Source organism: Pseudomonas sp. AN-1 (assembly GCF_034057115.1).
Classification (GTDB): Bacteria; Pseudomonadota; Gammaproteobacteria; order Pseudomonadales; family Pseudomonadaceae; genus Geopseudomonas.
The window spans coordinates 1136731-1193135 of the sequence record NZ_CP139195.1 but is presented as its reverse complement, the minus strand read 5'-3'; the positions used below and the strand labels follow the sequence as shown (position 1 = coordinate 1193135).

Sequence of the window (56405 nt, the reverse complement as noted above, 5' to 3'; positions counted from 1 at the left end):
CAATAAGGAACCACCATGACCATCCGCATCTGGCACCAGAGCTTCACCGTGCTCAGCGACCTCGGCGCCTACGACGCCGCCCTGCGCGCCCACTTCAGGAAGGTCGCCCGCCTCGACACGGTGATCGACATGCACGGCATGCAGCCGGGCACCTACCGCAGCAACTACCCGGGCGACGACATCAAGTACGCCGCCATCCAGTACCTGCACGGCCTGCAGTTCATGGCCGCCGGCATCAACGCCGAGCAGCAGGGCTACGACGCCTACGCCATCAGCACTCTGCCGGAGCCGGCGCTGCGCGAGATCCGCAGCCTGCTCGGCATCCCGGTGGTCGGCTACGGCGAGGCGGCGATGCTCACCGCCTGCACCCTGGGCCGCAGGTTCGGCGTGCTGGTGTTCATCGACGAACTGGCCGAGCTGGTCACCGACAACGCCCAGCGCCACGGCCTCGGCCAGCGCCTGGCCGGGGTGCGCCACGTCGGCTTCCGCTTCGCCGACGTGCTGGCCGCGTTCAGCGATCCGGCGTCCTTGATCGACCGCTTCCGCACTGCCGCCTGCGCGCTGATTGCCGCCGGCGCCGAGGTGATCATCCCCGGCGAGGCGCCGCTCAACGTGCTGCTCGCCACCCACGGCATCAGCGAGGTGGACGGCGTGCCGGTGCTCGACTCGCTCGGCGCCTGGATCAAGCAGGCCGAGTCGATGGTCGACCTGCAGCGCGCCAACGGCACCCGCACCTGCAACCGCGGCTACTTCTCCGCCCAGCCCGACCCCGAGCGGGTGCGCGAGATCTTCGCCTTCTATGGCCTGGCCCAGCGTTTTCTCGAGCCGCGCTGAGGAGCGACCGACATGAGCGAGATCCTGAATACCCAGCTGCTGGTGATCGGCGGCGGCCTGGCCGGTTTCGCCGCCGCGCTGAGCGCCGCCGAGGCCGGCGTCGACGTGCTGCTGCTGGAGAAGACCGCCGCCACCGGCGGCTCCTCGGCGATGAGCGGCGGCTGCCTGGCCTTCGCCGGCACCGACCTGCAGCGCGAGCGCGGCATCGAGGACTCTTCCGCGCTGCTGCTGCGCGACCTGGTCGACGTCGGCAAGGGCGAGTGCGACGAGGCGCTGGTGCGCGCCTACGCCGATAACCAGCTGGCCACCTACGAATGGCTCAAGGCCCACGGCGTGGCCTTCCAGCCGGTGATCGAGACCGCCTCCGGGCAGTCGGTGCCGCGCGTGCACAACGTCGATCCGGCCGACATGGTGCGCCAGCTGGAGCTGGCCGCGCTGAACACCGGCAAGGTCGAGGTGCTGCGCAACGCCCGCGCCCGCCGCCTGCTGCGCAGCGCCGGCGGGCGGGTGATCGGCGCCAGCGCCGAGCGTGACGGCCAACTGCTGGAGGTCCGCGCCGCGCGCGGGGTGATCCTCGCCTGCGGCGGCTTCGTCCACGACCGCGAGCTGATCCACCGCTTCGCCCCGCTGTACGACAACGCGGTGTTCATCGGCGGCGAAGGCAACGAAGGCGACGGCCTGCGCATGGCCTGGGCGCTGGGCGCCGATGTGCGCGACATGGTCCACATCAAGGGCACCTTCGGCAAACACCCGATGGACGAGAACAACCACCACGCCTGCCTGGCCGTGTACAAGGGCGCCATCGCGGTCAACCAGGAGGGCCGCCGCTACGTCGACGAGTCGCTGTCCTACAAGCTGCTCGGCGACGCCTGCATGCAGCAGTCCTACGGCGTGACCTACCAGATCCTCGACCGCGACATCATGGAAAGCGGCGACGACCGCGTGCGCATCCTCGACTTCGAGCGCCGCCTGGAAGAGGGCCTGTTCGTCGAGGCCGACAGCCTGCAGCAGCTCGCCAAGCTGCTGGAGCTGCCGGTCGACGACTTCCTCGCCGAGGTGGCCGCCTACAACGCCGCGGTCGGCGCGGGCGAAACCCCGGCCTTCGGCCGCCGCCACCTGGTCCACCAGCACGGCGCGCTGCGCACCATCGCCCGCCCGCCGTTCTACGCCTACCCGTCCACTGCCGCGGTGTTCGGCACCTACTGCGGCGTGAAGGTGGATGCGCAGATGCGCGTGCACGACGTGTTCGGCGCGCCCATCGACGGCCTGCTGGCCGCCGGCGAGATGGTCGGCGGGCTGCACGGCGCCGCCTACATGACCGGCTCGGCGCTGGGCAAGGCGGCGATCTTCGGCCGCCTGGCCGCCGCCACCGCCTGCCACGGCTGAAGGGGGAAGGGCAGATGAACATCCTGGTACTGCTGGCCGGCGTGGCCGACGTCCGCTATCCGCTGCACGACATCCGCATCGACGCCGCCGGGCTGATCGAGGAGAGCGGCCTGTCGCGCCGCCAGCTCGGCCCGTTCGACGAGGGCGCCCTGGAGCTGGCGCTCAAGCTGCGCGATGCCCGCGAGGACTGCCGCATCGAGGTGCTGGTGCTCGGCGGCAGCAACAACGACAACCTGCTGCGCAGCGTCGCCGCCTTCAAGCCCGACCGCCTGCGCCTGCTCGACCTGCAGCCGTGCCGGCCCTGGGACGCGCGGCTGAGTGCGGCGCAGATCGCCGGGCTGATCGGCACGGAAGGCACTCCCGACCTGCTGCTGATCGGCCGCGAGTTCGGCGACCTCGACGAGGGCAGCCTGCCGGTGCTGCTCGCCGCGCACCTCGGCCTGCCGCTGTTCGCCCTGGCCCAGTACGCCGAATGGCGGGACGGTCGCGTGCGCCTGCTGCGCGAGCGCGGCATCCGCCAGCAGTGGCACAGCGTCGCCGGCCCGCTGCTGGCCACGGTGACCAACGATCGGCGCAACAAGCTGCGCCACCCGCTGATGAAGAACGTGATGCTGGCCAAGAAGATGACCTTCGACAGCGTGACCGCCGGCGCGGCGGCGGACAGCGACGTCCGCCTCGCCGACCTGGCCCCGGCCCGCGAGGTGCAGCGCGGCGGCCAGTGCCGGCTGCTCGATGGCGACGTGTCGAGCCAGGCCCGCGCGCTGGCCGGCTACCTGCGTGGCGAAGCAGAGGAGAATGCGGCATGAGCGCACCACTTGAGATACGCGAGATTCTGGCCCTGATCCCCCTGGCCTGGGGCGAGGACGCCCTCGACATGACCCTCGGCGCCGCCCAGCGGCTGGCCGCCGACGCCGGCCTCGGCTTTGCCGCGCTGCTGCTCGGCAACGCCGGCGCCGAGGAGGGCGCCCGCCGCGCGGCCACCGCCGGCGCCGCACGCATCTGCCTGGCCGCGCATCCCGGCCTGGCGCTCGACGCCGAACCCGCTGCCCTGGCGCTGGCCGGCGCCGAAGCCGTGCGCCGCCAGACTGCCGCGGCGCAGCGCCTGCTGCTGGTGCCGCCGGGCGCCGACGGCGAGGAACTGGCTGCGCAGCTGGCGGCGGCGCTGGACGCCCAGCCCCTCGGCCGCTGCAGCGCGCTGCGCTGGACCGAGGCGGGATTGCAGGCCGAGCGCGCCACCTGGGGGGGCCGCCTGCGCCTGGGTATGACCCAGGCCAATGGCAACGCCGTCGCCTGCCTGCGCCTCGGCAAGGCCGAGCTGAGCTGCAGCGCCGAGCCGCCGTGCGAGCGGCTGGAACTGGATACCGTCCTGCCCGCGTCGCTGGCGATGGAGGAAACCACCAGCGGCCAGCGCCTGCCGCCGGTGGAGAGCGCGCGCATCGTGGTGTCCGGCGGTCGCGGGGTCAACGAACAGGGCTTCGTCCTGCTCGAGGAACTGGCCGAACGCCTGGACGGCAGCCTCGGCGGCAGCCTGCCGGCGGTCGACGCCGGCATGGTCCCGGTAGTGCGTCAGGTCGGCGTGTCCGGCAAGTTCGTCAGTCCGGACATCTACCTCGCCGTCGGCATCTCCGGCACCCCGCAGCACCTCGCCGGCATCAGCCCGGACACCCGCATCGTCGCCATCAACAAGGACCCGGCGGCGGACATCTTCAAGGTCGCGAGCGTCGGTGTGGTGGGGGATTGGGAGCAGGTGTTGCCGGAGTTGTTGAGGGTGGTGGGGGAGGGGCGGAAAGTATCTTAGGGAACTTAAGCTGCTTTGATGGGGAGTTTTAAAGTTATACTGCCGATATGCCGATATGCGATGGGTGAGTGGGCAGCCAATGACGCTGCCCTGGATAGTGATCAGTTCGTCGTTGCAATCAGCTGTGGAGCAGGAGGCGCAATCTGGCGTCTGCAAAGAGCTTTAGGGATTTCGCTAGTCACAAAATTTCCATGATGCTCGTTCAGGTCTCCCAAAATGCTATCAAGGCCACCTTTTTTCAACGGAAGCATGATCGTTCCCGCGCAGCAGTGATCTTTTGCCAATCCTTCCGAATGTTTGGCTAGTGGTCGATTATTTTGGTTGGGCAAAGTGTCTGAGCAGTTCTTGGATATCTGTGTGCAAGCGATATAAGGTGTATTTTTATGGAGGGCTTCACGAGTTCCTGCAATAATTTCTGGACGTGGAGTGCCATGTGCACCTCTGCCTAGCGAGAAAAGCACGAGCTTTGGCTTAACAGACGAGACTAGATTTTTTGCGAATAATTTGTTGTCTGCCGTCCCTCCGATATGGCCGCCATGATGAGGGAAAACTAGAATTTCGGCGCTCAAGTCTCTATTTTCACCCATCATTATATCAAGGCTGTGACGGCCTGAATCGGCAGCAAGTAGGCATACCCTTTCTCCATCGTGCACAATCAATACAACAGCGGACATGCTGTTTGCATCCAATCTGACGCCGTCTGTATGGTTTCCTGCGTTAGTTGCAAGACACATCTCAGGTGTAGGGTGGAGAACGTGAATCGTGGTCTCGGATAGGGCTAGGTTTTTAGGGTCGTCGATGTTCAGTGAAGGGTGAATAGTTGTCCCTTGTTGTTTTCTGGCATCTCCGGCGGCTATTCTGAATTGGTGCCAGGAACTCGTGCTCCGGTCATCTGGATTGACATATACGTGCCTCACCGGGCGCTCTGGATTCATCAGGATAGGTATAGCGCCGGACAGATGATCACTGTCTGCATGAGATATGAGAAGGGCATGGACTGATTTTATATTAAGTTCGTCTAGTGCTTTGGCGACTACTGGTCGCCCAGGCGCGTCAATTATTATAGCCTCATTGCCATGCTTGATTATCGTGCAGTTTCCATGGCCGACGTCAAGTATTATGAGTTCACCGCAAGCCATCATCCCACTCCGGTTCGGATGCTAGTTCTATATTTTCGAAATATAAATCTACTTTCTCGGTGGTGCTGACATTTGTTAAGGCTGTTAGTATGCTGAAGCGCCCGACCTTTTCCTGGTCTTTTGAATTAACCAATGATAAGGGGAAGCGGACGGTATCTTTTGGGTTCCAGCCGTTTACGATGGCATCAATAACCTTCACGCCACCTACGTCAGATACATCCATGACATTAAGTAGAGTCCTATGTAACTTTCGATCATCTACTTTGCCGCGTCTAAGTTCATATTTGCATCGGGCGAAACCCGCGCGAAGTTCATCTGGTTCGTCTGCATCCTCACGACGCAAGACCACAGGTAGATTGCTGCGATGACTGCGGATGGCTATATCCGCGTATTGGTCAAGATATTGAGTGACCAGTATAGTAGGGTGCCCTCTTTCTACTAGTGCTGCAGCTAGTTCCGCGCCAGATATGTCAGCAAAGGCGCCATATCTTAGCCGATGGTCACAGACGGCTGCGTCGGAATTAAGAATTATCAATTCAGTAAGTTCCGCCAAGCTATCGGCGGCTTCCTGGCGATAGGGGGTGAGGCGGCCATCTTCCAATGCATGGATAATGGTCAGAGCCGCATGGTCATCATCGTCTACAACCGCAACCGTCCTGATTGGTTTCATACGTGTCACATATTCGTTGGATTGGTAAGTAACGGAAATACAAATTTAAAGTTTGCCCCGGAATTATCGACTGTTGAGGCGCTGTAATTTCCGCCTAAATCGAGAACCGAGTCTTTAACAATAGTGAGCCCGAAGCCCGTGCCCTCTTGTCTGGTGGTTTTTCCAGGAAGCCAAATTTCATTTATATCCATATTTATCCCGGGGCCATTGTCTTCAACTTCGATGGCTACAGTGTTTCCTTCGATGTTGACCTTTATTTTTATTAGTCTGTCCTTTGTCCTGGCTCCTGGTCGTTCAAAGGCGCTTACCGAATTTGTAAGGCAATTTGTTATTATTGTTTCTACTAATGCTTCAGCTCCGTATATTACTGCGTCATCAGTTTTGTGTGGGGCTAGCTCAAGCTCAATTTTTGCGTCTTCTAGTATGGGCTTCCAGAGATCGTGAAGACTTTGTATAACCTTGTTAAGGTTAACGGCGCCATGTCGCCTTTTTTCGCGTTTCAAAAAATCTATCTGCATCGAGGCGAATCTAGTCAGTCGCTCGGAGGCGTTAACGATTAGATTTAATGGTGGCTCTAATTGCGCTCCAATATTATCAGGGCATAATTTATTGACTCTTCGGCGTATTGTTTTTTCTCCGCCTGCAATCGTTCTGATGGGTTTTCCAATTTCATGGGCAAATACTGCAGCAGTAGTCCCCGCAGTGGCAAGGGATCGATATAGGATCAAGTCCTCTCTTGTGGATCGAAGCTCTTTCTGAAAATTTTTCTCTAACTTGTCGAGGGCTTTTATTGGTTCATCGCATTTTCCCGGGGAAGGCGGCCTTGATTTTCAGGAAGAAGTAATCGGCGTCCCTGAAGCCATAGGCCATGCGCTTGATCACCTTGATCCGGTTGTTCACCCCCTCCAGCAGGCTGGTGTGCATGTGGAATCGTGCACTGGCGAGGATGCCCCGGGCATAGCGCTGGAGGTTGCGGGCAAAGCGTTGTAGCGGCGCCAAGCCGCTCTCCCGGACATGCCTCAGCCAGGTTCGCCAGCGCCGCCAGCCCTCCCGCACGCTGGGTGCGTACCAGACCTCCTTCAACGCATCCTTGAGCACATAGACCGTGGCCAGTGGCTGGTTGGCTGCCAACAACTCCTGCAGTCGAACGGCATGATCCTCCTTCAGGTTCTCCCGGTTGCGCAGCAGCAGCCAACGGCTCTGCTTGACCACTTGGCGAGCGGGCTTGTCATGGCGCAGGGCATTGGCCTGGTCTACCCGGATGCGGTCGATCACGTCACGTCCGTAGCGGGCGACCACATGGAACAAGTCGTACACAACCTCGGCCTGAGGGCAGTGCTGTTTCACTTCCAGGTCGAAGGCCGTATTCATGTCCATCGCCACAGCCTCGATCTGCTGGCAGCGCTCACCGAGTTGCTCGAAGAACGGGCGTATGGCCTTGCGGCTGTTACCCAGGCCAACCCACAGAACGCGGGTACGCTCGGCATCCATGATCACCGTCGCGTAACGATGGCCTTTGTGCAGGGCGAACTCGTCCATCACCAGACGGCGCACATCGCCCGGCTCGAAGGTGCCGAATGCGGCCTGGAGACGCCGCTTGTCCAGCGTCTTGATGGTGTGCCAGTGCAGCCCGGTGAGCTGGCTGACATGGCTGATGGGCATGAACCGCAGCAGGGTTTCGACCCAGGAACACAGCCGGCGGGTCAGCCGCGAGGCCGGGGCCAACCAGGAAATGTGCTCGGTAACTCGCCCACACGTCAGGCAGTCCACTCGGCGTATGGGGAGTCGCAACTGGACGCGCTGATCGAACAGATCCCGGTCGCGAACGAGGCGAATGCGTCGGTCATGGATCAGGGGGCTGGGCTGCTGACAGCGACCACAGCGTGGAAGGTCGGCCGCTCGGGGTTCGAGGGTCAGCGTGAGGTTTTTTTCGACGGAATGGCTGCAGGCTACAACGTCGTAGCCTGGCCAGAAAGCAGCAAGATCAATAGGATGCACGGTGACAGCAGGGGGCAGGCGTTGGTGTGTTTGGCGACTGCCAATTTACCTGCTTCCCTGTCTGTCAATCCGCTCTTCCCCACGATCCCGCGAAGAACCCTTTTATTGCCCTCTCTTTTTCATGAGCGGGTAGTGACTGAGAAATGGTGTCTAGTAAGTCTGCGCGAGCTTGAGTTGGCGCTATTCGAGATTCTTGTTTTTGAAAGTCTCGCCGTGCTTCTGCATCTCGCAGTCGGCGGCGCGCAAACCATTCCAACGCATCTTTAGCAAAGCGCCGGATCTCTAGGAACTCATCGCTTTCGATGAAGCCGACCCGGTCAGTTTTTTGCTTCAATATTCCATCTGGATCGTCAACGATCACCCTTCCGACGCTTGTATTTGTGGATGGGCGCTCTTCCGGGCTACGAGCACGAGAAAGGTTCATGTCTAGCCAGTCATGGCCAGGGTCGCCATATGGTGGGACCCTGAATTGACGGTGGTAGAAGTGAACTCCACCGACTACCTTAAGCCAATTTTTAACCTCAGCTATTGTTGATCCTCGACCGGCAAAGGCGTTTCTGTTGAAAATATAACTATAGAGTTCGAAGGTTGTCGGTGGTGCGCTGTAAATGACCTGCCCCTTCTGTTTTTTTGTTGGCCACTCGTTGGATGTGGCGCTATAAAGAACATCGCCTTTGAAATCTAGTACCTCTGCATAGCCTGATCCATCTGGTAAAAGATCCGCTCGCAGAACGTATTCGGCATCATCCAGATAGCCATTCCTAACTCTAGCCTCCAATTCTGGAAAATCAGGTGCAATAAGATTAATCCTGAAGTCCGTACCTTCATGGAATGGGCTGGTCAGAAGAACAATGCTTCTCCCTAGGCGGTCAGTTTCGCTCCTTCCGAGCGTTCGCTTGATTCCTTTGAGAATGGTAGTCGTGCCATGGTTTTTGCGCGTGCTCTTTTCTATCGGAAGACCAATTTCCTCGACTACTGTGGCTTTGTCGTATTTGCTCCATTCGATAGTGATGGAGTGAGCCTCGTCTGCTTGCTCACTTAGATGTCGGGTAGTCATTTCAACGGACGAACCAGCTCTTAATGCGGCAAGCCGACCTAGGCCCTTGTCTCCAACAGTTCTCCTGCCTTTGGGTGTAAGTTTAGTGCTTTCTTTTGATGAGCCGCCCAATACTAGCCAGTTATTTAGTATCTGGTGATGAGTCATGCCCGAGCCATTATCAGAAATTTTAATGGTTCCACCATTTATGGTGTCCATTTTTATCTCAACCGTGCACTCAGATGCATCCGCATCGTAGGAGTTACGGATTAGCTCGATGATGGCTTGGTCAAGGTTTGGTACTAATTCTTCACCTAGCCGAACAAGGATGGAAGGGGCAAATCTAAATCCTAGTATGGGCGATTCCATGTGGTTTGCTCCGTTTCAATCTGCGATCCAAGGAAGCATTTTGAGCGCGCCTACGGTCAGGTGACGGCACCTTATTTGGTTGTTGAGCCATGCATCCGTGCTCTGGTCTTCTAACACGCGTAGCAAAGCACGACATGTTGCTACCTTCTTGTCCTTGGGTTTGAGAATCAAAAGATGGTTTTCTACTAAGAATTCTTCTCTAGTTGTGACTAAAGTACTTCTGGCCCTTTTTCTATCCGTGGGGCTTGAGGTTCGGCGAACTACGACGAATGGGCCTTTCTCCAGTCGACAGGCATATGTGGCGAATTCCATGGGTGAAGATATTTCCGAGCCAATAGTTGCATTTTTGGCTGTGAGATATCCGTGCATTTGGCCGGTGACCGATGTGCGATGGGGGACGACAGGGCCTACTGAAATATCAAAAAAATCGCCGACACATAGTCCGCAAGAAATATCTGGCTCAGGTGCTTCGACTCGCTCTTCCTGATTCGTTGATGTTGCGACTAGTATTGCGACGTCAATGTCAGCTTGTGCCCCAAAAGCACCAGATGGATCGAAGGAGGAGATTACAGCTCTCTTGCCTAGCTCTTTCCTGAATTTTTCGTAAGAGCTGCCGCTTCTCAGTACATCAGGGATAAGTGCAAATATTCCTACTCCAGCGGGAGCTTGAAGAAGCACATGCTCCAGATGAAGGGCTGCGGCAGAGCGCTTGCCTTTTCCAACGAAGCTATAAGGGGGTGCTGAAATGCGCTGGTATGGAGGGTTCATGACTACGCAATCGTCTTGGCGTAGTTTGAGATCTGTTGAAAGCGCGTCTCCAATAATAAAGTTCTTTGGCAGCTCTTTAAAGATAAAATCACATGCTTGCGCTTTCTCGGTATTGTGCCGGTGCACCGCAAGTGCTTGAATTCGCATCCAAGCAATATCAAGAAAGGATTTTCGTAGATCAACTGCGACAAGACGCTCGGCCCAGTCTTCCAGTGTTTGATTGGCTGATTCTTTTAGAGGTAAGGATTTGCATACTTCTAAAAGTAAATCTCCAATGCCTACGCTCGGGTCGATAAATCTTTGCCACTTCGAAAGCTCTTGGCCTGACAGGATCTTATGAGCCCAAGATGGCCCTGAGAAAAAAATCCCATGCGTACGTCGGTCTGACAATGACAGTGTGTTGTACACGAAATCAGTAGCATGCCCGTTCATTAGGCCGCTCACAATCTTTTCAGGGCACACCGTCTCATCATCCTGATCGCCTGCTGTCATCAGCTTTGTGGCAAAGGCAGAGAGGGAGATTTCGCCATTCATCAATGAGGTTCACGTGTCTTGGATAGCCGGAAGAGTCTGCAGACTGTGAGTCTGAACGGCAAGAAGTATCGCTACTAGGAACGTACTGAAGCCTTGCAGAGCGTATCCTGCTCTCCGCCTACTGGCCTCAGACACCCTGGCTAACCGCCGATCAGGAGGTGGCAATCTCATCACCTCAAGGCCACCATCTGCAGGACTCGTTTTTACCCCCGCCCCCGTCTCCCCACATGCAACCCCACACTCGCCCCCGGCGCTGGGCGGCGCTGGGCGGCGCTGGGCGTCCAGGCTCGCCAGCAGGAATTCGATGAAGGCGCGGGTGCGCGGGGCGACGAAGCGGGATTTGGGGGTGACTATGAAGAAGGTGCGCCCGTAGGTCTACCAGCCGGGGAACAATTCCACCAGCTTGCCCTGGGAGAGCAGTCGGTTGACGAACACGTCCAGCACGTAGATGACGCCGAGGTCGGCCTGCGCGGCGTCGATCAGGGCGCCGGTGCTGTAGCGGTGCTGGGTCTCGACGAGCGGCCAGGGAGCAGGCCTGCCTATGCGACTGCACTGCGACACTCCTCGATCACCTGAGCGATCTGCCCCACCGTATCGCGCCGGATCGGATGCCCGCTCGCCCGCTGGCGGAATTGCCCGGCCTGTTCGAGGATGCGCTCGATGATCGCGTTGGCTTCGGCAGGTTCCACTCCGCCCTGGCTGGCGAGGGTGAGCAGGTGGGTGCGGGTGATGCGGCGTCCTTCGCCGCAGATGTCGGTCTGGTGTTCGCCGCCCGGGCCCTGGCTGAAGGTCAGGTCGTAGGCCGGGGCGAGTTTCCAGCGGCGGTCGCTGTCCAGCCGGTAGGCGAAGTTCTTCGCGTGGTCGTCGCGGTTGTGGAACACCACGTTGAATACCGCGTGGGCGAAGGCCTGTTCCACTTCGCGCTGGTCCCTGGTCATCAGGCGGGTGGCGCGCAGGAAGGTGGTGTAGTCCAGCGAGGGCAGGCGGAAGTCGGCATGCAGCAGGCCGGCCAGGCTGTGCACCGGCACGCGTAGCTCGCCGGCGCGGTCGAAACGGGCGATGCCGAAGCCGGCCAGCTTGGGCGACAGGTCGAAGTAGGTGGTGGCGGGCATGCGCAGCCCGCAGGCGCGCGCCAGTTCGGCGTAGAGGTTCTCGATGGCGCACACCTCCTTGTGCTCGCCCTGGGCCTGGAACTTCACCAGCCAGGGCTCGCCGGGGGCGCCGGGCAGGGTGCTGACCTGCTGCGCCTGCGGGTGGTACTGCACCAGTGCCTTGGGTCTGGCACCCTGCGGCGAGCCGCCGGTGAGCACCAGCTCCATCAGTACGGCGGACTCCTCGCCGGCGAGCACCAGTTGCGACTCCTGCGCCAGCGCCAGCAGCTGCAGGTCGGCTTCTGGCAGCGGCGTGTCTGCGGCGGGTACGAAGCTCAGCGCCCCCAGCGCACGGTCGCCGATGAAGGTCAGGCGGTCGAGTGGGCCGGGGCTGATGCCCTGCCTGCGGAACAGCCGGTCCATTAGCAGCAGGCCCCAGCCATCGGGGAGGGCGTCCGCCACCAGTCCCGGCAGGCGATGCTGGTAGGCAGGAAAGCCGCCGTAGGCCTGCGCGCGCAACTTGAGGTGGCGGGGCGACAGTTCCAGCTTCTGGGCCAGTGCCTCGGGGGAGTACTCGAACAGCAGGCTGGCGCCGTCGTCGGCCAGGGTGCCCAGTCGCCAGTGCTCACCCCAGCCGCAGTAGTACACGTCGAGCTTTTTCATGGGCGCTTTCTCCGCGGCGCCCGTACCCGTTGTGTCTGCCGTGCCTGTTCGGCCTGCTCCATCTGGGCGATGGATTGGCTGGGCAGCACGAACAGCGCCTGCAGCTCATCGGTCAGCCCGAGGGCCTGCACCACGCGCACCACGGTTTCCAGCGAGGAGGTGCCGTTGCCCTCCAGCTTCTTGATGGTGCCGGGAGCGACGCCGGCCATGCCGGCCAGCTCCTGCTGGGTCAGCGCCTGGGCCAGTCGCTGGAGGCGCAGACGCTGCCCGAGTTCCTGGAGGATTTCGCTGCGGTCTGCGAATGAGAAGTCCACTATATTGACCCTTGGCAGGTGGATATCAGCTTAAAGGATATCATAGTGACTCTTATTTGATGGGCTGGGTGCGCAATCGCGTGGAGCGAGTTTCCCAGTCGGTAGGGGCGAATTCATTCGCCTGACATGGCCGCGTTGGCGAATGAATTCGCCCCTACAGGGGATTTGGAAGCCATCCAGCCCTCAGCCCCGCCCCCGTCTCCCCACATGCAACCCCACACTCGCCCCCGGCGCCGGACGGCGCTGGGCGTCCAGGCTCGCCAGCAGGAATTCGATGAAGGCGCGGGTGCGCGGGGCGACGAAGCGGGATTTGGGGGTGACGGTGAAGAAGGTGCGGCCGTAGGTCTGCCAGCCGGGGAACAGTTCCACCAGCTTGCCCTGGGAGAGCAGCCGGTTGACGAACACGTCCAGCACGTAGATGAAGCCCTGGTCGGCCAGCGCGGCGTCGATCAGGGCGTCGGTGCTGTTGAAGTTCAGCTTGCCCATCGGTTGCAGGTCGTGGGCTTCTTCGCCAAGGGTGAAGGACCAGCGCGCCGGGGTGTAGCTGCTCTTGGGGAACAGGCCCAGGCACTGGGTGGGGTCGAGCTGGGCGGGGTGGTCGGGGGTGCCGAGCTTCTCCAGCAATGAAGGAGTGGCGCAGGCGACGTAGTGGGCCTGGTACAGCGGGCGGGCGACCAGGTCGGCGTCGTTGACCGAGTCGATGCGGATGGCCATGTCGGTGCCGCTCTCGATCAGCCCCTCGGGGTGGTCGGTCAGGCGCAGGGCGATGCGCAGGTCCGGGTGGCGGGCGCCGAATTCGGCGAGCAGCGGGGCCATCACGTCCTTGCCGAAGGCGGCCGGCGACTCGATGCACAGCTGGCCCTGCACGCTGGCGGTCTGCTCCATGACTTCGGATTCGGCCTGCTCGACCTGGCGCAGCAGCTCGACGCAGTGCTTGAAGTAGCGCTCGCCGGCGTCGGTCAGGCGCAGGGTGCGGGTGTTGCGGCTGAGCAGGGTGACGCCCAGGTGGGTCTCCAGGTTGCGCACGCTGGCGGTCACCGTGGCGTTGGCGATGTCCAGCGATTCGGCGGCGCGGTTGAAGCTGGCGCATTCCACCACGCGGGTGAACACCTGCATGGCCCAGAGTTTGTCGATCCGGCTCTTCATTATTTTCTAATGCCCCATTAGCTCGGCCGGCCTCGTTCCGCGGCCGGCGCCTTCCTATCGTAACAACCACCAGAGGGAGGCTCAAAAATGACCGATCTGAATTTCGATTTGATTGTGGTGGGGTGCGGTGCCGCGGGGCTGTCCACGGCGGTGTCGGCGGCGGAGAGCGGCCTGCGCGTGGCGGTGCTGGAGCGGGCGAAGAAGGAGGAGCGCGGCGGGCAGACCCGCTTCACCGAGGCCTACTTCCGCATGAAGAACCACGAGGAGGTGACCGACGACTTCGACGCCTTCCTGGCGGAGAACTCCGGCTTCTACCAGGACCCGGACTTCGTCGCCGAGAGCCTCAGCGAGCGCAGCGCCTGGTCGGTGCAGACCCGCGCGCTGGCGGCCATTGACGCCAATGTGATCGGCACCTTCGCCGCCGAGGTGCCGGGCACCGTGCAGTGGCTGAAGGACAACGGCGTGAAGTTCGACTTCCTGCCCACCCAGTTCCTCACCAGCACCCAGCCGCGCCTGCTGCCGGTGGGCGGCGGCGAGGCCATCGTCGAGGCGCTGGCGGCGCGCGCCGAGGCGCTCGGCGCCGAGTTCTTCTACGAGACCACCGCGCGCGGCCTGCTGACCGCCGGCTGCAACGAGGTGGTCGGACTGCGCGCGTATTCGCCGGCCCGTGGCGAGATCCGCTTCGGCGGCGCGGTGATGCTGGCCTGCGGCGGCTTCGAGGGCAACCTGGAGATGCTCAGCCGTTACGTCGGCCCGCGCGCCTCCTTCATGCGCCCGGTGTGCAAGGGCGGCTACTACAACCGCGGCGAGGGCATCCAGATGGCGCTGGAGATCGGCGCCGCCGCTGCCGGCGAGTACGGCAGCTACCACGCCGAGCCGGTCGACCCGCGCTCGGGCATCTCCGAGCCGTCGATCTTCATCTTTCCCTACGGCGTGCTGCTCAACAAGGAAGGCTTGCGCTTCACCGACGAGGCGCCGGGCACGGTGGATGCCTGGTACGAACGCGTCACCCGCAAGATCTTCGCCCAGACCGACGGCATCGCCTGGGTGATCCTCGACCAGAGGGTCAAGGACATCCCCAACTACCGCCTCGGCATCCGCACCGACCAGCCGGCTATCGAGGGCGCGAGCCTGGCCGAATTGGCGAGCAAACTCGGCCTGCCGGTGACGGCGGTGGAGCGCAGCGTGGCCGAGTACAACGCCGCCTGCCGTCCCGGCGAGTACCGCCCGCTGCAGCTCGACGGCCTGGCCACCGAGGGCCTGACCCCGCCGAAAAGCAACTGGGCGCTGCCGCTGGATAAAGGCCCGTACCTGGCCTACCCGATCATCTCCGCCAACGTGTTCACCTTCGGCGGCCTGAAGACCGACGAGCAGGCGCGGGTGATCAACGTCGACGGCGAGCCGATCCGCAACCTGTACGCAGCCGGGGAAACCGCCGGCATGTACTTCGGCAACTACTGCGGCGGCACCTCGGTGCTGCGCGGCCTGGTGTTCGGCCGCATCGCCGGCCACACCGCTGCGGAGAGCCGCTGAGATGGCCGTGGCAATGGTGACCGGCGCCGGCGGCGCCATCGGCAGCGCGGTGTGCCGGCTGCTCGCCGCACAGGGCTACCGGGTGGCGGCGCTGGACCTCAGCGAGCCGGCGACGCTGCCGGCCGGCGCCTGGTTCCGCGCCTGCGACGTGTCCTCGCGCGCCGCCGTGGCGGCGGCGGTGGAGGAGGTGGAGCGCGAGCTGGGCGAGATCGACGCGCTGGTCAACGTGGCCGGTGTGGTCTCCAAGGGCAGCGCGCTGGATCTGGATGAGGCCGAGCTGCAGCGGGTGCTGCGCATCAACGTGCAGGGCACGCTGATTCCCTGCCAGCTGGTCGGCCGGCGCATGGCCGAGCGGGGCAGGGGCGCCATCGTCAACATCGGTTCGGTGGTCGGCAAGAACGGCGGCAACGCCCGCCCGTGGCTGGACCCGGCCGAGCAGGCCAGCGCCGGCAACGTGGCCTACGGCATGTCCAAGGCGGCGGTGCACAGCCTGACCCAGTTCCTCGCCAAGGAGCTGGCCAGCCGCGGCGTGCGGGTCAACGCCGTGGCGCCCGGCCCGATCGCCACCGACATGACCACGACCTTTCCCGAGACCCTGCGCGCGCTGATCCCGCTCGGGCGCATGGGCCGCGCCGAGGAGGTCGCCGAGGCGATCGCCTTCCTGCTCTCCGACAAGGCCGGCTTCATCAGCGGCGAAATCCTCGACATCAACGGCGCCCTGTGGTGCGACTGATTCAACCCAGCAGAGACTTGAAACAATGAAGAGCATCTACCTGGTTCTGGACATGCAGAACGACCTGATCCACGAAGACGGCGCCAGCGGCAAGTCGCCGCTGGGCGAGCAGGTGCGCTCGCGCGAGATCGTCGCGCGCACCGCCGCGGCCATCGACAAGGCGCGCAGCAAGGGCATCCCGGTGGCCTTCGTGCGCGTGGCGTTCTCCGACGACCACCGCGAGGCCAACCCGAACTCGCAGGTGTTCGGCCCGATCGCCAGGAACGGCATCCTCAAGATGAACGCCTGGGGCGGCCAGGTGCACGAGGCGCTGGCGCCGCAGGCCGGCGAGTGGGATATCGTCAAGCACCGCGTCTCGCCGTTCTACCAGACCAGGCTGGAGCTGCTGCTCAAGCGCGAGGGTATCGAGCGCATCTACTGCAGCGGGGTGAGTACCCAGGCGGTGGTGCAGGCTACAGTACGCGACGCGCATGACCGCGACTTCGACGTGGTGCTGCTGGAGGACTGCTGTGCTTCGCCTTCGGCCCAGGAACATGCCAACTCGGTGGCCAGCATCGGCCGCTTCTGCACGGTGACCACCTCGGACGCCGCGTTCGACTGACAGAGCTGGGTGGACCAGCGGAGATACGGAAATGACCACGCTGGAAAACCCGTCGCTGCGCACCGAGGACGCGCCCGTGCAGGGCGCCGCTCTCGGCGCCACTGCCGCGCTGATCGTCGGCACCTTCGCGGTGGTGATGTCGGCGACCACCATCAACATCGCCATCGTGCCGATGATGCAGGAGTTCGCCGTCAGCCACCGGGTGGCGCAGCTGTTCTCCTCGCTGTTCCTCGGCGCCACCGTGCTCACCGCGCCGCTGGCCGCCTGGCTGTCGCGGCGCTGCGGCGCGCGCCAGGTGTTCCTCGGCGTGCTGCTGCTGTATGCGCTCGCCTCGCTGGCGGCCACGTTCTCCGACTCCTTCCTCTCCATGCTGCTTGCCCGCGGCCTGCAGGGCGCCTGTGCCGGGGTCATCCAGCCGCTGTCGATGTTCCTGGTGCTGGCGGCCGCGCCGCCGGAGCGCCAGGGGCGGGCGATGTCGCTGTACGGCCTCGGCGTGGTGCTGGCCCCGGCGCTGGGGCCGACCATCGCCGGCTGGTTCGTCGATCACGTCGGCTGGCGCAGTACCTTTTCCCTCGGCGTGCCGCCCTGCCTGCTGGCGCTGGGCCTCGGCTGGTTCTGCCTGCCGCGCAGCGCGGCGGAGCGGGAGGAGGGCGGCAGCTTCGACTGGCCGGGCCTCGCCCTGCTCGGCGTGCTGGTGATGCTGGTCTTCGCCACGCCGCTTGCGCTGGAGCGTTCCGCCGTGCTGGCCGGGACGCTGTGCCTGCTGTGGCTGGGTACCGCCTGGCTGTTCTGGCGCGTCGAGCGCGCTCGCAAGGATGCGCTGCTGCCCTTCGCGCTGTTCGCCAGCCCGGGCTTTCGCGCCGCGGCGCTGGTCAGCGTCGCCTACGGCGCCGGCATGTACGGCTCGACCTTCCTGATCCCGGTGTTCATGCAGGGCGCGCTGGGCATCCCGGCGCTGACCACCGGCAACATCCTGCTGCTCGGCGGCGTGGCCCTGGCGCTGAGCACCAGTCTGGCCGGGCGGGTGGTCGACCGCCTGTCCGCGCGCCTGGTGGTGGCCGGCGGGCTGGCCTGTTTCGCCCTGGCCTGCGCGCTGCTGGCCTGGGCCCGCGAGCTGCTGTGGATCGCCGTGGCGGTGGTGCTCTGCCGTATCGGCCTGGGCCTGGTGATTCCCGGCTTGTACACCGGCATGGCCCAGGTGGTGGTGCCCGGCGGCCTGCGTGAGGGCACCGCGGTGATCACCCTGCTGCGCCAGGGCGGCGGGGCGCTGGGGGTGTCGCTGATCGGCGTGCTGACCGCCTCCGCCGGCAGCGCCGAACTGGCCGGCTGGCTGGGCCTGGCGCCGGCGGGCAGCGCGGCCGCGGCGCCGGCGACGGTGTTCGCGGGGATCGCCCTGCTGTTCGTCGCGGCGCTGGGAGTGGTGCGGCGGTTGCGCTGAGGCCACCCCATCCCTGTAGGGGCGAATTCATTCGCCTGTGCGCGGTGATTTGGCGAATGAATTCGCCCCTACAGTCCGGATCAGGAGCCGACCAGCCAGGCGCCCGCCGGCACGCGATGGCGTAGCTTGCGGCAGTCGCCGGGCGGCGGCTGTTTGCCTGGCGAGCGTTCCGGAAACCAGATGCGGCATTGCCCCCGTGGCGGCCGATGGCCGCGAGGGATGCGGTAGATGTCCGCCTCCTGCACCGTGTCGTACACCGCCGCCTGCATGCCGGACTCCTCGAAATCGTCTCCGTATTCCGCGTCCCGCGACCAGCTCCGCTGGCTGCTGCGGGCCTGCTCCTGGGCCAGCTGCTCGCGCAGGGCGGCAGCCCGGGCTTCGGCCTGCTGGCGCTTCTCGATTTCCTCGTTGAGCTGCTGTTGCAGGGCAACCTGCTGGTCATCCGCGGGCTGCGCGGCTTCCGCCGGGGGAAGTCCCTGCACGGCGGCCTCCCGGGCGGCATTGATCAGCCAGACGTTGCGCTCGCGCAGGGTGCGGTCGCCCCCGGAGAGGACGTCGGATTTGGCGGCCAGCGCCTCGGCCTGCGGGTAGTTGCCCTGGCGCAGGCGCACCTGGCCGAGGTAGTGCACGATCACCGGATTGCCCGGTTCGATGCGCTGGGCGCGCTCCAGGGTGGCGGCCGTCTGCTCGGTCCGCCCGGCCGCGAGGTCGCGGGAGGCGCTTTCCACCAGGGCGCGCACCACCGGGCTTTCCGGGCGAAGCGGGCGTTCGGCCGCGCTGGCGGTGAACGCCGTGCAGGCGGCCCAGATCAGCAGTCCCGGCCACAGGGCGGCCTTGCTCAAGGTTTTTTTCATCATGATGGCGAGCGGTCGTCGAGGCCTCGGTGATCCTCCCGCCCGTGCTCCGGGGCAGGGGCTTGCGGTCCTCTTCGATCGCCTTTCGCGGCTGCCGTTCCCAGGCGCGGCAGCTCTTTTTGCCGGCCGCCTCAGCCTTCGCCCTGCGCCATCTTCTTCAGCCGGTAGTCGAGCTGGGCGCGGGTATAGCCGAGCATCCCGGCGGCCTTGGAGACGTTGCCTTCGCTGAGCTCCATGGCCACCTCGATGTACACCTCCTCGATGTCGGTCAGACGCACCGGACCGCGCTGCAGGGTGCGCCTGGCCAGCGCCTGCAGCTGGTCGCGGCTGGCGTTGTCCTGCAGGCCCATGCCGACGCCGACTTCCTCGCCCGCCGGCAGGCGGATGCCGATGGCCGGGGCGGCCTCCCAGCTCACCGTGCCGACCCGCTCGCGCTGCTCGGCCAGATTGAGGCCGGACAGGTGGCGCAGGTCGATGGCCTCGTCGTCATCGGCGAGGATCACCGCGCGTTCGATGACGTTCTCGAACTCGCGGATATTGCCCGGCCAGTGGTAGTCGAGGATCGCCTGCAGGGCGCGCGGGGTGATGCCGGTCAGCCGGCGGCCGTGCAGCGCCGACAGCTTGGTCATGCACAGGTCGAGCAGCAGCGGCAGGTCGTCCTTGCGCTCGCGCAGCGGGGCGATGGTCACCGGGAACACGTTGAGGCGGTAGAACAGGTCGCTGCGAAAGCGTCCTTCCCTGACCGCCACGGCCAGATCCTCGTTGGTGGCGGCGATCACCCGCACGTTGACCTTGAGCGTCTTGTTGCTGCCCAGGCGCTCCAGCTCGCCGCTCTGCAGCACGCGCAGCAGCTTGCCCTGGGCGGTCATGCTGAGGGTGCCGATCTCGTCGAGGAAGATGGTGCCGCCGTCGGCGAACTCGAAGCGCCCGGCGCGCGGCTCGGTGGCGCCGGAGTAGGCGCCGCGCTGCACGCCGAACAGTTCGGATTCGATCAGCGCCTCGGGAATGGCCGCGCAGTTGATCTCGACGAAGGGGCCGGTGGCGCGCCGGCTGTTGGCGTGCACCTCGTGGGCGAACATGGTCTTGCCCACGCCGCTCTCGCCGAGCAGCAGCACGGTGGCATTGGTGCTGGCGACGCGGAGGATCTTGTGCAGCGCGGAATGATAGGCCGCCGAGCTGCCCACCGGGCGATCCAGCTCGGGCAGGCTGTTGCGCGGCTGGCTCAGGCCGAACGGTGCGGGGCCCAGGCTGGCCGGTTCGGAGCGCTTCGACGGCGGCGGTGCCGGTTCGCCGCGGCGGTGGTCGGCGGCACGCGGCTGGAAGTACTTGAGGTCTTCCTCGGCGTCCTCCCATTCCTCCACCGGCCGGGCCACGGCGCGGCACACCTCGTCGCCGCTGGCGCGGCACTCGGTCTCGCGCACCAGGATGCGCTTGCCCATCAGGCGGGTCAGGAAGCCCGAGCTGTAGCCCACCTCCATCCAGCAGATCGGGTCGCTGCCGGTGCCGTTGCTGGCCACGTGCAGGTCGCTCTCCACCGAGTGCTTCCAGATGAACTCGCCGTACAGGTAGCCCTTGCTCTGGTCGAACTCGATGCACACCGGGGAGACCTCGACCATCCCGGACAGCGCGTGCAGCTGGGCGCCGGCGGCGAGGATGTCGAGCTGGGAGCCGCTGGTGCGGGTCCTGATCGCCAGCTCGGCGTCGCGCAGCCCGGTGAGGTAGCCGAGGCGGGTGAACAGGCCACGGGTGTACTCGACGCCCATGGACTCCAGCAGCTCCTGGCGCATGGCGCCGAAGGCTTCGGCGTGGACCAGCAGCATGCGCTTCTCGCCGAGCCAGATCAGCCCTTCCCGCGGGTTGAAGTACAGGTGCTCGGCGAGGTCCTGCATGTCCGGAAAACGCAGGTCGGTGATGATGCCACGCGCGTCGCCGCGCATTCCCTTGCCTGCGCCTGCGCTGTTTTCGGTCGTGGTCATGGTGATGTCCGTTGTCGTTCTTTGCTTGTCGAGGGCTCTGACGGCCGTTTTCAGCTTCGCCCGCCCGCTCCGGCGCCGGCAAGGGAAAGTTGCGATTTTTCATCGCGGATTTTCTGAGGCTTGCGAATTTTCGCAAGGCCGGCCCGACGGCCGAGGCGCCGGTGCGAGCCTTCCGCTTGCGGCAATTGATTTTCTATCTATCTGATTCAAAAGAATTTTCCTGTCGATTCTGGCGGCCTCCACGAACTTGGCACGCCGCTCGCAATGTTCCTCGCAAGACGAAGCCCCGCTCAGGGGCACTTATAAAAACAACAGAGGAACGAGCAGTGGCAGAGATCAACTCACTCGGTTACGTCGGTCTGGGCGTCAGCGATCTGGAACAGTGGCATTGGTTCGCCACCGAGATTCTCGGCATGCATGTGGGCCAGCGCGACGCCCAGGGCATGAGCCTGCGCATGGACGAGCACCAGCAGCGGATCTTCCTCGAGGAGAACAGCGCCGACGACCTGCTGGTGGCCGGCTGGCAGCTGAAGACCGAGGCGGGCCTCGAAGCCTACGTGGCCGAGCTGCGCGAGAAGGGCGTCGAGGTCACCGCGCTGCCGGCCGAGATCCTCAAGCGCCGCAAGGTGGAGAAGGCCTACGCCTGCCAGGACCCCAACGGCTTCACCCACGAATTCTTCTTCGGCGCCCATGTCGCCGAGCTGCAGGACGTGTTCCGCTCCAAGGTGCTGAAGAGCCGCTTCATCTGCGGCGAGCTGGGCGTCGGCCACATCCTGCCGTTCGCCAAGGCCGGCAAGGGCGAGCAGACCCTGAGCTTCTACAAGGACGTGCTCAAGCTGCGGGTCAGCGACTACATCCGCGAGGAGATCATGCCCGGCCTGCTGGTCGACGCGACCTTCTTCCATACCGCCAGCGGCCGCCACCACTCCATCGCCACCGCCGAGAACCCGGTGGCGACCAAGACCCTCAACCACATCATGTTCCAGGTCGAGGACATCGACGACGTCGGCCTGGCCTACGACCGCACCGTGAAGGCCGGCATCCCGGTGGCCCTGGAGCTCGGCCACCACCCGAACGACCGCATGTTCTCCTTCTACGCGCGCACGCCGTCCGGCTTCAACTTCGAGATGGGCTGGGGCGGGGTGGTGATCGACGAAGCCACCTGGGAAGTGCGCAGCTACTCGGAGATGAGCGACTGGGGCCACAAGCGCAACCAGATCGCCTGACCGGCACCACGGAGAATCGAACATGAGCATTTGGCTGGATTTCCTCGGCGCCGAGATTCGCTTCGTCGAACTGCCCACCTACGGTCGCACCCGCATCGCCGAAGCCGGCAAGGGCAAGGCCGAGACGCTGATCCTGATGCACGGCATCGGCGGTCATCTGGAGGCCTACGCGAAGAACGTGGTGGCCCTCGGCGAGCACTACCACGTGATCGCCTTCGACTACGTCGGCCACGGCCTGTCGGCGAAGAAGACCGACATCGAGTACTCGATCGCCGACTACGTCGAGCAGCTGCGCGAGCTGATGGATGTCCTCGACATCGAGCGGGCGCACATCTCCGGCGAGTCGCTGGGCGGGGTGGTCACCGGCGACTTCGCCGTGCGCTACCCGCAGCGCATCGGGCGCGCGGTGCTCAACACCACCGGCGGCATCCCGGTGGTCAGCGACAAGGGCCGCGCCGACCTCAAGTACCTGGCCGAACTGTCGGCGCGCAGCTTCGGCCAGGCGCCGACCTTCGACAGCATCCGCGAGCGCATGCAGTGGCTGCTGTTCGAAGGCAACTGGCACCTGCTGAGCGACGAGCTGATCGCCACCCGCCTGGCCTTCTATTCCTCGGCCGGCTACCAGCAGTGCGCGCCGCTGATCTACTCGCGCCTCAAGCGGGTCAAGGAGGGCGGCAAGCCCGACATGATCGAGCTGGAGCAGGTGCAGTGCGAAACCCTGCTGCTGTGGACCACCCACAACCCGATCCACGACGTGGCCGCCGCCGAGGCCGCCCTGCCGCGCCTGCCCCGGGGCCAGCTGTACGTGATGAAGACCGAGGCTGGGCACTGGCCGCAGTACGAGGACCCCGAGGAGTTCAACGGCGTGATGCTGAAGTTCCTCGCCAGCGGAAAGCTCTGAATCCCGCACAACGCTCAACCGCATCTCCCCGCCGCCCGTTGCGGGCGGTGGGCTGCCGATAACAAGAACAGAGAGATCACACCATGAACCAAGTCCTGAAGAAGTCCGAACTGCTCGCCTGCCAGCAGATTCCCAGCGAAGCCGAGATCCTGCAGCGCGCCCGCGACCTGATCCCGATGCTGCTGGAAAAGGCCACATCGGTGGAAAAGAACCGCATGGTCTCGAAGGAAACCATCCAGGCCTTCGTCGATGCCGGTTTCTTCAAGATCCTCCAGCCGGCCAAGTTCGGCGGCTGGGAAATGAATCCCAGCGTGTTCTACAAGGTGCTGATGGAGCTGGGCCGCGGCTGCTGCAGCAGCGCCTGGAACATGATGATCCTCGGCATCCACCAGTGGGAATTCGGCAGCATGCCCGAGCAGGCCTGCGTCGACGTGTGGGGCGAGAATGATGCCACCATCATCGCCTCGTCCTACCCGCCCTTCGGCAAGCTCGAGGAGGTCGACGGCGGCTACCGCATCAGCGGCACCTGGAAGACCTCCAGCGGCTGCGACCACGGCCAGTGGGCTTTCCTCGGCGGCCTGCGCAAGGACGCCAACGGCAAGGTGATCGACCGCCTGTCCATGCTGGTGTCGGCTGACGACTACGAGATCATCGACGACTGGCACACCTTCGGCCTGGCCGGCACCGGCAGCAAGAGCCTGCTGGTCAGGGATGCCTTCGTGCCGGCCCACCGGGTGCATAGCCTGATCAAGTACGAGTACAGCGAGCGCGGCAATCACTACCTGTACCCGTTCAACCAGGTGTTCTTCGGCGCGGTGTCCTCGCTGATTGTCGGCATGGCCCAGGGTGGCGTCGACGAGTACATCCGCCAGATGAGCGTGCGCACCAACACCACCGACGGCAACAGCGCGGCGCTCAGCCCCTACGTCAAGGATCGCCTGGGCAACGCCGTGGTGCGCGTGCGCACCGCCCGCGCCCGCCTGCTGCAGATGATGGCCGAGACCACCGAGATCGTGGAGCGCCGCGAGCTGGTGCCGACCCATGACCGCGTGCACCACATGCTCGACATCGCCCGCGTCGGCCGCGAGTGCGAGGAGGCGGTGATGCTGCTGTTCAAGGCCACCTCGGCGCGCGGCATCTACCTGGACAACCCGCTGCAGCGGATCCTGCGCGACGTCATCGCCGCCGCCAACCACATCACCCAGAACGCCGACGACACCGCCGGCATGCTCGGCGCCTACCTGCTCGGCCAGCCGCTGCCGCCGATGATCTTCGGCCTGGAGCCGGTATCCATCCACGACTGAGGAGAGCAGAACGTCCGTATGTGTGCATCTGCCGGCCGCCGGGGCCGGCAGACATCCCGATAACAATAAAAGCGCTCAAGCGTAATTCGAGGTATCCACATGACTTCCAAGAAAGCCGCGCGGCCAGTCGACTCTGCCTGCGCAGTGGAAAAGGCCTTCAAACTGTCCGCACTGACCGTCGCCATCGTCCTGCTGCCGAACATGTCGGCGCAGGCCTTCCAGTTCGATACCGGCAGCGACATCGAGGTGCGCTGGGACAACACCCTCAAGTACAGCAACGCCTGGCGGATCAAGGACCAGCACGACAAGCTGATCGCCGACCCCAACCTGGACGACGGCGACCGCAACTTCGACCAGGGGCTGATCTCCAACCGTGTCGACCTGCTCTCCGAGCTGGACGTCAGATACCAGGACCTCGGTTTCCGCGTCAGCGGCGCGGCCTGGTACGACGATGTCTACAACAAGAGCAACGACAACGATTCGCCGGACACCGCCAACGCTTTCAGCGTCGACCACGACGAGTTCACCGACGATACCCGCGACCTGCACGGCCGCGATGCGGAGTTCCTCGACGCCTTCGTCTACGGCAAGTTCGCCATCGGCGAGGAGATGTGGGGCGTGGCCCGCCTGGGCCAGCACGCGCTGCTCTACGGCGAGAGCCTGTTCTTCGGCAACAACGGCATCGCCGCCGCCCAGCAGCCGATCGACGCAGTCAAGGCGCTGTCGGTGCCCAACTCGCAGTTCAAGGAACTCGGCCTGCCGGTCAAGCAGATCTCCGGCCAGTTGCAGCTGACCCCCAACTTCTCGGTGGGCGCCTACTACCAGTTCGAGTGGGAGCGCAACCGCATTCCCGGCTCCGGCAGCTACTTCAGTCCGGCCGACCTGCTCGACGAGGGCGGCGAGCGCATCATCCTCGCCACGGCGCCGGGCGTCGGGCCGGTGGCTTCCTTCTACCGCGGCAAGGACATCGAGGCGCGCGACTCCGGGCAGGGCGGCATCCAGCTGCGCTACCGCTCCGATGCGCTGGATACCGACTTCGGCCTGTACGCCGTGCGCTACCACGACAAGAACTTCCAGGTGCAGGTGCGTCCGGGCGCCAATGTCGGCCCGGGCCAGCCGGCGGACAAGCAGGGCGAGTACATGCTGGTGTTCCCCGAGGACATCACGGCCTACGGCTTCAGCGCCAACCGCGGCATCGGCAACGCCAACGTCGGCTTCGAGGCGTCGATCCGCCACGACGCCCCGCTGGTCAGCCTGACCGTGGCCGATCTCAGCGCCGTGGCGCCGGTGGCGGTGGGCGACAACGACCGCAATCCGCTGTACGCCATCGGCAAGACCGCCCATGCGCAGATCAACATGATCAACGTGCTGCCCACCGGCACCTTCTGGGATTCGGCGACCATCCTCGCCGAGCTGGCGTGGAACCGCACGCTGAGCGTGGACAAGAACCGCGAGAACCTCGACCCCAACTCGACCCGCGACGCCACCGCCATGCGCGTGGTGTTCACCCCGACCTACTTCCAGGTGCTCGACGGGCTCGACCTGTCGGTGCCGATGGGCTTCGGCTACGGCATCGACGGCCGTTCCTCGGCGGTCGGCGGCTTCAGCCAGGCCAAGGGCGGCAACTACAACATCGGCATCGCCGGCGACTACCTGAAGTCGATCAACTTCAGCCTGTCCTACAACGGCTACTTCGGACCCTCGGCGCCGATCAACATCAACGGCATCAAGACCTACGAGCAGACCAACGCCGACCGCGACTTCATCGCCTTCAGCGTCTCGCACACTTTCTGAGGTGTTGACCATGTACAAGAACAACAAAGCCCGTTTCCTGACTTGCGTATCCCTGCTGTCCCTGTGCATCGGCGCCGCCCATGCGGCGGTCAGCCCGCAGGAGGCCGAGGCCCTCAAGGGCAAGCTGACGCCGATGGGCGCCGAGCGCGCCGGCAACGCCGACGGCAGCATCCCGGCCTGGAACGGCGGCTTCACCGAGGTGCCGGCCGGCTACCAGCAGGGGCAGCGCAACGTCGACCCGTTCGCCGCCGACAAGCCGCTGTACACCATCACCGCGGCCAATCTCGACCAGTACAAGGACAAGCTGTCCGAGGGCGTGATCCAGCTGTTCAAGGACAACCCGCAGACCTTCCGCATCGACGTCTATCCGACCCGGCGCACCGCGGCGGCGCCGCAGTGGGTGTATGACAACACCCTCAAGAACGCCACCCGCGCCACCCTGGAGAACGACGGCCTGACCGTGAAGGGCGCCTATGGCGGCGTGCCGTTCCCGATTCCCCAGTCGGGCCTCGAGGTGCACTGGAACCACATGACCCTGTGGCGCGGCGAGTCCACCCACACCAAGTACAAGGTGTGGACCACCACCGCCGACGGCAAGCAGGTGCTGGCCACCGCCGCGGTCGACGACGGCCAGTATCCCTACTACTACAAGGACGGCTCGCTGGAGAGCACGCCCAACCCCAACTACATGCTGGCGATCCAGTCCACCTACGCCCCGGCCTTCCGCGCCGGCGAGGCGCTGATGGTGCACAACGTGCTCGACCACGTTAAGGGCCGCACCCTGTGGCAGTACCTGGCCGGCCAGCGCCGCGTGCGCCGCGCGCCGAGCATCAACTTCGACACCCCCAACGTGGTGGCCTCCGGGGTCAACTTCGTCGACGAGACCTTCGGCGGCGGCGGCTCACCCGAGCGCTACGACTGGAAGCTGATCGGCAAGCGGGAAATGATCATTCCCTACAACAGTAACAAGCTGCTGGCCAACGCCGACCAGGACGTGATGGGCCAGCGCCATGCCAAGCCGGAGATGATGCGCTGGGAGCTGCACCGCGTCTGGGAAGTGGAGGCGACCCTCAAGCCCGGCAAGCGTCACGCCGTGCCCAAGCGCAAGTACTACTACGACGAGGACAACTGGGGCACCGCGATCCTCGACGGCTGGGACGCCGAGGGCACCCTGTGGCGCACCGCGTTGACCACCCCGTTCGCCGCGCCGGACATCCCGGCCCAGGTGAACTACTGCACCGGCTTCTTCCACGACCACCGCACCAAGGCCTGGGTCTACAACTGCGCCCTGGGCGATGCCGGCAAGGACCAGTACGCCATGGCCGAGCGCCGCCGCGAGAGCCACTTCTCGCCGGAGTCGCTGATGACCCAGAGCGCGCGCTGAGTCCCGATGCGGTCGGCTGCCTTCCCCGCCCCGGCGGGGAGGGCAGCTCGTGCGGTACCCCGTGGTAGCGGAGATTCCAACAGTGAAAAGAACAATGATCGCCTTGTGCATATCCCTGGTCGGCGTGGTCGGGGCGGCGGCGAGCGCCTGCGCCGACACCGAGTTCCAGAAGCGGCCGGAGGTCGTCCGCGACGTCCCCGATACCCTGCAGCAGGCGGCCCTGCGCTCGCCGCTGGCGGCGCGTTCGCCGCTGAATGCCGCGGCCAGCGCCGGCGAGCGCATCGTCGCGGTGGGTGCGCGTGGCCACATCGTCTATTCCGACGACCGCGGACAGAGCTGGCAGCAGGCCGAGGTGCCGGTGTCGGTGACCCTGACCGGCGTGTGCTTCGCCGACCGCGACACCGGCTGGGCGGTCGGCCACCGCGGCGTGATCCTCAAGACCGTCGACGGCGGACGCAGCTGGAGCAAGCGCTTCGACGGCCTGCAGGCCGCCACCGCCATCGTCCAGGCCCGCGAGCTGCAGGACCCGGAGCGCGCCCACGATGCGCGGCGCCTGCAGATGGAGGGCGCCGACAAGCCGCTGCTCGACGTGCAGTGCCTCGATCGCCAGCGGGTGGTGGCCGTCGGCGCCTACGGCTTCGGCTTCGTCACCCACGACGGCGGCGACATCTGGCTGCCCTCGCTGGCGCTGCTGGACGGCACCGAGCAGCGCCACGTCAACGTCGTCCGCGAACACGGCGGGCAGCTCTACCTGGCCGGCGAGCTGGGCATGCTGCTGCGTCTGGACAGCGACCTGCAGCAGCTCGAGCCGCTCGGCGAGCCCTATCCGGGCAGCTTCTTCGGCTTGGTCGTCACCCAGCGCGGCCACCTGCTGGCCTTCGGCCTGCGCGGCAACCTGTTCCGCTCCGGCGATGCCGGCGCCAGCTGGCAGCAGGTCGAGTTCGCCGGCAGCCAGAGCCTGACCGCCGGGGTCAACCTGGCCGACGGCGGCATCCTGCTGGTCGACGAGTCCGGCGCCGGCTGGCTGAGCCGCGACGACGGGCAGAGCTTCAGGCCGGTCAAGCCCAGCGCGCAGTTCCCCTTCGCCGGCCTGCTGGCCACCGCCGACGGCGGCAGCGTGGCGGTCGGGGTCAACGGCGTTTCCTTCTTCGAGCCGGGCGCGCTGCGTTGAGTCGGTCAATAACAAGAGGTCAATAACATGGCTATCGGACATTCCACCGACGATTTCGCCGCCATCGCATCCCTTGCGGATTTCGACAGGCATTCGGGCAACCGCCTGGAGCGCCTGCTGTTCAACCATCGCAGCCTGGTGATCGGCGTCTGTCTGGTGCTGACGCTGCTGTTCGCGGTCGCCGCGACCGGGCTGCGCCTCAACGCCAGCTTCCTCAAGACCATCCCGGCCAACCATCCCTTCGTGCTCAACTTCCTCGCGCATGCCGACGAGCTCAAGGGCACTGCCAATGCCGTGCGCATCGCCGTGGCGGTGCCGGACGGGCGCGAGGGCGACATCTTCAGCGCCGAGTACATGGAGACCCTGCGCCAGATCAACGACGACCTGTACCTGGTGCCGGGCGTCGACCGCGCCTTCATGAAGTCGCTGTGGACGCCGCTGACCCGCTGGCAGGGCGTCACCGAGGAGGGCTTCGACGGCGGCCCGGTGGTGCCGGACGGCTTCGACGGCAGCGCCGAGAGCCTGGCGATCCTGCGCGCCAACGTCGAGCGCTCCGGGGAGATCGGCCAGCTGGTGGCGCGCGACCTGCGCTCGACCATCGTCCATGTGCCGCTCCTGGACATCGACCCCAAGACCGGCCAGGCGCTCGACTACCAGACCCTGTCCGACGCCCTCGAGCAGATCCGCAGCCGCTACCAGGCCAAGGGCGTGGACATCCACATCATCGGCTTCGCCAAGGTGATGGGCGACCTGATCGCCGGCCTGCAAGCGGTGCTCGGCTTCTTCGCCGTGGCGGTGCTGATCACCACGGCGATCCTCTACTACTTCACCCGCTGCTGGCGCAGCACCCTGGTGGTGCAGGGCTGCACCTTGGTCGGGGTGATCTGGCTGCTCGGCTGCCTGCCGCTGCTGGGCTACGAGCTCAACCCCTACTCGATCCTCATCCCGTTCCTGGTCTACGCCATCGGCGTCAGCCACGGCGCGCAGAAGATGAACGGCATCATGCAGGACGTCGGCCGCGGCACCCACAAGCTGATCGCCGCGCGCTACACCTTCCGCCGCCTGTTCGCCGCCGGCATGACCGCGCTGCTCGCCGACGTGGTCGGCTTCGCCGTGCTGACCATCGTCGACGTGCCGGTGATCCAGGAGCTGGCGATCATCGCCAGCGTCGGCGTGGGCATCCTGGTGTTCACCAACCTGGCGCTGCTGCCGATCATGCTGTCGTACACCGGCGTCTCTCCGGTCGCCGCCGCGCGCAGCCTCAAGCTGGAAGCGGGCGAGGCGGGCGGCCCGCGCCTGCTCGGCGTGTTCGAGCGCTTCACCGGCCCGCGGCCGGCGGCGCTGGCGCTGCTGGTGGCGCTGGGCATCGGCCTGTTCGCGCTGCTGGTCGGCCGCGAGCTGAAGGTCGGCGACCTCGATCCGGGCGCCCCCGAGCTGCGCGCCGACTCGCGCTATAACCGCGACAATCAGTTCGTCATCAGCCACTACCAGGCCAGCAGCGACGTGTTCGTGGTGATGGTCGACACCCCGGCCGGCCAGTGCATCGACTACGCCACCCTGCGCAAGGTCGAGGAGCTGGAGTGGCGCCTGCGCCAGCTGCCGGGCGTCGAGGGCACCAGCTCGATCGCCGGGCTGGCGCGCAAGATCAACGTCGGCATGAACGAGGGCAACCTCAAGTGGAACGAGCTGCTGCCCAACCAGGCGATGATCAACGCCGCCGCCATCCGCTCGCCGCGCGAGCTGTTCAATGACACCTGCGACCTGCTGTCGGTGTACGCCTACCTCAAGGACCACAAGGCCGACACGCTGAGCGACGTGGTGGCGGTCACCGAGCGCTTCGCCGCCGAGTACGACGACGAGCGCGCGCGCTTCCTGCTGGCGGCGGGCAATGCCGGCATCGAGAGCGCCACCAACATCGTGGTGAAGGAGGCCAACGGCCAGATGCTGCTGGGCGTCTACCTGGCGGTGACCCTGCTGTGCTTCGCCGCCTTCCGCAGCTGGCGTGCGGTGGTCTGCGCCATCCTGCCGCTGATCCTCACCTCGCTGCTGGCCGAGGCGCTGATGGTCAAGCTGGGCATGGGCCTCAAGGTGGCGACCCTGCCGGTGGTGGCCCTGGGCGTCGGCATCGGCGTCGACTACGCGCTGTACATCCTCAGCGTCACCCTGTTCTGGCTCAAGCGCGGCGCCACGCTGGCCGAGGCCTACGCCCGGGCCCTGCAGTTCACCGGGCGGGTGGTGGTGTTCACCGGCCTGACACTGTCGCTCGGCGTGGTGACCTGGATCTTCTCGCCGATCAAGTTCCAGGCCGACATGGGCGTGCTGCTGACCTTCATGTTCCTCTGCAACATGCTGGTGGCCCTGGTGCTGGTCCCGGCGCTGGCCTGCTTCATGCTCAGGCCGGCGGCGCCCGAGAGCTGCGCCAGCGGCCAGGAGGTGCCGGCATGAGCCTGCACCCCAACCCCGGCGCAGCAAGCCAGCGCCTGGGCGACCCGCTGAGCCTGCCGGCAGCCCACCAGGCCATCGCCGCCGCCCTGCGCCACGCCGAGGAGCGTGGCCTGCGGGTCAGCGTCGCGGTGGTCGATGCCGGCGGCCATCTGCTGGCCTTCTCCCGCCTGCCGCAGGCGCCGCTGCACACCATCGACATCGCCCAGGACAAGGCGATGACAGCGGTGTCCTTCTCCATGCCCACCGGGGCGCTCGGCGAGCTGATGAGCTGCGCGCCCGACCACGTGCGCACCTGCCTGCTGCTGCGTCCGCGCATGGTGCCGATGGGCGGCGCCTTCCCGCTGCTGGTCGACGGCCGGCTGGTCGGCGCCATCGGCGTGTCCGGCGCCAGCGAGGAGCAGGACATCGAGTGCGCCGCCGCCGGATGTCACGCCATCGCATGAGCCTGCACTTTCTCAATCCATTCCGCAGTTTCCCCGCAGAGGAGAACCACCCCGTGAACAGCACTTCCTTCGACATCGCGGCGCTGGGCGACGAACTGTTCAACGCGCTGCGCAGCGGCGAGGCGGTGGCGCCGCTGACCGAGCGCTTCCCGCAACTGGGCATTGAGGATGCCTACGCCATCCAGCAGCGCCTGATCGCCCGCCGCCTGGAGCAGGGCGAGCGCATCGTCGGCAAGAAGATCGGCGTCACCAGCCAGGCAGTGATGGACATGCTCAAGGTGAACCAGCCGGACTTCGGCCAGCTCACCGACCGCATGATCGTCGACCAGGGCTCCAGCGTGCCGATGGCCTCGCTGATCCAGCCCAAGGCCGAGGGCGAGATCGCCTTCGTGCTCAAGCACGACCTGGTCGGGCCGGGGGTCACCGTGGCCGACGTGCTGCGCGCCACCGAGGGCGTGATGGCCTGCTTCGAGATCGTCGATTCGCGCATCCAGGACTGGAAGATCCGCATCCAGGACACCGTCGCCGACAACGCCTCCTGCGGCGTGTTCGTGCTCGGCGACCGCCTGGTCGACCCGCGCCAGCTGGACCTGTTCACCACCGGCATGGTGCTGGAGAAGAACGGCCGCATCGTCGGCACCGGTGCTGGCGCCGCGACCATGGGCTCGCCGGTGATCGCCGTGGCCTGGCTGGCCAACACCCTGGGCCGCCTGGGCATGGGCCTCAAGGCCGGCGAGGTGATCCTCTCCGGCGCGCTGTCGGCCATGGTGCCGGTGGCGGCCGGCGACCAGCTGCGCATGACCCTGACCGGCATCGGCAACTGCTCGATCCGCTTCGACTGAGCGACATCCACAAGGAAATCCCGATGAACAACAAGAAATTGAAAGTCGCCATCGTCGGCTCGGGCAACATCGGCACCGACCTGATGATCAAGATCCTGCGCCACGGCCAGAATCTGGAAATGGGCGCCATGGTCGGCATCGACCCGGCCTCCGATGGCCTGGCCCGCGCCGCGCGCATGGGCGTGGCCACCACCCACGAGGGTGTCGAGGGCCTGACCCGCATGGACGTGTTCCAGGACATCGACTTCGTGTTCGACGCCACCAGCGCGGGCGCCCACGTCAAGAACGACGCCTTCCTGCGCTCGCTCAAGCCTGGCATCCGCCTGATCGACCTGACCCCGGCGGCCATCGGCCCGTACTGCGTGCCGGTGGTCAATCTGGAAGAAAACCTCGCCGCGACCAACGTCAACATGGTCACCTGCGGCGGCCAGGCCACCATCCCGATGGTCGCCGCGGTATCGCGCGTGGCCAAGGTGCACTACGCCGAGATCGTCGCTTCCATTGCTTCGAAATCCGCCGGCCCGGGCACCCGCGCCAACATCGACGAATTCACCGAGACCACCTCCAAGGCCATCGAGGTGATCGGCGGCGCCGCCAAGGGCAAGGCGATCATCGTCATGAACCCGGCCGAGCCGCCGCTGATCATGCGCGACACCGTGTTCGTGCTGTCCGAAGCGGTCGACCAGGCCAAGGTCGAAGCCTCGGTCGAGGAAATGGCCCAGGCCGTGCAGGCCTACGTGCCGGGCTACCGCCTGAAGCAGAAGGTGCAGTTCGACGTGATACCCGAGGACGCGCCGCTGACCATCCCGGGCCATGGCAAGTTCTCCGGTCTCAAGACCTCGGTGTTCCTCGAAGTCGAAGGCGCCGCCCACTACCTGCCGGCCTACGCCGGCAACCTCGACATCATGACCTCCGCCGCGCTGGCCACCGCCGAGCGCATGGCGCTTTCCATGATCAACGGCTGAGGAGAAGCGCCATGACCTTCGACCCGAGCAAGAAGCTGTACATCTCCGACGTGACCCTGCGCGACGGCAGCCACGCCGTGCGCCACCAGTACTCGATCCAGAACGTGCAGGACATCGCCCGCGCCCTGGACCAGGCCAAGGTGGATTCCATCGAAGTCACCCACGGCGACGGCCTGCAGGGCTCGAGCTTCAACTACGGCTTCGGCGCGCACTCCGACCTGGAGTGGATCGAGGCCACCGCCGACGTGATCAAGCACGCCAGGATCACCGTGCTGCTGCTGCCCGGCATCGGCACCGTGCACGACCTCAAGGCCGCCTACGACGCCGGCGCCCGCTCGGTGCGCGTGGCCACCCACTGCACCGAGGCCGATGTGTCGAAGCAGCACATCGAATACGCGCGCAGCCTGGGCATGGACACCGTCGGCTTCCTGATGATGAGCCACATGATCCCGGCCGAGCAGCTGGCCGCCCAGGGCAAGCTGATGGAAAGCTACGGCGCGCAGTGCATCTACATGGCCGACTCCGGCGGCGCGATGAACATGAACGACATCCGCGACCGCATGCGCGCGTTCAAGGCGGTGCTGAATGCCGAGACCCAGACCGGCATGCACGCCCACCACAACCTGTCCCTCGGCGTGGCCAACTCCATCGCCGCGGTGGAGGAGGGTTGCGACCGCATCGACGCCTCGCTGGCCGGCATGGGCGCCGGCGCCGGCAATGCGCCGCTGGAGGTGTTCATCGCCGCCGCCGAACGCCTGGGCTGGAACCACGGCACCGACCTGTACCGCCTGATGGACGCCGCCGACGACCTGGTGCGTCCGCTGCAGGACCGCCCGGTGCGCGTCGACCGCGAGACCCTCGGCCTCGGCTACGCCGGCGTCTACTCGAGCTTCCTGCGCCACGCCGAAGTGGCGGCGGCCAAGTACGGCCTGAAGACCCTCGACATCCTCGTCGAGCTGGGCCGCCGGCGCATGGTCGGCGGCCAGGAAGACATGATCGTCGACGTGGCCCTCGACCTGCTGGCGGCAGGCAAGGGCCACTGAGTTTCCCATTCGCATGCAATTCAACATCGAACAACAAGGAAAACAACCATGAGCCAGTACACCCAGGACAACACCAGCCACTTCGTCCAGGTCGGCGACCTGCGCCTGCACTACAACGACGCCGGCAGCGGCGAAGTGGTGATCATGCTGCACGGCTCCGGCGCCGGCGCCACCGGCTGGGCCAACTTCCACCGCAACGTCGACGCCTTCGTCGAGGCCGGCTACCGGGTGATCCTGCTCGACTGCCCGGGCTTCGGCAAATCCGACCCGATCCTCAGCGCCGAGCCGCGCTTCGTGGTCAACGCCCGCTACACCAAGGGCCTGATGGACGCGCTGGACATCGACCGCGCGCACCTGATCGGCAACTCGATGGGCGGCGGCAGCGCGCTGGCCTTCGCCGTCGAGTTTCCCGAGCGGCTGAACAAGCTGATCCTCATGGGCGCCGGCGGCGTCGGCAAGACCAGCCTGTTCACCCCGCTGCCGATGGAGGGCATCAAGCTGCTGTTCCAGGTCTACCGCGAGCCGACCCTGGACAACCTGAAGAAGATGCTCAACGTCTTCGTCTACGACCCCAGCACGCTGACCGAGGAGCTGATCCAGCTGCGCCTGAACAGCATCCTGGCCAACCCGCTGCACCTGGAGAACTTCCTCAAGAGCGTCGAGCTGAGCCAGTTCAACTTCGGCGACTTCAGCGCCGACCTGCCGGGCATCAAGGCGAAAACGCTGATCACCTGGGGCCGCGACGACCGCTTCGTGCCCATCGACTGGAGCCTCAAGCTGCTCAACGGCATCCCCGACTCGCGCCTGCACGTGTTCAGCCAGTGCGGCCACTGGGCGCAGTGGGAGCACGCCGCGGCGTTCAACCGCCTGGTGATCGACTTCCTCAAGCACTGAACCGCGACTGAGCAGGACCGAGGGGGAGGCGGCTTGCCTCCCCTTTTGCGTTTACGAAAAAGGAGAAGGCTTGTCCGTGACTTCGACCAGAGACGTACCGCTCATGCTGCTGTTGCTGCTGGGCACCCTGACCGCCATCGCCCCGATGTCGACCGACATGTACCTACCGGCCTTCCCGGCGATCCAGGCGGCGCTGACGCTGGCGCCCGGCGAGGTGGAGCTGAGCTTTTCCGCCTACTTCGTCGGCATGCTGCTCGGCATGCTCTGCTACGGGCCGATCAGCGACCGTTTCGGCCGCCGGCCGCCGCTGCTGTTCGGCCTGTCCCTGTACACCCTGGCGTCGCTGCTGGTCGGCAGCGACAGTCTCGCCGAGCTGTGCGGCTGGCGCTTTGTGCAGGGACTGGGCGGTTGCGCCAGTGCGGTGCTGGTGGTGGCCATCGTCCGCGACCGCTGCACGGCGCAGCAGACCGCCCGGGTGATGAGCCTGATCACCCTGGTGATGGGCGTGGCGCCGGTGCTCGCGCCGCTGGCCGGCGGCCTGGTCCTGGCGCTGTGGGGCTGGCACGCGATCTTCCTGGCCCTGGCAGGCTTCGGCGCCTTCTGCCTGCTCGGCCTGCTGACGGTGCTCGACGAGAGTCTTGCCCAGCGCAGCACGCGCCTGGCGCTGCGCCCGGTGCTGAGCGGCTACGGTCAGTTGCTGCGGGATAGGCGCTTCATCGGCCCTTCGCTGAGCCAGGCCTGCACCACCGGGGCGATGTTCGCCTACATCGTCGGCTCGCCGTTCGTGCTGATCGAGCTGCACGGGGTATCGCCGCAGCGCTTCGGCCTGTTCTTCGGCGTCAACGCCATCGGCCTGGTGCTGGCCAGCCAACTGGTGCGCCTGCTGCTGCGTCGGTTCAGCCCGCAGCAACTGTTGCCGAGAGTGCTCTGGGCGCCGCTGCTGGCCGGCAGCCTGCTGGTGCTCAACCAGCTCGTGGGTTTAAGCGGGCTGTGGCTGATCCTGCCGGCGTTCTTCGTGCTGGTGTCGAGCGTCGGCCTGGTCGGTCCCAACGCCACGGCGCTGGCGATGGCCGAGCAGGGTGCGCGCGCCGGCCAGGCGTCGGCGCTGCACGTCAGCCTCACCTTCGGCATGGGCATGCTCGCCGGGCTGCTGGTCAGCCGGCTGCACGATGGCAGCCTGTTGCCGCTGGCGCTGGTGGTGTTCGGCTTCAATGTCGCCGGCCTGCTGGCCTGGCGTCTGCGCGCCGAGCCGCTGGCCGAGCCGGCGCAGGAGGCCGGTGCCTGACGGGTTGGTGAGGAGGGAGAAGCGCGGGGCCGGGCGGCCCCGCGCGGGATGGATCAGCGGCTGGCCATGCCCAGGCGCAGCGCCTTCTTGAACACTTCCAGCTCGCCATCGCTGAGGGTGCCGAAGATGTCCTGCTGCGCCTTGCTCACCGTGGCCCACAGCGCCTCCAGCTTGGCGTGCCCGGCGGCGCTGACCTCGTGGCGCGTGCCGGCCGGTTGCAGGTAGCCGCGTTCCTGCAGGGCACTCAGGGCTTCCTCCACTTCCTGCGCCGGCATGGCGGCGGCCTGCTGCAGTTCGGCGAGGCTGGCGTTGGGCGCGCTGTCCAGCACCAGCAGCAGGCGTGCCTCGCTGTTGCGCAGGCCCAGCGCCAGGTTCTCCTGGACGAAGCGCGGATGGCAGGCGTTGACCGCCTGGATCAGCAGGTAGAACAGGTTGTCGCCGAGGCGGGTGTTGAGCAGGTCGCGGCTCTCGCTCGCCTCGCTGTCCTGCGGTTTGCGCCCGCGCGGATGCGGCAGAACCATGGCGTAGCCGCCTTGGTGGTAGACCAGCGGCGCGCGGCCGTGGTCCTCGTAGCGCTCCACCTTGCCGATCATGATCCAGTGGTCGCCGCCGTCGACGTGCTGGAACTGGCTGCACTGGAAGTTGCCGGCGCAGCCGTCGAACAGCGGCGCGCCGCCGAGCCCTGCGCTGTGCTCGATGCCGGCGAACTTGTCTTCCTGCGGGTGGGCGAAGTGGTTGGACAGGGCGATCTGCTCGGCGGCCAGCAGGTTGACCGCGAAGTGGCTGGCGTCCTGGAACACCTCCCAGGCGCTGGAGCGCTTGTCCAGGCTCCAGAGGATCAGCGGCGGCTCCAGCGAGACCGAGTTGAAGCTGTTGGCGGTGACGCCGACCTTGTGGCCGTCGGCGCCGCAGGCGGTGACGATGGTCACCCCGCTGGCGAAGTTGCCGAGGGCGCGGCGGAACTGGCGGGGATCGAGGCTGGGATCGAGGTTGTGGTCTGCACTTGTCATGTGGCTCTCCTGGGATCCTTCTGCGCCGCTGCCTGCGCGAGATCCGTCTGGTTGTCGAGGTAAGGTCATTCTGGCCAACCCGGCCGGCGGCTTCATCGACGTTAAAGCGAAAGCACCGTTCGCTTCGTTTGTCTGGTCGCCCGCTGCCCGGCTGGTAGCTTTGCCGTGAACCATGCCTGCAAAGTCAAAGGAGTTGCCCGTGCCCAGGATCCATCCCGCCGCCATCATGGCCTGTTCGCTGCTCGGTACTGCCGCCTTCGCCGCCGCTCCGCCCTGCACGCCGGGGCAAGGCTTCCAGCCGGTCTGCGGCATCGCCCCGCCGGAGGATCTGGAACTCACTCCGGACGGCCGCCAGCTGATCATGAGCATCACCCCCGGCCTGGCCGGCCAGCAGGTTTCGCGCCTGCGCATCATGGACCTGCAGAGCGAGACGGCACGCGACCTGCCGCTGCAGATCGCGCCGCAGGAAGGCTGGGGCGAGGCGGGCTGTAGCGCGCCGCCGCAGGCCCCCGGCGCCCATGGCATCCACCTTGCGCCGCGTGCCGATGGCCGCCAGCAGCTGCTGGTGGTCAACCACAGCGGTCGCGAAGCCGTCGAGTTCGTCGAACTGGTGGCGGATGGCGGCGACTGGCAGGCGTACTGGCGCGGCTGCGTCGAGCAGCAGGAGATTGGCCGCTTCAACGACGTGGCGGCCACCCCCGATGGCGGCTTCGTCGCCACCGTGATGTTCGAGTCGCCGAGCATGGCGCCGCCGCTGCCGCTCGAGCAGTTGCTCGACGGTCGCGACACCGGCTACCTGATGCGCTGGGCGCCGGGGCAGTCGCTGGCCAAGGTCGAGGGCAGCGAGGCGCCGTTCCCCAACGGCGTGCAGGTGTCGGCCGATGGTCGGCATGCCTGGTTCGCCGCCTGGACCGCTGGAGAGATTCGCCAGTTCGACCTGCAGGAAAAACGCCCGCTGGCGCGGGTCCCGGTCGGCTACATGGTCGACAACCTGAGCTGGGGCGCGGACGGCCGCCTGCTCGGCGCCGGCATCGACGACGTCGGCGCCTTCCAGCGCTGCTTCGCCAGCCATGTCGAGCACTGCCCGGTGGGCTTCAAGGTGTCTGCCGTGGATACGCAGAGCGGCGAGAACCGCGAGCTGTTCGCGGCGAAGGAGGGCGTGCTGGCCGGCGCCTCGGTGGCGGTCGACGCCGGCGGGGTACTCTATGTCGGCTCCTATACCGGGGATCGTCTGCTGCGCCTGCAATCCACCCAGGCGGATGAGTGAGCAGACTGGGCCAACAAGAACAACGGGAACATTTCATGAAACGACTCAAGCGGGCGGCCGGTGCCGCCCTGCTGGCCTGCGTATTGCCGGCCGGCACCGCCGCGGCCGAGCAGCCGAACATCCTGCTGATCCTCGCCGATGACCTGGGCTTCTCCGACCTCGCCAGCTTCGGCGGCGAGATCGAGACGCCGAGCCTCGACCAACTGGCCGGGGAGGGGGTGCGGATGACCGACTTCTACGCCGCGCCGACCTGCTCGCCGACCCGGGCGATGCTGATGTCCGGCACCGACAACCACCTGGTCGGCCTCGGCACCATGGCCGAGGTGCTGCCCTTCGCCAAGTCCCTGCAGGGCCGTCCGGGCTACGAGGGGCATCTCAATGGGCGCGCCCATTCGCTGCCGCGGCTGCTCAAGGACGGCGGCTATGTCACCTACATGGCCGGCAAGTGGCACCTGGGCAAGGCCGACGACCAGGGGCCGCACGCCTGGGGCTTCGACCGCTCGCTGACCCTGCTCGAAGGCGGCGCCAGCCACTTCAAGCCGCTGCCGGGCTCGACGGTGCGGGTCGAGAACGTCAGCTACCGCGAGGACGGCAAGCCCGTCGAGCTGCCGGAGAACTTCTTCTCCAGCGACTTCTACACCGACAAGCTGATCGACTACATCGAGTCCGGGCGAGCGAGCGGCAAGCCGTTCTTCGCCTACGCCGCCTACACGGCGCCGCACTGGCCGCTGCACGCTCCCGAGGCCTACATCGACAAGTACCGTGGCCGCTACGCCGCCGGCTACGACGCCATCCGTGAGGAGCGCATCGAGCGCCTGAAACGGCTCGGGCTGGTCGATCCGCAGTTCGTCGCCGCTGCGCCGGCGAGCGTGCCGAGCCCGCAGTGGCAGCAGCTCGATGCTACGGAGAAGGCGGTGCAGGCGCGCAAGATGGAGGTATACGCGGCCATGGTCGAGCACCTGGATGCGAACATCGGCCGGCTGATCGACTACCTCAAGCGCATCGGTGAATACGAGAACACCCTGATCGTGTTCATGTCCGACAACGGCGCCGCCGGCGAGGACCACGCCAAGGGCTACTCGCCGGGCGACGGCATGACCGACGACTCGCTGGCCAACATCGGCCGCCGGGGCTCCAACATCAACTACGGCTACCGCTGGGCCGAGGTCAGCGCGACGCCGTTCAGTCTGGTCAAGGGCACCACCGCCGAGGGCGGCATCGCCGTGCCGACCATCGTGCGCCTGCCGGCGGCCATGGGCGGCGGGGGCGGGCGCATCCTCGGCGGCTTCGGCCGGGTCGACGACCTGGCGCCGACCTTCCTCGAGGTGGCCGGCCTGCCGCTGCCCGGCGACAGCTACCGGGGAGCGCCCAAGGCGCCGATGACCGGGCGCTCGCTGTTGGCCATGCTCGCCGGCGGACGGGCCGACACGCCGCGACAGGTGGTTGGCGAGCTGTTCGGCCAGGCCTACGTGCGCGACGGCGACTGGAAACTGGTGGCCGCCCGCGCCCCGCACAGCGGTCCGCCGCTGCCCGACCGGCCCTACGAATGGAAGCTCTACAACCTGGCCGAGGATCGCGGCGAAACCACCGACCTGTCCGCCCGCCATCCGCAGAAGGTCGAGGAACTCAAGGCCCAGTGGCGGCGCTATGTGGACTGGGCAGGGGTGGTCGAGCCACCGCCCGGCAGCTGAATCCTTGCTGGCGAAGAGGCCCCCGCATCGGGGGCCTCTTGCATTGGCGCCGCGGCGGATTCTGCAGCAAAGCTGAACGCCCCCTTCGCTCGCCTTGCCTCCTCAACGCTGGGCGCGGCTGTCGATAATCCGTGCCACAGGCAAGCCCGTCCGGGCATGACAGCAACGAGCGAGGTGGTGATGAAGATTCTGGTGACCGTGAAGCGGGTGCTGGACTACAACGTCAAGGTCCGTGTCAGGGCGGACCACTCCGGCGTCGATCTGGCCAATGTGAAGATGGCGATGAACCCGTTCTGCGAGATCGCCGTGGAGGAAGCGGTACGCCTCAAGGAGCAGGGCATCGCCAGCGAGGTGGTGGTGGTCTCGGTCGGCCCGGCCGCCGCCCAGGAGCAGCTGCGCACCGCCCTGGCCCTCGGCGCCGACCGCGCCGTGCTGGTCGAGAGCGACGCCGAGCTCGGCTCCCTGGCCGTCGCCAAGCTGCTCAAGGCACTGGTCGACAAGGAGCAGCCGCAGCTGGTGATCCTCGGCAAGCAGGCCATCGACAGCGACAACAACCAGACCGGGCAGATGCTCGCCGCGCTGACCGGCTTCGCCCAGGGCACCTTTGCCTCCAAGGTCGAGGTTACTGGCGACAAGGTCAATGTCACCCGCGAGATCGACGGCGGCCTGCAGACCGTGGCCCTTGCGCTGCCGGCCATCGTCACCACCGACCTGCGCCTCAACGAACCGCGCTACGCCTCCTTGCCCAACATCATGAAGGCCAAGAAGAAGCCGCTGGAGACCGTCACCCCGGACGCCCTCGGCGTATCCACCGCCTCCACGCTCAGGGTGCTCAAGATCGAGGCGCCGGCCGCGCGCAAGGCCGGAATCAAGGTGGGCTCGGTGGCTGAACTGGTCGAGAAACTGCAGAACGAAGCGAAGGTGATCTGAGATGGCAATCCTGGTAATCGCTGAACACAACAACAGTGCCCTGGCTGCCGCCACCCTCAACACCGTGGCCGCCGCTACCCAGATCGGTGGCGACATCCATGTGCTGGTCGCCGGCCAAGGCTGTGGTGTGGTGGCCGAAGCTGCCGCCCAGGTCGCCGGTGTGGCCAAGGTGCTGCTCGCCGACGTCCCGGCCTACGCCCATCAGTTGCCGGAGAACCTCGCGCCGCTGATCGTCGGGCTGGCTCGCAACGCCTACAGCCATGTGCTGGCGCCGGCCACCAGCAACGGCAAGAACTACCTTCCGCGCGTCGCCGCGCTGCTCGACGTCGAGCAGATCTCCGAGATCGTCAGGATCGTATCGGCCGATACCTTCCAGCGCCCGATCTACGCCGGCAACGCCATCGCCACCGTGCAGTCTTCGGCCAGCGTCAAGGTCATCAGCGTGCGCAGCACCGGCTTCGACGCGGTGGCGGGCGAGGGCGGTAGCGCCGCCATCGAAGCGGTTGCCGTTGGCGGTGACGCCGGCATTTCCGCCTTCGTCGGCGAGGAGCTGGCCAAGTCCGAGCGCCCCGAACTGACCGGCGCCAGGATCGTCGTCTCCGGCGGCCGCGGCCTGCAGAACGGCGACAACTTCCAGCTGCTCTACGGCCTGGCCGACAGGCTCGGCGCCGCCGTGGGCGCCTCGCGTGCCGCCGTCGATGCCGGCTTCGTGCCCAACGACCTGCAGGTCGGCCAGACCGGCAAGATAGTCGCGCCGCAGCTGTACGTCGCCGTGGGCATCTCCGGCGCCATCCAGCACCTGGCCGGGATGAAGGACTCCAGGGTGATCGTGGCGATCAACAAGGACGAGGAGGCGCCGATCTTCCAGGTCGCCGACTACGGCCTGGTCGCCGACCTGTTCGAGGCCGTACCCGAGCTGGAACGCGTGCTCGCCGGGTAGGGCGCCAGGTCAGCCCTGGATGAGGGCGGCAACCTCGCTGGGGCTGAGCACCTTGCCCACGGAGACCACCTTGTCGTCGATGGCCAGGGCCGGGGTCGACATCACGCCGTGGGCGGCGATCTCGGCGAAGTCGGTGACCTTGACCACCTCGGCCTCGCGGCCGAGGCTGGCCAGCGCCGCCCGGGTGTTTTCGGTGAGGGTCACGCACTTCTTGCAGCCGGAACCGAGGATTTTGATGATCATCAGGTTTCTCCTGGGATGTATGAGCCGGTTCAGATGAACAGGTAGGCAAAGGCATTGAACAGATAGCCGATCAGCATGATGCCGACCACCACGATGGCGAAGAACAGCGCCAGCAGCGGCGCCTTGACCACCTTCTTGAGCATGATCAGCGAGGGCAGCGACAGCGCGGTCACCGCCATCATGAAGGCCAGCACGGTGCCGAGGCCGACACCCTTGGCCACCAGTGCCTCGGCGATCGGCAGGGTGCCGAAGATGTCGGCGTACATCGGCACGCCGACCACTGCCGCCACCGGCACCGACCACCAGTTGTCCTGGCCGATCACCGCGCCGATCAGTTCTGCCGGAATCCAGTTGTGGATCGCGGCGCCGATGCCCACGCCGATCAGGATGTACAGCCAGACGCGCTGGATGATTTCGCCGACCTGCGCGCGGGCGTAGCTCAGGCGATCGCGCAGGGTCAGTCGCTCCTGCGGCAGGTCGAGCGCCTTGTGCCGGGTGACGAAGGCTTCGACGTACTGCTCCATCCGCGCCTGGCCGATCAGGGTGCCACCGAGCACCGCCAGCACGATGCCGACCGCCACGTAGGCCAGGGCGATCGTCCAGTTGAAGACACTGGCCAGCAGGATCATCGAGGCCAGGTCGACCAGCGGCGAGGAGATCAGGAACGAGAAGGTCACCGCCAGCGGCAGCCCGGAGCTGGTGAAGCCGATGAACAGCGGGATCGACGAGCAGGAGCAGAACGGCGTGACCGTGCCGAGCAGCGCGCCGGTGAGATTGGCGCGGAAACCGCGCATGCCGCCGAGAATCCGCCGGGTACGCTCGGGCGGGAAGTAGCTCTGCACCCAGGAGATGGCGAAGATCAGCACCGACAGCAGGATGAAGATCTTGATCACGTCATAGATGAAGAAGTGCAGGCTGCCGCCGAGGCGGCTGGCCATGTCCAGGCCGAACACGTCTTCCACCAGCAGGCGTACCAGGGTGGAGAGCCAGTCCATGCGCAGCAGCTGGTCGTTCAGCCACTTGAAGATTTCCATGGAAGCTCCTTAGCGACGCGGCAGGGCGCGCTCGTACCAGGCGCGGCTGTGGTTGACCATGCGCACCAGGGCGAGCATCACCGGCACTTCGATCAGCACGCCGACCACCGTGGCCAGCGCGGCGCCGGAGTCGAAGCCATAGAGGACGATGGCCACCGCCACCGCCAGTTCGAAGAAGTTGGAGGCGCCGATCATGGTGGCGGGACCGGCCACGTCGTGGCGCACCTTCAGGCTGCGGCACAGCCAGTAACCGAGGGCGGCGATGAACAGGGTCTGCAACAGGATCGGCACGGCGAGCAGGCCGATCACCAGCGGTTGTTCGACGATGGCCTCGCCCTGGAAGGAGAACAGCAGCACCAGGGTGGCCAGCAGGGCGAGGATGGAGAACGGCGAGACCTTCGCCAGCGCGGCCTGGAAGGCTGCTTCGCCACGCTTCATCAATTGGGCGCGGATGAACTGGGCGATGGCCAGCGGGATGACGATGTACATCACCACCGAGAGCAGCAAGGTGTCCCAGGGCACCGGAATCGACGACACGCCGAGCAGCAGCGCGACTATGGGCGCGAAGGCGAACACCATCACCAGGTCGTTGAGCGCCACCTGGGTCAGGGTGAAGTTGGCGTTGCCGTTGCACAGGTTGCTCCACACGAACACCATCGCCGTGCAGGGCGCGGCGCCGAGCAGGATCAGCCCGGCCATGTAGCTGTCCAGTTCGCCGGCCGGCAGCCAGTCGGCGAACAGTACCTTGATGAACAGCCAGCCGATCAGCGCCATGGAGAACGGCTTGACCGCCCAGTTGACGAACAGGGTGACGCCCATGCCGGCCTTCTGCTGGCGTACCTCGTGCAGCGCGCTGAAGTCGATCTTCATCAGCATGGGGATGATCATCACCCAGATCAGCACGCCGACCGGGATATTGACCTGGGCCACCTCCAGCGCCCCGACCGTCTGGGCCGCAGCGGGCAGGTACAGGCCGAGCAGGGTGCCGGCGACGATGCACAGGAACACCCAGAGGGTCAGGTAGCGCTCGAAGAAGCCGAGCGGCGCGCCGGCGGCCTGTCTGGCCGCCACTTCACAGGGGCTGGACATCGATGTTTCCTTCCTTTCTTGCAGATGCCGGCTGCCGAGAGGCAGTGCCGGATATTCAGTGCCCACCGAGGGCTGCGTCGATCTCGCTCACCGTACTGCGCGCCGTGCGGGTCACGCCGATCAGGGTGGCCGAGGCGGCGCCGGTCCACTCGCCGTAGCCGACCAGCCACAGGTTCGGCTGCTTCAGCGCACGGGTATTCTCGACGGCCACCTTGCCGTCGGCCTCGATCACCCCCAGCGCGCTCAGGTGATCCAGAGCCGGGCGGAAGCCGGTGCACCAGACCACCGCATCGACCTCGGCACGACGGCCGTCGGCCCACTCCACGCCGTGTTCGGTGAAGCACTTGAACGGCCTTTCGCTGACCAGCACGCCACGGCTGCGCGCCTCGCGCACCGGTTCGACCATCACCACGTCGCCGAGGCCGCCGATCGGCTGCTCGACCGTGCGGCCCTCCTGCTGGGCCTTCCAGCGTTCGGTGGCGCGCTCGAACAGCACGCGGCCATCGACATCGTCGGCCAGGAACAGCGGCGGCTCGGGGGTGATCCACAGGGTTTCGGCGACCTTCGACACCTCGGCGAGGATCTGCGCGCCCGAGTTGCCGCCACCGACGATCATCACCCGCTGGCCGGCGAATGGGGCTGGGTCGACGTAGTGGGCCGAGTGCAGTTGCACCCCGGCGAACTCAGCGCGGCCGGGGTAGTCGGGAATGTACGGATGGCTCCAGGTGCCGGTGGCACTGACCACCGCGCGGGCTCGCCAGGTTCGTTCACCGGCGCGTACCCGCAGGTAATCGCCATCGCGCTCGACCGCCTCGACATGCACCGGGCGCAGCACTGGCAGCTGGTAGCGTTCTTCGTAGCGGCTCAGGTAGTCGATGACCTCGGCGCGGGTCGGGTAGGTGGATGCACTGGCCGGCATCGGCCAGCCGGGAATCGAACTCCAGGTGGCCGGGGAGAACAGCCGCAGCGAGTCCCAGCCGTGCAGCCAGGCGCCGCCGGGGCTGGCCTGTTCGTCGAGCAGCAGGAAGGATCGCTGGGTGCGGCGCAGGAAGTAGGCCGTGGCCAGCGCGGCCTGGCCGCCGCCGATGACAAGCACGTCCACTGTAGTCGGGGTGTTCAGCATGCCGGGCCTCGCATGTCCGTGATGGTCGCTGGCCACTGGGGCCGCTCAGGGTTCACCGGGATGGCAAAACCTTAACATTCGAATAGTCGAATATGTGAGCTTTTTCTGCCGGAGCGGCATGCGGTCGCAGGGGGATGCAGCAGCCAGACAGTTGATGCGGAGGTCGGCAGTTGTCCGTGCTTGCATGCTTTACTTCATATATGGCTGATAATATATTCGCCAAAACGCATTCTCAAGCGAGCCGACCCGATCGGTCACCGGCCACGCGTGCAATGTCGTCACCCCCTCCACGTGCGTACCGAGACATCCGCGCCGCGGAAGCAACAATGCAGAGGATTGCCATGGTCGAGCACCTGACCCCCACCACGGTTTTCAAATGCCTGGCCGACGAGACCCGGGCCCGCATGACTCTGCTGATCGCCCGCGAGGGCGAGCTGTGTGTGTGCGAGCTGACCGCGGCGCTGGAAGAAAGCCAGCCGAAGATCTCTCGCCACCTGGCGCTGCTGCGCAGCTGTGGCGTGCTGGAGGATCGTCGCCAGGGCCAGTGGGTGTACTACCGCCTGCATCCGCACCTGCCCGACTGGGTGCACGAGATGCTCGGCACCATCCTGGCGGCCAACAAGCACTGGCTGCGGCCGAACAGCGAGCGCCTGGAGGGCATGCGCAACCGCCCCGGGCGCACCAGCGCCTGCGCCTGACCCTCATTTGACAGCCCGGATTGACACCATGCACGACGACCTGCCCAACATCGATCCCGAACTGCTCGATCTGCCCGACCCGGACAGGCTCGGCCTGCCTGCCCTGCCCGAGCACAAGCCGCGCATCCTGCTGCTCTACGGCTCCAACCGCGAGCGCTCCTACAGCCGGCTGCTGGTGCAGGAGGCCGCGCGCCTGCTCGAGCGTTTCGGCGCCGAGACGCGCATCTTCGACCCGTCCGGCCTGCCGCTGCCGGACGACGCGCCCGAGGACCACCCCAAGGTCCGCGAGCTGCGCGAGCTGGTGCTCTGGTCGGAAGGCCAGGTGTGGTGTTCGCCGGAGCGCCACGGCGCGATGAGCGCGGTGTTCAAGGCGCAGATCGACTGGATTCCGCTGAGCATGGGCGCGATCCGCCCGACCCAGGGCAAGACCCTGGCGCTGATGCAGGTCTGCGGCGGCTCGCAGTCGTTCAACGCGGTCAACCAGATGCGCGTGCTCGGTCGCTGGATGCGCATGTTCACCATCCCCAACCAGTCCTCGGTGGCCAAGGCCTTCCTCGAATTCGACGAGGCCGACCGCATGAAGCCATCTGCCTACTACGACCGCGTGGTCGACGTGATGGAGGAGCTGGTCAAGTTCACCCTGCTGCTGCGCGGGCGCGCCGACTACCTGGTCGACCGCTACTCCGAGCGCAAGGAATCGGCCGAAGAGCTGTCCCGCCGCGTCAACCTGCGCACCATCTGAGTCTCCAAGGAAACCCCATCGTGCCCCATCCCTACGACATCCTCGACGTCCCCGGCTGCTCCGGCCGACTGATCTTCACCCCGTGCCCGGGCAGCAAGGACACCGGCGTGGCTGACGCCCTGGATACCTTGCAGGCGGCCGGCGCCGAGGCGCTGATCACCCTGATGCCGGCCAGCGAGCTGGAGCAGAACCAGGCCGCCGACCTGCCGGCACTGTGCGCCGCGCGCGACCTAGAGTGGTTCCACCTGCCGGTGGCCGACGAGCAGGTGCCGCTGGACGATTTCGCCAGCGCCTGGAGCCAGGCGCGCGAGCGCATCGCCGCCCTGCTCGGCGAAGGACGCAGCATCGCCATCCACTGCAAGGGCGGCTCCGGGCGCACCGGGCTGATCGCCGCGCGCATCCTGATCGACCGTGGCCTGCCGCGCGGCGAAGCGGTGGCCATGGTCCAGGCCCTGCGCCCCAAGGCCATCCAGCATCCGGCGCATGCCGCCTGGATCGCCCAGTTCGACGCTGAATAAACCTTCACCGGGAACGGAGACAACAAGACCATGACCATCAAGGTAGGCATCAACGGCTTCGGCCGCATCGGACGACTGGCCCTGCGCGCGGCCTGGGGCTGGCCGGAGCTGGAGTTTGTGCAGATCAACGATCCGGCCGGCGACGCGGCGACCCACGCCCATCTGCTCAATTTCGACTCGGTGCACGGCCGCTGGCAGCATGAGGCGGGCAGCGACGGCGACTGCGTAGTGATCGACGGCAAGCGCATCCGGGTCACCGCCAACAAGGCTATCGCCGATACCGACTGGTCGGGTTGCGATCTGGTGATCGAGGCCAGCGGCAAGATGAAGACCGTCGCCGTCCTCCAGGCCTATCTGGACCAGGGCGTCAAGCGCGTGGTGGTCAGCGCACCGGTCAAGGAGGCGGGCGCACTGAACATCGTCATGGGCGTCAACGACCAGCTGTTCAATCCCGAGCAGCATCGCATCGTCACCGCTGCCTCCTGCACCACCAACTGCCTGGCCCCGGTGGTCAAGGTGATCCATGAGGCCCTCGGCATCCGCCACGGTTCGATCACCACCATCCACGACCTGACCAACACGCAGAGCATCCTCGACCAGCCGCACAAGGACCTGCGCCGCGCCCGCGCCTCCCTGATGAGCCTGATCCCCACCACCACCGGTTCGGCCACCGCCATCGCCGAGATCTTCCCCGAGCTGCGCGGCAAGCTGAACGGCCACGCCGTGCGCGTGCCGCTGGCCAACGCCTCGCTGACCGACTGCGTGTTCGAGGTGGAGCGCGCCACCAGCGCCGAGGAAGTCAACGCGCTGCTCAAGACCGCCGCCAGCGAAGGCCCGCTCAAGGGCATCCTCGGCTTTGAGGAGCGCCCGCTGGTGTCCATCGACTACCGCACCGATCCGCGCTCGTCGATCATCGATGCGTTGTCGACCCTGGTGGTCAACGGCACCCAGGTGAAGGTCTACGCCTGGTACGACAACGAGTGGGGCTACGCCAACCGCACCGTCGAGCTGGCCCGCAAGGTCGGCCTGGCCGGCTGAGAAACTCGCGCTCGCCTATGTAGGGTGCGCCCTGCGCACCAGGGCTCCTTGCTCGGTGCGCGCGGCGCACCCTACGGCCTGTGTTAGCCGGGTCAGGCCGCAGGCCATAACCCACCCTACGGTTTCTGGCCAGTAGGGGCGAATTCATTCGCCAGCGCGGTTCCGTCAGGCGAATCAATTCGCCCCTACACGATCTGCCATACGGATTTCCCCATGCACGCCCTTGCTCGTCTCTCTCCCGAAATCCGCCAGTACCTGCTGGTCACCGGCAACTACTGGGCCTTCACCCTCACCGACGGCGCCCTGCGCATGCTGGTGGTGCTGCACTTCCACGGTCTCGGCTACAGCCCGCTGCAGATCGCCGCGCTGTTCCTGTTCTACGAGATCTTCGGCGTGGTCACCAATCTGGTCGGCGGCTGGCTGGGCGCGCACCTGGGCCTCAACCGCACCATGAACATCGGCCTGGGGTTGCAGGTGGCGGCGCTGCTGATGCTCACGGTGCCGGCGGCCATGCTCACCGTGCCCTGGGTGATGGCGGCGCAGGCGCTGTCCGGGATCGCCAAGGACCTCAACAAGATGAGCGCGAAAAGCTCGATCAAGCTGCTGGTGGCGGACAGTCAGCAGGGCACCCTGTACAAGTGGGTGGCGCTGCTCACCGGCTCGAAGAACGCGCTCAAGGGCGTCGGCTTCTTCCTCGGCGGTGCGCTGCTGACGACGCTGGGTTTCACCGGCGCGGTACTGGCCATGGCCGCCGTGCTGGCGCTGATCTGGCTGGCCAGCCTGGTGACGCTGAAGAAGGACCTCGGCAAGGCCAAGAGCAAGCCCAAGTTCCGCGACCTGCTGTCGAAGAGCCGGGCGATCAACATCCTTTCCGCCGCGCGGCTGTTCCTGTTCGGTGCCCGCGACGTGTGGTTCGTGGTGGCCCTGCCGGTGTACCTGTCCGCCAGCTTCGGCTGGGACTTCTGGCAGGTCGGCGGCTTCCTCGCCGTGTGGGTGATCGGCTACGGCTTCGTGCAGTCGTTCGCGCCGTACTTCACCGGCAAGCGCAGCGGCAGGGTGCCGGACGGCCGTGCGGCCTTCGTCTGGGCGGCGCTGCTGGCCGGACTGCCGGCGGCCATCGCCTTGGGCCTGGGCTCGGAGCTTTCCGCGCAGACGGTGCTGATCGGCGGCCTGCTGCTGTTCGGCGCGCTGTTCGCCATCAACTCCTCGCTGCACAGCTACCTGATCGTCAGCTACGCCAAGGAGGACGGGGTCTCGCTGGACGTCGGCTTCTACTACATGTCCAACGCCCTCGGCCGGCTGATCGGCACGCTGCTGTCCGGCTGGGTGTTCCAGGCCTGGGGCCTCGAAGCCTGCCTGTGGGTGTCCAGCGCCTTCGTGCTGCTCGCCGCGCTGATTTCCATCGGCCTGCCGCGACATGCCACCGTGGCCGCGGCCTGACGATGACAGTGGTGCAGTCCGGGCGGATCAGGACGAGGCGACGATGCTGCGCGGCTGACGAGGAAGCAGGCTCGGGCGGACCACATGGCGTGCGCGGCGCTTCAGGGGCGCAGCGTGCGCGCGTATAGTCGCGGGTCGATCCCGCCGACCTCAGGAGCCGCCGCGATGGGCCCCATCCTTCTCGCCGATGCCCGCAACCCCGAACTGCGCGCCGCGCTGCACGCCCTGTGCGGCGATCTCGAACTGATCGCGGCGGACGCCGCACCGGAGGCGCTGCGCCGCTGCACGATCTGGCTGGGCGAGCCGGACCGGCTGGTGCCGCTGCTGCGCGCCGGGCTGCGCCCGCAGTGGCTGCAGTCGACCTGGGCGGGCTACCGGCCGCTGCTGGCGGCCGATCTGCCCCGCGATTACCGGCTGAGCCGCGCCGTCGGCGTGTTCGGCCAGCCGATCGCCGAGTACCTGCTCGCCCACCTGCTCGAGCACGAGCAGCAGCTGCGGGCGCGCCGGGAAAGCCAGCGGCAGCGCCAGTGGGATGCGCGGATTCCCGGCAGCCTGTTCGGGCGCCGGCTGCTGATCGTCGGCGCCGGCGAGATCGGTCGCGAGGTCGCCCGCCTGCTGGCGCCCTTCGGCCTGCGCCTGACCGGCATCGCCCACCGGCCGCGCCCGCTCGAGCACTTCGAGCGCGTCGCCGGGCTCGACGCGCTGCACGCCGAGGCCGGCGCAGCCGACTACATCGTCAACATCCTGCCCGACACGCCGCAGACCGCCGACCTCTACGATGAAAGCTTCTTCCGCGCCGTCGCGCCGGGTGCGCTGTTCGTCAACGTGGGGCGGGGCAGCGCGGTGGTGGACGCGGCGCTGCTGCACGCCCTGCAGGAGGGCCTGCTGGCCGGCGCGGTCCTCGACGTGTTCCGCGAGGAGCCGCTGCCGGCGCAGCATCCGTTCTGGGACGCGCCAGGCCTGACGCTGACCGGGCACATCGCCGGCCCGCTGGTGCCGGCCGCACTGGCCCGGCTGTTCGTCGACAACCTGGCGCGTTACCAGGCCGGCGAGGCGCTGCACGGCGAAGTCGACTTCGCCGGCGCCTACTGAGCCACCGATGGCGAAGGTCGCGGCAAGGCGTTGCCCGGCCCGGGTCGGTTCGCTCAATAGGCGGCAGAGGACTGCATCGCCCAGAGATGCGCGCCGACCAGCGCGCGCCAGGGCGAGAACTCCGCCAGCCAGGCCCGCGCCTGCGCCTCGCTGACCTGCTCCGGCTGGCCGAGTAGCGCCTGCAGCCCGCGGCGCACGGCGGCATCGCCGTGCAGCGAGCCGTCCAGCCAGCCGAAACCGCGCAGCAGCGCGTAGTTGACCGTCCAGGGGCCGATGCCGCGCAGCGCCTCAAGCTGCGTCCGGACCTCCTCCACCGGGAGCGTGTGCATCCAGGCGTCGAGGGGAAGGCGCTGCTCCACCACCCCTCTGGCGAGGGTCAGCAGGGCGCCGGCCTTGGTCGCCGAGAAGCCGGCCTGGCGCAGGGTCGCTTCGCTCAGCCCGGCGACCTGGGGAGCCTGCGGGTAGCACAGCAGGCCGCCGGAATGACGCACGTTCGCCGCCATCACCAGCTTGCGGCGAAGGGCGACGGCGGCGCCGACGCTGATCTGCTGGCCGGTGATCGCCCAGGTCAGCGCCTCGAACGGGGTGGCGGCGAGCGGCACGCGCAGGCCGGCCTGTCGGGCGATCAGGGGGCCGAGCTGGGGATGGCGGCGGTGGCGCTGTTCGAAGGCCTCCACGTCCTGCTCCAGGCCGAGCATGCGGCGGACCATGGCCTCGAAGGCCGGCTGTCCGGCCTCCGCCACTGCGCCGTCGACGGACAGGCACGCCTGTGCCCGGTCGCGGTGGAATTCGATGGACAGGCAGGCCGCGGCATCGCCCCAGACGAGGCCCTTGTGCAGCGCGGTCGCATCGACCCGCTCGGCGATGGCCTGCGGGTCGCGGCGATGGAAGGCCAGGATATCCTGGGGGCGGAAGGTGGCGCCCAGCGCCATGGCGCAGGAAAGCTTGATGGTCACGGCGTGGCCTCCCGCTCGAGCAGCGCCCGCTTGCGCTCCACCCCCCAGCGATAGCCGGAAAGCCCGCCGTCGCTGCGCACCACCCGATGGCAGGGAATGGCCACGGCCAGCGCGTTGGCCGCGCAGGCGCCCGCCACGGCGCGCACTGCCTTGGGCGTGCCGATGCGCTGGGCGATTTCCGCATAGCTCGCCGTGGTGCCGGCCGGGATTTCCCGCAGCGCCTGCCAGACGCGCTGCTGGAAGGCGGTGCCGCGCACGTCGAGGGGCAGGTCGAGTCCGCGCCCGGGCATTTCCACGAAGCCGACGACCGTGGCCACCAGTTGCTCGAAGGCGGCATCCGCGCCGATCAGCTCGGCCTTGGGGAAGCGGTCCTGGAGGTCGCGGGCCAGGGCATCGGGATCGTCGCCGAGCAGGATGGCGCAGACGCCGAGTTCGCTGGCGGCGACCAGGATCGAGCCCAGCGAGCACTCGCCCACCGCGAAGCGGATGACCGCCCGGTTGCCGCCGTCGCGGAAGTTCCCGGGAGGCATGCCCAGCAGGTGCGTTGACTCCTGGTAGAAGCGGCCGGCCGAGTTGTAGCCGGCCGCGTAGATCGCATCGGTGATCCTGCCGCCGCCGCTCAGCGTCGCGCGGACCTTGCGGGCGCGGAGTTCCGCCGCGTAGGCCCTCGGCGTCACGCCGGTGACCGCCTTGAACAGGCGATGCAGGTGGAAGGCGCTCATCCCGGCGCCGCGCGCCAGCTCCGCCAGGCTGGGCGGCGTGTCCGCGGCCTCGATCTGCCGGCATAGCGCGGCCACCAGGGCGGCCTGCCGCTCGGCGAGGGGCGCCTGGTCGGGCTTGCAGCGCTTGCACGGGCGGAAGCCCGCCCGCTCGGCGGCGGCGGCCGAGGCGAAGAAGCGGACGTTCTCCGGCCGCTGCGTGCGCGAGCCGCACGAGGGGCGGCAGTAGACGCCCGTGGTCCGCACCGCGTAGCAGAAGCGGCCATCGGCTTGCGGGTCGCGGGCGACCACCCGGGCCCAGCGCGGGTCGGACAGGGTCGCTGCAGCAGGTTGTTCGGTTGGCTTGGACATGTCCGGATTATCCCACGAGTTCGACGCTGCCTACTGTAGGCCCGGCCGGGGGCGGACACACTCCGGGTCTTGCTTTCGAATTCGTCGGCGCCGTCCTTCAGGCTGCCGCCGAATGCCTGAGCGTCCTGATCAGCAGGTTGTGCAGGCTGTCCACGGCCTTGCAGCCCTGCGAGGCCCGGCTGCGATACACCGCGACCTCCATGGGTTCGAGCGGTCCCAGGCCATGTTCGCCACCCAGGATCTGCAGGCCGGCGGGCGCGCTGCACTGGGTCAGCACCGCGACGGCCAGCCCGCTCTCGACGGCGGCAATCTGCCCGGCCAGGCTCGAGCTGTTGTACACCACCTTGTAGCGGCGCCCCTGCAGGGCCAGGGAGTTGAGGGCGCTGCGCCTGGCCAGGCTGGTGCTTTCATAGACCGCGATGGGCAGCGGGTCGCGTCTCCAGACCTCGAACTGGGCGGAACCGACCCACACCATCGGCTCATGGAACAGCAGGGTGCCGTGTCGGGGGTGGTCCCGTGACACCAGCGCCAGGTCGAGATCGCCCCGCTCGACACGGGGGATCAGCGCGGTCGACTGCTCGCAGTTCAGCTCGATCTCCACCGCGCCATGATGGGGCGCGAAGCGCTTGAGCACGGGGGTCAGGTAACGCGCGGCATAGTCGTCCGGGACGCCCAGGCGGATGCGGCCGGCCAGTTCCTCGCCATGGAACGCCGCCTGGGTTTCCGCGTGCAGGTCGAGCATCCGCCGCGCATAGCCCAGCAGCAACTGCCCCTGCGCCGTGAGTTGATGCTGCCGGGGGCCGCGCACTAGCAGCTGGCAGCCCAGGGCCGCCTCGAGCTTCTTGAGCTGCATGCTCACGGCCGACTGGGAGCGATGCACTTCCGGCGCCGCGCCGGACAGCGAGCCGGCATCCACCACGGCAACGAAGCATTTCAGCCAGTCGATCTGCAGGTCCTGGAAGGTCATGGGGCACGCCTTGGTATTCGAACATCAAATAGCATACAGCAGGATTATGCGTTTTCCTTTTTGCTCGGCGCCGCGCATAGTCGTGGTCCGAGACTGCTGCGACGGCCGTTGCAGTGGCGGAATCGACATCGAGAAGTTGGAGAGGCTGCGGCATGACGGGCACGGATACCACCCTGCACGAGTTCGATCGCCAGATGGTGTGGGCTGGCTTCAGGCAGCTCGTCCCCATCTCCCTGTTCGTCACGGTATTCGGCGCGGCCTTCGGCCTGGCCGCCGTGCAGGCAGGGCTGCAGGACTCGGTGATCATGGCGATGAGCACGCTGGTCTTCGCCGGCGCCTCCCAGTTCGCCGCACTGGAGCTGTGGGGGCCCCAGGTCCCGCTCTTCACCCTGGTGCTTACCGTGTTCGCCATCAATGCCCGGCATCTGCTGATGGGGGCGACACTCTATCCGTGGCTGCGCCAGCTGCCGCCGGCAAGGCGCTACGGCGTCATGCTGCTGGCCTCCGATGCCAACTGGGCCATGTCCATGCAGGCGTTCGGTCGCGGCCAGCCGGGGATCGGCCTGCTGCTGGGCGGCGGCCTCGCCCTCTGGTCGTTCTGGGTGGTGGGCACCTGGCTGGGCATCTGTTTTGGCGGGGCCATCCACGATCCCCGGAGTCTGGGGCTGGACATGGTGATGGGCTGCTTCCTGCTGGCCATGGTGGTGGGCGGGGAAAAGAATCTGCGCATCCTGACCATCTGGTTCGTCGCCGCCGGCGCCTCACTGCTGGCCTACTGGTTTCTGCCGGACAACAGCCACGTCGTCGTCGGCGCCCTGGCAGGCGGCTTGACCGGAACCTTCCTGCCGGAGAAGAAACGTGAGTCTTGAAACGACGGGTTCCGGCGCACTGATCCTGGTGCTGCTCATGGCGGTAGTGACCCTGGCGACCCGTTGGGGCGGTATCTACGTGATGTCGTTCGTGCCCATCGGCTACCGGGTGAAGCAGTTCATCGGCGCCATGGCCAGCTCCGTGCTGGTGGCGCTGCTGGCCCCCATGGCGCTGGAGGGGGACACTGGCGCAAGGCTGGCCCTGCTGGCGACCGCCGCCACCATGCTGCTGCTGAAAAAACCGCTGCCCGCCATCGCTGCCGGCATCCTGGTGGCGGCGCTGGTCAGGCAGTTCTGAGCTGACGCTCAGGGCCGAGGGGCCAGCCGCAGCGGAATCCGGCGCTGGCCGAACGCGCCGGCCTGCTCGCACCGCTCTCGCTCGAATGGACTTGCCAACCGTGGCTGCTCGGCTCGCGGCTAAGCTCGGTCGCTCGAGGTGCCGCGGGCGTACTTCTTCTGCAGGATCATCGACGCTTCGTTGTAGGCAGTCTGGAAGGCGGCGCTGCTGATCCAATTCACTGCCGTGTCTTCGTCTTCATCGTGGAAGAACCCGCGATAGGCGATCAGCAGGCCCATCATGAAGTCGATGGCTGCCTCTTCCTCTTCCTCGACGACCACCAGCTCCAGCACCGGGTACTGCAGGAACACCAGGCACATCGCGAGCAGGCTGATGCCTTCGCCGACTTTCATCGCCTGGAACAGGTCGTCGAAGTGCGCCGGATCGAAACCGTTCTCCTCGATGTCTTTGAAGTCGAAGGTGCTCAGGTCGATTTCGACATCATCGAATGGCTCGTTGACCAGCGGATTGGCCAGTAGCGGATGTCCGACATTGGCCTTGGCTTTGCCCGAACGGTTCTGCTTGGCCTTGGCTTTGGCCCGCTGGGCACGTTTTTGCTGTTTATCCGGGGAGGCCATGGAGGCGGGTTCCTTGTTCGATGCAGCCATGTTCATGGCTCAGGGTAATCGGGTACCAATTGTATTGAGTCTTGGCCAGGTTCGTCGGCCATGGGGGCAGATTTTTGTGCTCTGAACGTTTGCTTCCGGCCACTCTCCAGCGACAGCGTGCGGCCCAAAGCAGCTGCGCGCCGAGCTGACCGTTCTTTCTCGCTG

Annotated in this window: 55 protein-coding genes and 1 pseudogene (1 of these 56 running past the window's edge); 34 read left to right on the top strand and 22 right to left on the bottom strand. The window is 66.4% G+C overall.

Annotation, left to right across the window (positions count from 1 at the left end):
* The 5 genes in view from tcuA to SK095_RS05310 are tightly spaced (at most 14 nt apart) and all read left to right on the top strand, a layout consistent with a single transcriptional unit that may run on beyond the window.
* Positions 1 to 6, top strand: partial view of an FAD-dependent tricarballylate dehydrogenase TcuA gene (gene tcuA, locus SK095_RS05330; protein ID WP_320548141.1) — the end only. Its footprint begins 1458 nt before the window's first position; only the last 6 of its 1464 coding nucleotides appear in the window; its start codon lies off the left edge, out of view; it ends in the stop codon at positions 4 to 6.
* Between the two features lie 9 nt (positions 7 to 15).
* Entirely contained in the window at positions 16 to 834 is an 819-nt protein-coding gene (locus SK095_RS05325; protein ID WP_320548140.1) for an aspartate/glutamate racemase family protein, read from the top strand.
* Positions 835 to 846: 12 nt separating this feature from the next.
* The gene (locus SK095_RS05320) at positions 847 to 2220 is read left to right on the top strand and encodes an FAD-dependent oxidoreductase (RefSeq protein ID WP_320548139.1); all 1374 of its coding nucleotides are present in this window, start codon (positions 847 to 849) and stop codon (positions 2218 to 2220) included.
* A 14-nt stretch (positions 2221 to 2234) separates the two neighbouring features.
* Positions 2235 to 3026 carry an electron transfer flavoprotein subunit beta gene (locus tag SK095_RS05315; protein ID WP_320548138.1) on the top strand — a complete coding sequence of 264 codons (792 nt, stop codon included), beginning with the start codon at positions 2235 to 2237 and terminating at the stop codon, positions 3024 to 3026.
* Positions 3023 to 4018: an electron transfer flavoprotein subunit alpha/FixB family protein gene (locus SK095_RS05310; RefSeq protein WP_320548137.1), complete on the top strand. Its 996-nt coding sequence runs from the start codon at positions 3023 to 3025 to the stop codon at positions 4016 to 4018. Before SK095_RS05315 ends, SK095_RS05310 begins: the two co-directional genes overlap by 4 nt.
* A gap of 101 nt (positions 4019 to 4119) precedes the next feature.
* On the opposite strand, the gene SK095_RS05305 is transcribed toward SK095_RS05310, so the two are convergent.
* From SK095_RS05305 to SK095_RS05260, 11 genes and pseudogenes are all read right to left on the bottom strand, one after another.
* The gene (locus tag SK095_RS05305) at positions 4120 to 4692 is read right to left on the bottom strand and encodes a hypothetical protein (protein ID WP_320548136.1); all 573 of its coding nucleotides are present in this window, start codon (positions 4690 to 4692) and stop codon (positions 4120 to 4122) included.
* Positions 4693 to 4968: 276 nt separating this feature from the next.
* Positions 4969 to 5157 (bottom strand): annotated as a pseudogene (locus tag SK095_RS21700) (MBL fold metallo-hydrolase); the annotation flags it as partial.
* Complete coding sequence (locus SK095_RS05300; RefSeq protein WP_320548135.1) at positions 5144 to 5827, bottom strand: hypothetical protein; 684 nt, start codon at positions 5825 to 5827, stop codon at positions 5144 to 5146. The gene SK095_RS05300 and the pseudogene SK095_RS21700, both read right to left, overlap by 14 nt.
* A gap of 5 nt (positions 5828 to 5832) precedes the next feature.
* The gene (locus SK095_RS05295; protein WP_320548134.1) at positions 5833 to 6555 is read right to left on the bottom strand and encodes a HAMP domain-containing sensor histidine kinase; all 723 of its coding nucleotides are present in this window, start codon (positions 6553 to 6555) and stop codon (positions 5833 to 5835) included.
* A gap of 67 nt (positions 6556 to 6622) precedes the next feature.
* Complete coding sequence (locus SK095_RS05290; protein ID WP_320546462.1) at positions 6623 to 7825, bottom strand: ISL3 family transposase; 1203 nt, start codon at positions 7823 to 7825, stop codon at positions 6623 to 6625.
* A 64-nt stretch (positions 7826 to 7889) separates the two neighbouring features.
* Positions 7890 to 9230: an ATP-binding protein gene (locus SK095_RS05285; RefSeq protein ID WP_320548133.1), complete on the bottom strand. Its 1341-nt coding sequence runs from the start codon at positions 9228 to 9230 to the stop codon at positions 7890 to 7892.
* A 15-nt stretch (positions 9231 to 9245) separates the two neighbouring features.
* Positions 9246 to 10532, bottom strand: a complete 1287-nt coding sequence (locus SK095_RS05280; protein WP_320548132.1) for a hypothetical protein — start codon at positions 10530 to 10532, stop codon at positions 9246 to 9248.
* A gap of 375 nt (positions 10533 to 10907) precedes the next feature.
* The gene (locus SK095_RS05275; protein WP_320548131.1) at positions 10908 to 11093 is read right to left on the bottom strand and encodes a hypothetical protein; all 186 of its coding nucleotides are present in this window, start codon (positions 11091 to 11093) and stop codon (positions 10908 to 10910) included.
* Positions 11072 to 12286 (bottom strand): type II toxin-antitoxin system HipA family toxin, encoded by a 1215-nt coding sequence (locus tag SK095_RS05270; protein WP_320548130.1) that lies wholly within the window; start codon positions 12284 to 12286, stop codon positions 11072 to 11074. Before SK095_RS05270 ends, SK095_RS05275 begins: the two co-directional genes overlap by 22 nt.
* Entirely contained in the window at positions 12283 to 12600 is a 318-nt protein-coding gene (locus tag SK095_RS05265) for a helix-turn-helix domain-containing protein (protein ID WP_092428932.1), read from the bottom strand. The genes SK095_RS05270 and SK095_RS05265 overlap by 4 nt, the downstream gene beginning before the upstream one ends.
* A 183-nt stretch (positions 12601 to 12783) precedes the next feature.
* Positions 12784 to 13746, bottom strand: a complete 963-nt coding sequence (locus SK095_RS05260; RefSeq protein ID WP_320548129.1) for a LysR family transcriptional regulator — start codon at positions 13744 to 13746, stop codon at positions 12784 to 12786.
* 87 nt (positions 13747 to 13833) lie between these two features.
* On the opposite strand from SK095_RS05260, the gene SK095_RS05255 reads away from it, so the two are divergent.
* From SK095_RS05255 to SK095_RS05240, 4 genes are read left to right on the top strand one after another with little or no spacing between them, the layout of a single operon-like run.
* The gene (locus SK095_RS05255; protein ID WP_320548128.1) at positions 13834 to 15279 is read left to right on the top strand and encodes an FAD-dependent oxidoreductase; all 1446 of its coding nucleotides are present in this window, start codon (positions 13834 to 13836) and stop codon (positions 15277 to 15279) included.
* Position 15280: 1 nt separating this feature from the next.
* Positions 15281 to 16012, top strand: coding sequence for an SDR family NAD(P)-dependent oxidoreductase (locus SK095_RS05250; protein WP_320548127.1), 732 nt, complete (start codon positions 15281 to 15283; stop codon positions 16010 to 16012).
* Between the two features lie 25 nt (positions 16013 to 16037).
* Positions 16038 to 16613, top strand: a complete 576-nt coding sequence (locus tag SK095_RS05245; RefSeq protein WP_320548126.1) for an isochorismatase family cysteine hydrolase — start codon at positions 16038 to 16040, stop codon at positions 16611 to 16613.
* Positions 16614 to 16644: 31 nt separating this feature from the next.
* Positions 16645 to 18051, top strand: a complete 1407-nt coding sequence (locus SK095_RS05240; protein ID WP_320548125.1) for an MFS transporter — start codon at positions 16645 to 16647, stop codon at positions 18049 to 18051.
* Between the two features lie 80 nt (positions 18052 to 18131).
* Here the strand turns inward: SK095_RS05240 and SK095_RS05235 are convergent, their stop codons facing one another.
* A complete protein-coding gene (locus tag SK095_RS05235; RefSeq protein WP_320548124.1) occupies positions 18132 to 18893 on the bottom strand; it encodes a tetratricopeptide repeat protein in 762 nt (253 codons plus the stop codon).
* Between the two features lie 143 nt (positions 18894 to 19036).
* On the bottom strand, positions 19037 to 20881 hold the full coding sequence (locus SK095_RS05230) for a sigma 54-interacting transcriptional regulator (protein ID WP_320548123.1): 1845 nt from the start codon (positions 20879 to 20881) through the stop codon (positions 19037 to 19039).
* A gap of 326 nt (positions 20882 to 21207) precedes the next feature.
* On the opposite strand from SK095_RS05230, the gene SK095_RS05225 reads away from it, so the two are divergent.
* From SK095_RS05225 to SK095_RS05165, 13 genes are all read left to right on the top strand, one after another.
* Complete coding sequence (locus SK095_RS05225) at positions 21208 to 22107, top strand: VOC family protein (RefSeq protein ID WP_201487530.1); 900 nt, start codon at positions 21208 to 21210, stop codon at positions 22105 to 22107.
* 22 nt (positions 22108 to 22129) lie between these two features.
* Positions 22130 to 23008, top strand: coding sequence for an alpha/beta hydrolase (locus SK095_RS05220; protein ID WP_320548122.1), 879 nt, complete (start codon positions 22130 to 22132; stop codon positions 23006 to 23008).
* An 83-nt stretch (positions 23009 to 23091) separates the two neighbouring features.
* Complete coding sequence (locus SK095_RS05215) at positions 23092 to 24312, top strand: acyl-CoA dehydrogenase family protein (RefSeq protein WP_320548121.1); 1221 nt, start codon at positions 23092 to 23094, stop codon at positions 24310 to 24312.
* Between the two features lie 99 nt (positions 24313 to 24411).
* On the top strand, positions 24412 to 26106 hold the full coding sequence (locus SK095_RS05210; RefSeq protein ID WP_320548120.1) for a DUF1302 domain-containing protein: 1695 nt from the start codon (positions 24412 to 24414) through the stop codon (positions 26104 to 26106).
* A 10-nt stretch (positions 26107 to 26116) separates the two neighbouring features.
* On the top strand, positions 26117 to 27490 hold the full coding sequence (locus SK095_RS05205; RefSeq protein ID WP_320548119.1) for a DUF1329 domain-containing protein: 1374 nt from the start codon (positions 26117 to 26119) through the stop codon (positions 27488 to 27490).
* Between the two features lie 94 nt (positions 27491 to 27584).
* Positions 27585 to 28661, top strand: coding sequence for a WD40/YVTN/BNR-like repeat-containing protein (locus tag SK095_RS05200; protein ID WP_320548118.1), 1077 nt, complete (start codon positions 27585 to 27587; stop codon positions 28659 to 28661).
* A gap of 27 nt (positions 28662 to 28688) precedes the next feature.
* Positions 28689 to 31106 carry an efflux RND transporter permease subunit gene (locus SK095_RS05195; RefSeq protein WP_320548117.1) on the top strand — a complete coding sequence of 806 codons (2418 nt, stop codon included), beginning with the start codon at positions 28689 to 28691 and terminating at the stop codon, positions 31104 to 31106.
* Complete coding sequence (locus SK095_RS05190) at positions 31103 to 31549, top strand: heme-binding protein (protein ID WP_320548116.1); 447 nt, start codon at positions 31103 to 31105, stop codon at positions 31547 to 31549. Before SK095_RS05195 ends, SK095_RS05190 begins: the two co-directional genes overlap by 4 nt.
* Before the next feature lie 53 nt (positions 31550 to 31602).
* Positions 31603 to 32391, top strand: coding sequence for a 2-oxopent-4-enoate hydratase (dmpE, locus tag SK095_RS05185; protein WP_320548115.1), 789 nt, complete (start codon positions 31603 to 31605; stop codon positions 32389 to 32391).
* Positions 32392 to 32414: 23 nt separating this feature from the next.
* Positions 32415 to 33356 carry an acetaldehyde dehydrogenase (acetylating) gene (locus SK095_RS05180; protein WP_320548114.1) on the top strand — a complete coding sequence of 314 codons (942 nt, stop codon included), beginning with the start codon at positions 32415 to 32417 and terminating at the stop codon, positions 33354 to 33356.
* Between the two features lie 11 nt (positions 33357 to 33367).
* Positions 33368 to 34399 (top strand): 4-hydroxy-2-oxovalerate aldolase, encoded by a 1032-nt coding sequence (gene dmpG, locus SK095_RS05175; protein ID WP_320548113.1) that lies wholly within the window; start codon positions 33368 to 33370, stop codon positions 34397 to 34399.
* A gap of 48 nt (positions 34400 to 34447) precedes the next feature.
* On the top strand, positions 34448 to 35293 hold the full coding sequence (locus SK095_RS05170; RefSeq protein WP_320548112.1) for an alpha/beta fold hydrolase: 846 nt from the start codon (positions 34448 to 34450) through the stop codon (positions 35291 to 35293).
* 76 nt (positions 35294 to 35369) lie between these two features.
* Positions 35370 to 36578 carry a multidrug effflux MFS transporter gene (locus tag SK095_RS05165; protein ID WP_320548111.1) on the top strand — a complete coding sequence of 403 codons (1209 nt, stop codon included), beginning with the start codon at positions 35370 to 35372 and terminating at the stop codon, positions 36576 to 36578.
* Between the two features lie 53 nt (positions 36579 to 36631).
* Here the strand turns inward: SK095_RS05165 and SK095_RS05160 are convergent, their stop codons facing one another.
* On the bottom strand, positions 36632 to 37588 hold the full coding sequence (locus SK095_RS05160) for a p-hydroxyphenylacetate 3-hydroxylase reductase component (protein ID WP_320548110.1): 957 nt from the start codon (positions 37586 to 37588) through the stop codon (positions 36632 to 36634).
* A 199-nt stretch (positions 37589 to 37787) separates the two neighbouring features.
* On the opposite strand from SK095_RS05160, the gene SK095_RS05155 reads away from it, so the two are divergent.
* The 4 genes from SK095_RS05155 (at position 37788) to SK095_RS05140 (ending at position 42416) form a co-directional block, all read left to right on the top strand.
* Positions 37788 to 38855 carry an SMP-30/gluconolactonase/LRE family protein gene (locus SK095_RS05155; protein WP_320548109.1) on the top strand — a complete coding sequence of 356 codons (1068 nt, stop codon included), beginning with the start codon at positions 37788 to 37790 and terminating at the stop codon, positions 38853 to 38855.
* A 35-nt stretch (positions 38856 to 38890) separates the two neighbouring features.
* The gene (locus tag SK095_RS05150) at positions 38891 to 40546 is read left to right on the top strand and encodes an arylsulfatase (protein WP_320548108.1); all 1656 of its coding nucleotides are present in this window, start codon (positions 38891 to 38893) and stop codon (positions 40544 to 40546) included.
* A gap of 180 nt (positions 40547 to 40726) precedes the next feature.
* On the top strand, positions 40727 to 41476 hold the full coding sequence (locus tag SK095_RS05145; RefSeq protein WP_201487515.1) for an electron transfer flavoprotein subunit beta/FixA family protein: 750 nt from the start codon (positions 40727 to 40729) through the stop codon (positions 41474 to 41476).
* Position 41477: 1 nt separating this feature from the next.
* Entirely contained in the window at positions 41478 to 42416 is a 939-nt protein-coding gene (locus SK095_RS05140; RefSeq protein ID WP_201487514.1) for an electron transfer flavoprotein subunit alpha/FixB family protein, read from the top strand.
* Between the two features lie 9 nt (positions 42417 to 42425).
* Here SK095_RS05140 and SK095_RS05135 read toward each other — a convergent pair whose 3' ends face one another.
* The 4 genes from SK095_RS05135 to SK095_RS05120 are packed head-to-tail and all read right to left on the bottom strand — an operon-like array spanning position 42426 to position 45905.
* A complete protein-coding gene (locus SK095_RS05135) occupies positions 42426 to 42659 on the bottom strand; it encodes a thioredoxin family protein (protein WP_201487513.1) in 234 nt (77 codons plus the stop codon).
* 29 nt (positions 42660 to 42688) lie between these two features.
* Entirely contained in the window at positions 42689 to 43693 is a 1005-nt protein-coding gene (locus SK095_RS05130; RefSeq protein ID WP_201487512.1) for a permease, read from the bottom strand.
* 9 nt (positions 43694 to 43702) lie between these two features.
* A complete protein-coding gene (gene arsB, locus SK095_RS05125) occupies positions 43703 to 44782 on the bottom strand; it encodes an ACR3 family arsenite efflux transporter (protein ID WP_201487511.1) in 1080 nt (359 codons plus the stop codon).
* Between the two features lie 55 nt (positions 44783 to 44837).
* The gene (locus SK095_RS05120) at positions 44838 to 45905 is read right to left on the bottom strand and encodes an ArsO family NAD(P)H-dependent flavin-containing monooxygenase (RefSeq protein WP_320548107.1); all 1068 of its coding nucleotides are present in this window, start codon (positions 45903 to 45905) and stop codon (positions 44838 to 44840) included.
* Between the two features lie 341 nt (positions 45906 to 46246).
* Here SK095_RS05120 and SK095_RS05115 point away from each other — a divergent pair, with 341 nt between their 5' ends.
* The 6 genes from SK095_RS05115 to SK095_RS05090 all read left to right on the top strand — a co-directional run bounded on the left by SK095_RS05115 (position 46247) and on the right by SK095_RS05090 (position 51433).
* Entirely contained in the window at positions 46247 to 46603 is a 357-nt protein-coding gene (locus SK095_RS05115; RefSeq protein WP_320548868.1) for a metalloregulator ArsR/SmtB family transcription factor, read from the top strand.
* Between the two features lie 28 nt (positions 46604 to 46631).
* A complete protein-coding gene (gene arsH / locus SK095_RS05110; protein WP_201487508.1) occupies positions 46632 to 47345 on the top strand; it encodes an arsenical resistance protein ArsH in 714 nt (237 codons plus the stop codon).
* 20 nt (positions 47346 to 47365) lie between these two features.
* Complete coding sequence (locus SK095_RS05105; RefSeq protein WP_201487507.1) at positions 47366 to 47863, top strand: dual specificity protein phosphatase family protein; 498 nt, start codon at positions 47366 to 47368, stop codon at positions 47861 to 47863.
* 30 nt (positions 47864 to 47893) lie between these two features.
* Complete coding sequence (locus tag SK095_RS05100) at positions 47894 to 48901, top strand: ArsJ-associated glyceraldehyde-3-phosphate dehydrogenase (protein WP_320548106.1); 1008 nt, start codon at positions 47894 to 47896, stop codon at positions 48899 to 48901.
* Between the two features lie 213 nt (positions 48902 to 49114).
* Positions 49115 to 50341 carry an organoarsenical effux MFS transporter ArsJ gene (gene arsJ / locus SK095_RS05095; RefSeq protein WP_136489495.1) on the top strand — a complete coding sequence of 409 codons (1227 nt, stop codon included), beginning with the start codon at positions 49115 to 49117 and terminating at the stop codon, positions 50339 to 50341.
* Between the two features lie 165 nt (positions 50342 to 50506).
* Positions 50507 to 51433, top strand: coding sequence for a D-2-hydroxyacid dehydrogenase (locus SK095_RS05090; RefSeq protein ID WP_136489494.1), 927 nt, complete (start codon positions 50507 to 50509; stop codon positions 51431 to 51433).
* 53 nt (positions 51434 to 51486) lie between these two features.
* Here the strand turns inward: SK095_RS05090 and SK095_RS05085 are convergent, their stop codons facing one another.
* From SK095_RS05085 to SK095_RS05075, 3 genes are all read right to left on the bottom strand, one after another.
* Positions 51487 to 52389, bottom strand: a complete 903-nt coding sequence (locus SK095_RS05085) for a DNA-3-methyladenine glycosylase family protein (protein ID WP_218569044.1) — start codon at positions 52387 to 52389, stop codon at positions 51487 to 51489.
* Positions 52386 to 53459, bottom strand: a complete 1074-nt coding sequence (gene ada, locus SK095_RS05080; protein WP_320548105.1) for a bifunctional DNA-binding transcriptional regulator/O6-methylguanine-DNA methyltransferase Ada — start codon at positions 53457 to 53459, stop codon at positions 52386 to 52388. The genes SK095_RS05085 and ada overlap by 4 nt, the downstream gene beginning before the upstream one ends.
* A 97-nt stretch (positions 53460 to 53556) precedes the next feature.
* A complete protein-coding gene (locus SK095_RS05075; RefSeq protein WP_320548104.1) occupies positions 53557 to 54426 on the bottom strand; it encodes a LysR family transcriptional regulator in 870 nt (289 codons plus the stop codon).
* A gap of 152 nt (positions 54427 to 54578) precedes the next feature.
* Here SK095_RS05075 and SK095_RS05070 point away from each other — a divergent pair, with 152 nt between their 5' ends.
* Together SK095_RS05070 and SK095_RS05065 are read left to right on the top strand one after the other, a co-directional pair.
* A complete protein-coding gene (locus tag SK095_RS05070) occupies positions 54579 to 55295 on the top strand; it encodes an AzlC family ABC transporter permease (RefSeq protein ID WP_320548103.1) in 717 nt (238 codons plus the stop codon).
* Positions 55285 to 55593, top strand: a complete 309-nt coding sequence (locus tag SK095_RS05065) for an AzlD family protein (RefSeq protein ID WP_320548102.1) — start codon at positions 55285 to 55287, stop codon at positions 55591 to 55593. Before SK095_RS05070 ends, SK095_RS05065 begins: the two co-directional genes overlap by 11 nt.
* Positions 55594 to 55712: 119 nt before the next feature.
* Here the strand turns inward: SK095_RS05065 and SK095_RS05060 are convergent, their stop codons facing one another.
* A complete protein-coding gene (locus tag SK095_RS05060) occupies positions 55713 to 56210 on the bottom strand; it encodes a hypothetical protein (protein WP_320548867.1) in 498 nt (165 codons plus the stop codon).
* Between the last annotated feature and the right edge of the window lie 195 nt (positions 56211 to 56405).

Excerpts from the sequence above, each read along its gene's own strand:
- SK095_RS05325 (WP_320548140.1), top strand. The coding sequence starts at position 16 with ATGACCATCCGCATCTGGCACCAGAGCTTCACCGTGCTCAGCGACCTC.
- SK095_RS05320 (WP_320548139.1), top strand. The coding sequence starts at position 847 with ATGAGCGAGATCCTGAATACCCAGCTGCTGGTGATCGGCGGCGGCCTG.
- SK095_RS05315 (WP_320548138.1), top strand. The coding sequence starts at position 2,235 with ATGAACATCCTGGTACTGCTGGCCGGCGTGGCCGACGTCCGCTATCCG.
- SK095_RS05310 (WP_320548137.1), top strand. The coding sequence starts at position 3,023 with ATGAGCGCACCACTTGAGATACGCGAGATTCTGGCCCTGATCCCCCTG.
- SK095_RS05305 (WP_320548136.1), bottom strand. The coding sequence starts at position 4,692 with ATGTCCGCTGTTGTATTGATTGTGCACGATGGAGAAAGGGTATGCCTA.
- SK095_RS05300 (WP_320548135.1), bottom strand. The coding sequence starts at position 5,827 with ATGAAACCAATCAGGACGGTTGCGGTTGTAGACGATGATGACCATGCG.
- SK095_RS05285 (WP_320548133.1), bottom strand. The coding sequence starts at position 9,230 with ATGGAATCGCCCATACTAGGATTTAGATTTGCCCCTTCCATCCTTGTT.
- SK095_RS05280 (WP_320548132.1), bottom strand. The coding sequence starts at position 10,532 with ATGAATGGCGAAATCTCCCTCTCTGCCTTTGCCACAAAGCTGATGACA.
- SK095_RS05270 (WP_320548130.1), bottom strand. The coding sequence starts at position 12,286 with ATGAAAAAGCTCGACGTGTACTACTGCGGCTGGGGTGAGCACTGGCGA.
- SK095_RS05260 (WP_320548129.1), bottom strand. The coding sequence starts at position 13,746 with ATGAAGAGCCGGATCGACAAACTCTGGGCCATGCAGGTGTTCACCCGC.
- SK095_RS05255 (WP_320548128.1), top strand. The coding sequence starts at position 13,834 with ATGACCGATCTGAATTTCGATTTGATTGTGGTGGGGTGCGGTGCCGCG.
- SK095_RS05250 (WP_320548127.1), top strand. The coding sequence starts at position 15,281 with ATGGCCGTGGCAATGGTGACCGGCGCCGGCGGCGCCATCGGCAGCGCG.
- SK095_RS05245 (WP_320548126.1), top strand. The coding sequence starts at position 16,038 with ATGAAGAGCATCTACCTGGTTCTGGACATGCAGAACGACCTGATCCAC.
- SK095_RS05240 (WP_320548125.1), top strand. The coding sequence starts at position 16,645 with ATGACCACGCTGGAAAACCCGTCGCTGCGCACCGAGGACGCGCCCGTG.
- SK095_RS05230 (WP_320548123.1), bottom strand. The coding sequence starts at position 20,881 with ATGACCACGACCGAAAACAGCGCAGGCGCAGGCAAGGGAATGCGCGGC.
- SK095_RS05220 (WP_320548122.1), top strand. The coding sequence starts at position 22,130 with ATGAGCATTTGGCTGGATTTCCTCGGCGCCGAGATTCGCTTCGTCGAA.
- SK095_RS05215 (WP_320548121.1), top strand. The coding sequence starts at position 23,092 with ATGAACCAAGTCCTGAAGAAGTCCGAACTGCTCGCCTGCCAGCAGATT.
- SK095_RS05210 (WP_320548120.1), top strand. The coding sequence starts at position 24,412 with ATGACTTCCAAGAAAGCCGCGCGGCCAGTCGACTCTGCCTGCGCAGTG.
- SK095_RS05205 (WP_320548119.1), top strand. The coding sequence starts at position 26,117 with ATGTACAAGAACAACAAAGCCCGTTTCCTGACTTGCGTATCCCTGCTG.
- SK095_RS05200 (WP_320548118.1), top strand. The coding sequence starts at position 27,585 with ATGATCGCCTTGTGCATATCCCTGGTCGGCGTGGTCGGGGCGGCGGCG.
- SK095_RS05195 (WP_320548117.1), top strand. The coding sequence starts at position 28,689 with ATGGCTATCGGACATTCCACCGACGATTTCGCCGCCATCGCATCCCTT.
- SK095_RS05190 (WP_320548116.1), top strand. The coding sequence starts at position 31,103 with ATGAGCCTGCACCCCAACCCCGGCGCAGCAAGCCAGCGCCTGGGCGAC.
- SK095_RS05180 (WP_320548114.1), top strand. The coding sequence starts at position 32,415 with ATGAACAACAAGAAATTGAAAGTCGCCATCGTCGGCTCGGGCAACATC.
- dmpG (WP_320548113.1), top strand. The coding sequence starts at position 33,368 with ATGACCTTCGACCCGAGCAAGAAGCTGTACATCTCCGACGTGACCCTG.
- SK095_RS05170 (WP_320548112.1), top strand. The coding sequence starts at position 34,448 with ATGAGCCAGTACACCCAGGACAACACCAGCCACTTCGTCCAGGTCGGC.
- SK095_RS05160 (WP_320548110.1), bottom strand. The coding sequence starts at position 37,588 with ATGACAAGTGCAGACCACAACCTCGATCCCAGCCTCGATCCCCGCCAG.
- SK095_RS05150 (WP_320548108.1), top strand. The coding sequence starts at position 38,891 with ATGAAACGACTCAAGCGGGCGGCCGGTGCCGCCCTGCTGGCCTGCGTA.
- SK095_RS05145 (WP_201487515.1), top strand. The coding sequence starts at position 40,727 with ATGAAGATTCTGGTGACCGTGAAGCGGGTGCTGGACTACAACGTCAAG.
- SK095_RS05140 (WP_201487514.1), top strand. The coding sequence starts at position 41,478 with ATGGCAATCCTGGTAATCGCTGAACACAACAACAGTGCCCTGGCTGCC.
- SK095_RS05135 (WP_201487513.1), bottom strand. The coding sequence starts at position 42,659 with ATGATCATCAAAATCCTCGGTTCCGGCTGCAAGAAGTGCGTGACCCTC.
- SK095_RS05130 (WP_201487512.1), bottom strand. The coding sequence starts at position 43,693 with ATGGAAATCTTCAAGTGGCTGAACGACCAGCTGCTGCGCATGGACTGG.
- arsB (WP_201487511.1), bottom strand. The coding sequence starts at position 44,782 with ATGTCCAGCCCCTGTGAAGTGGCGGCCAGACAGGCCGCCGGCGCGCCG.
- SK095_RS05120 (WP_320548107.1), bottom strand. The coding sequence starts at position 45,905 with ATGCTGAACACCCCGACTACAGTGGACGTGCTTGTCATCGGCGGCGGC.
- SK095_RS05115 (WP_320548868.1), top strand. The coding sequence starts at position 46,247 with ATGGTCGAGCACCTGACCCCCACCACGGTTTTCAAATGCCTGGCCGAC.
- arsH (WP_201487508.1), top strand. The coding sequence starts at position 46,632 with ATGCACGACGACCTGCCCAACATCGATCCCGAACTGCTCGATCTGCCC.
- SK095_RS05100 (WP_320548106.1), top strand. The coding sequence starts at position 47,894 with ATGACCATCAAGGTAGGCATCAACGGCTTCGGCCGCATCGGACGACTG.
- arsJ (WP_136489495.1), top strand. The coding sequence starts at position 49,115 with ATGCACGCCCTTGCTCGTCTCTCTCCCGAAATCCGCCAGTACCTGCTG.
- SK095_RS05090 (WP_136489494.1), top strand. The coding sequence starts at position 50,507 with ATGGGCCCCATCCTTCTCGCCGATGCCCGCAACCCCGAACTGCGCGCC.
- ada (WP_320548105.1), bottom strand. The coding sequence starts at position 53,459 with ATGTCCAAGCCAACCGAACAACCTGCTGCAGCGACCCTGTCCGACCCG.
- SK095_RS05075 (WP_320548104.1), bottom strand. The coding sequence starts at position 54,426 with ATGACCTTCCAGGACCTGCAGATCGACTGGCTGAAATGCTTCGTTGCC.
- SK095_RS05070 (WP_320548103.1), top strand. The coding sequence starts at position 54,579 with ATGACGGGCACGGATACCACCCTGCACGAGTTCGATCGCCAGATGGTG.
- SK095_RS05060 (WP_320548867.1), bottom strand. The coding sequence starts at position 56,210 with ATGGCCTCCCCGGATAAACAGCAAAAACGTGCCCAGCGGGCCAAAGCC.